Origin of the sequence: Mesorhizobium sp. M0618 (assembly GCF_040320765.1) — a bacterium.
Lineage (GTDB): Bacteria > Pseudomonadota > Alphaproteobacteria > Rhizobiales > Rhizobiaceae > Mesorhizobium.
Map to the genome: position 1 here is coordinate 113,237 of NZ_JAMYQH010000014.1, position 57,671 is coordinate 170,907.

At 61.4% G+C, this 57,671-nt stretch carries 47 protein-coding genes and 1 pseudogene (1 of these 48 cut by a window edge); 15 read left to right on the forward strand and 33 right to left on the reverse strand.

Annotation, left to right across the window (positions count from 1 at the left end):
- Nucleotides 1-182 precede the first annotated feature (182 nt).
- Complete coding sequence (locus NKJ04_RS16790; protein ID WP_352676493.1) at nt 183-614, reverse strand: potassium channel family protein; 432 nt, start codon at nt 612-614, stop codon at nt 183-185.
- A 1,642-nt stretch (nt 615-2,256) separates the two neighbouring features.
- Here NKJ04_RS16790 and NKJ04_RS16795 point away from each other — a divergent pair.
- The gene (locus NKJ04_RS16795; RefSeq protein WP_352676496.1) at nt 2,257-2,400 is read left to right on the forward strand and encodes a hypothetical protein; all 144 of its coding nucleotides are present in this window, start codon (nt 2,257-2,259) and stop codon (nt 2,398-2,400) included.
- Between the two features lie 739 nt (nt 2,401-3,139).
- On the opposite strand, the gene NKJ04_RS16800 is transcribed toward NKJ04_RS16795, so the two are convergent.
- Nucleotides 3,140-3,412, reverse strand: coding sequence for a hypothetical protein (locus NKJ04_RS16800; protein WP_127297385.1), 273 nt, complete (start codon nt 3,410-3,412; stop codon nt 3,140-3,142).
- A 320-nt stretch (nt 3,413-3,732) separates the two neighbouring features.
- Here NKJ04_RS16800 and NKJ04_RS16805 point away from each other — a divergent pair, with 320 nt between their 5' ends.
- The 5 genes from NKJ04_RS16805 (at nt 3,733) to NKJ04_RS16825 (ending at nt 8,044) form a co-directional block, all read left to right on the forward strand.
- Nucleotides 3,733-4,683: an IS1595 family transposase gene (locus NKJ04_RS16805; RefSeq protein ID WP_352676603.1), complete on the forward strand. Its 951-nt coding sequence runs from the start codon at nt 3,733-3,735 to the stop codon at nt 4,681-4,683.
- A gap of 216 nt (nt 4,684-4,899) precedes the next feature.
- Complete coding sequence (locus NKJ04_RS16810; RefSeq protein ID WP_352676499.1) at nt 4,900-5,721, forward strand: hypothetical protein; 822 nt, start codon at nt 4,900-4,902, stop codon at nt 5,719-5,721.
- Between the two features lie 247 nt (nt 5,722-5,968).
- Nucleotides 5,969-6,223 (forward strand): hypothetical protein, encoded by a 255-nt coding sequence (locus NKJ04_RS16815; protein ID WP_127297387.1) that lies wholly within the window; start codon nt 5,969-5,971, stop codon nt 6,221-6,223.
- A gap of 491 nt (nt 6,224-6,714) precedes the next feature.
- Nucleotides 6,715-7,434 carry a hypothetical protein gene (locus NKJ04_RS16820; RefSeq protein ID WP_352676502.1) on the forward strand — a complete coding sequence of 240 codons (720 nt, stop codon included), beginning with the start codon at nt 6,715-6,717 and terminating at the stop codon, nt 7,432-7,434.
- On the forward strand, nt 7,421-8,044 hold the full coding sequence (locus NKJ04_RS16825; protein ID WP_352676505.1) for a hypothetical protein: 624 nt from the start codon (nt 7,421-7,423) through the stop codon (nt 8,042-8,044). Before NKJ04_RS16820 ends, NKJ04_RS16825 begins: the two co-directional genes overlap by 14 nt.
- Here the strand turns inward: NKJ04_RS16825 and NKJ04_RS16830 are convergent.
- The 5 genes and pseudogenes from NKJ04_RS16830 to NKJ04_RS16850 form a co-directional block, all read right to left on the reverse strand.
- Nucleotides 8,041-8,508, reverse strand: coding sequence for a GtrA family protein (locus NKJ04_RS16830; protein ID WP_502897936.1), 468 nt, complete (start codon nt 8,506-8,508; stop codon nt 8,041-8,043). The two genes, NKJ04_RS16825 and NKJ04_RS16830, sit on opposite strands and share 4 nt — an antisense overlap.
- Nucleotides 8,486-9,178, reverse strand: a complete 693-nt coding sequence (locus NKJ04_RS16835) for a class I SAM-dependent methyltransferase (RefSeq protein WP_352676510.1) — start codon at nt 9,176-9,178, stop codon at nt 8,486-8,488. Before NKJ04_RS16835 ends, NKJ04_RS16830 begins: the two co-directional genes overlap by 23 nt.
- On the reverse strand, nt 9,153-9,545 hold the full coding sequence (locus tag NKJ04_RS16840; protein WP_352676616.1) for a hypothetical protein: 393 nt from the start codon (nt 9,543-9,545) through the stop codon (nt 9,153-9,155). The genes NKJ04_RS16835 and NKJ04_RS16840 overlap by 26 nt, the downstream gene beginning before the upstream one ends.
- Before the next feature lie 185 nt (nt 9,546-9,730).
- Nucleotides 9,731-10,252: pseudogene (locus tag NKJ04_RS16845) on the reverse strand (glycosyltransferase family 2 protein); the annotation flags it as partial.
- 60 nt (nt 10,253-10,312) lie between these two features.
- Nucleotides 10,313-10,540 carry an ArsR family transcriptional regulator gene (locus NKJ04_RS16850; RefSeq protein WP_352676512.1) on the reverse strand — a complete coding sequence of 76 codons (228 nt, stop codon included), beginning with the start codon at nt 10,538-10,540 and terminating at the stop codon, nt 10,313-10,315.
- A 1,071-nt stretch (nt 10,541-11,611) separates the two neighbouring features.
- On the opposite strand from NKJ04_RS16850, the gene NKJ04_RS16855 reads away from it, so the two are divergent.
- The 4 genes from NKJ04_RS16855 to NKJ04_RS16870 all read left to right on the forward strand — a co-directional run bounded on the left by NKJ04_RS16855 (nt 11,612) and on the right by NKJ04_RS16870 (nt 17,087).
- Nucleotides 11,612-14,161, forward strand: a complete 2,550-nt coding sequence (locus NKJ04_RS16855) for a caspase family protein (RefSeq protein WP_352676514.1) — start codon at nt 11,612-11,614, stop codon at nt 14,159-14,161.
- Nucleotides 14,162-14,178: 17 nt separating this feature from the next.
- Nucleotides 14,179-14,484, forward strand: a complete 306-nt coding sequence (locus NKJ04_RS16860; protein WP_352676517.1) for a hypothetical protein — start codon at nt 14,179-14,181, stop codon at nt 14,482-14,484.
- A gap of 250 nt (nt 14,485-14,734) precedes the next feature.
- Nucleotides 14,735-15,835 carry an OmpA family protein gene (locus tag NKJ04_RS16865; protein ID WP_352676520.1) on the forward strand — a complete coding sequence of 367 codons (1,101 nt, stop codon included), beginning with the start codon at nt 14,735-14,737 and terminating at the stop codon, nt 15,833-15,835.
- A gap of 19 nt (nt 15,836-15,854) precedes the next feature.
- Nucleotides 15,855-17,087, forward strand: a complete 1,233-nt coding sequence (locus NKJ04_RS16870; protein WP_352676522.1) for a caspase family protein — start codon at nt 15,855-15,857, stop codon at nt 17,085-17,087.
- Between the two features lie 84 nt (nt 17,088-17,171).
- On the opposite strand, the gene NKJ04_RS16875 is transcribed toward NKJ04_RS16870, so the two are convergent.
- The gene (locus NKJ04_RS16875) at nt 17,172-17,786 is read right to left on the reverse strand and encodes a DUF6931 family protein (protein WP_352676525.1); all 615 of its coding nucleotides are present in this window, start codon (nt 17,784-17,786) and stop codon (nt 17,172-17,174) included.
- Nucleotides 17,787-17,974: 188 nt separating this feature from the next.
- Between NKJ04_RS16875 and NKJ04_RS16880 the strand changes: the two genes are divergently transcribed.
- A complete protein-coding gene (locus tag NKJ04_RS16880; RefSeq protein ID WP_128305187.1) occupies nt 17,975-18,511 on the forward strand; it encodes an OmpA family protein in 537 nt (178 codons plus the stop codon).
- Between the two features lie 38 nt (nt 18,512-18,549).
- Here NKJ04_RS16880 and NKJ04_RS16885 read toward each other — a convergent pair whose 3' ends face one another.
- The 8 genes from NKJ04_RS16885 to tagH (NKJ04_RS16920) all read right to left on the reverse strand — a co-directional run bounded on the left by NKJ04_RS16885 (nt 18,550) and on the right by tagH (NKJ04_RS16920) (nt 33,139).
- Nucleotides 18,550-20,175, reverse strand: coding sequence for a caspase family protein (locus tag NKJ04_RS16885; protein WP_352676529.1), 1,626 nt, complete (start codon nt 20,173-20,175; stop codon nt 18,550-18,552).
- A 213-nt stretch (nt 20,176-20,388) separates the two neighbouring features.
- Nucleotides 20,389-22,740, reverse strand: a complete 2,352-nt coding sequence (locus tag NKJ04_RS16890) for a M23 family metallopeptidase (protein WP_352676531.1) — start codon at nt 22,738-22,740, stop codon at nt 20,389-20,391.
- The gene (locus NKJ04_RS16895) at nt 22,737-23,147 is read right to left on the reverse strand and encodes a DUF1036 domain-containing protein (protein ID WP_352676605.1); all 411 of its coding nucleotides are present in this window, start codon (nt 23,145-23,147) and stop codon (nt 22,737-22,739) included. Before NKJ04_RS16895 ends, NKJ04_RS16890 begins: the two co-directional genes overlap by 4 nt.
- A gap of 108 nt (nt 23,148-23,255) precedes the next feature.
- Nucleotides 23,256-25,790 (reverse strand): serine/threonine-protein kinase, encoded by a 2,535-nt coding sequence (locus tag NKJ04_RS16900; protein WP_352676534.1) that lies wholly within the window; start codon nt 25,788-25,790, stop codon nt 23,256-23,258.
- On the reverse strand, nt 25,787-26,569 hold the full coding sequence (locus NKJ04_RS16905; RefSeq protein ID WP_352676536.1) for a PP2C family protein-serine/threonine phosphatase: 783 nt from the start codon (nt 26,567-26,569) through the stop codon (nt 25,787-25,789). The genes NKJ04_RS16900 and NKJ04_RS16905 overlap by 4 nt, the downstream gene beginning before the upstream one ends.
- A 158-nt stretch (nt 26,570-26,727) precedes the next feature.
- Nucleotides 26,728-30,291, reverse strand: a complete 3,564-nt coding sequence (gene tssM, locus NKJ04_RS16910; RefSeq protein ID WP_352676538.1) for a type VI secretion system membrane subunit TssM — start codon at nt 30,289-30,291, stop codon at nt 26,728-26,730.
- A 22-nt stretch (nt 30,292-30,313) separates the two neighbouring features.
- On the reverse strand, nt 30,314-31,801 hold the full coding sequence (tssL, locus tag NKJ04_RS16915; RefSeq protein ID WP_352676541.1) for a type VI secretion system protein TssL, long form: 1,488 nt from the start codon (nt 31,799-31,801) through the stop codon (nt 30,314-30,316).
- 285 nt (nt 31,802-32,086) lie between these two features.
- Entirely contained in the window at nt 32,087-33,139 is a 1,053-nt protein-coding gene (gene tagH / locus NKJ04_RS16920) for a type VI secretion system-associated FHA domain protein TagH (protein ID WP_352676543.1), read from the reverse strand.
- 251 nt (nt 33,140-33,390) lie between these two features.
- Between tagH (NKJ04_RS16920) and NKJ04_RS16925 the strand changes: the two genes are divergently transcribed.
- Genes NKJ04_RS16925 through NKJ04_RS16935 form a run of 3 tightly spaced genes read left to right on the forward strand, consistent with a single transcriptional unit; the run spans nt 33,391 to nt 36,484 of the window.
- A complete protein-coding gene (locus NKJ04_RS16925) occupies nt 33,391-35,715 on the forward strand; it encodes a type VI secretion system Vgr family protein (protein ID WP_352676545.1) in 2,325 nt (774 codons plus the stop codon).
- Between the two features lie 8 nt (nt 35,716-35,723).
- Nucleotides 35,724-36,149 carry a DUF6484 domain-containing protein gene (locus NKJ04_RS16930; protein ID WP_127296687.1) on the forward strand — a complete coding sequence of 142 codons (426 nt, stop codon included), beginning with the start codon at nt 35,724-35,726 and terminating at the stop codon, nt 36,147-36,149.
- Complete coding sequence (locus NKJ04_RS16935) at nt 36,146-36,484, forward strand: hypothetical protein (protein WP_352676608.1); 339 nt, start codon at nt 36,146-36,148, stop codon at nt 36,482-36,484. The genes NKJ04_RS16930 and NKJ04_RS16935 overlap by 4 nt, the downstream gene beginning before the upstream one ends.
- Nucleotides 36,485-36,531: 47 nt before the next feature.
- Here the strand turns inward: NKJ04_RS16935 and NKJ04_RS16940 are convergent, their stop codons facing one another.
- Genes NKJ04_RS16940 through tssA form a run of 17 tightly spaced genes read right to left on the reverse strand, consistent with a single transcriptional unit; the run spans nt 36,532 to nt 56,547 of the window.
- A complete protein-coding gene (locus tag NKJ04_RS16940) occupies nt 36,532-37,374 on the reverse strand; it encodes a WD40/YVTN/BNR-like repeat-containing protein (protein WP_352676548.1) in 843 nt (280 codons plus the stop codon).
- Nucleotides 37,375-37,385: 11 nt separating this feature from the next.
- A complete protein-coding gene (locus tag NKJ04_RS16945) occupies nt 37,386-38,345 on the reverse strand; it encodes a DUF4150 domain-containing protein (protein WP_127296684.1) in 960 nt (319 codons plus the stop codon).
- A complete protein-coding gene (locus NKJ04_RS16950) occupies nt 38,345-39,367 on the reverse strand; it encodes a 3-oxoacyl-ACP synthase (protein WP_352676550.1) in 1,023 nt (340 codons plus the stop codon). The genes NKJ04_RS16945 and NKJ04_RS16950 overlap by 1 nt, the downstream gene beginning before the upstream one ends.
- Entirely contained in the window at nt 39,364-40,467 is a 1,104-nt protein-coding gene (locus NKJ04_RS16955) for a DUF2169 family type VI secretion system accessory protein (RefSeq protein ID WP_352676553.1), read from the reverse strand. The genes NKJ04_RS16950 and NKJ04_RS16955 overlap by 4 nt, the downstream gene beginning before the upstream one ends.
- A complete protein-coding gene (tagF, locus tag NKJ04_RS16960) occupies nt 40,467-40,994 on the reverse strand; it encodes a type VI secretion system-associated protein TagF (RefSeq protein WP_352676556.1) in 528 nt (175 codons plus the stop codon). Before tagF ends, NKJ04_RS16955 begins: the two co-directional genes overlap by 1 nt.
- On the reverse strand, nt 40,991-44,524 hold the full coding sequence (gene tssM, locus NKJ04_RS16965) for a type VI secretion system membrane subunit TssM (protein ID WP_352676559.1): 3,534 nt from the start codon (nt 44,522-44,524) through the stop codon (nt 40,991-40,993). Before tssM (NKJ04_RS16965) ends, tagF begins: the two co-directional genes overlap by 4 nt.
- Nucleotide 44,525: 1 nt before the next feature.
- On the reverse strand, nt 44,526-45,848 hold the full coding sequence (gene icmH / locus NKJ04_RS16970) for a type IVB secretion system protein IcmH/DotU (protein WP_352676562.1): 1,323 nt from the start codon (nt 45,846-45,848) through the stop codon (nt 44,526-44,528).
- A 4-nt stretch (nt 45,849-45,852) separates the two neighbouring features.
- Nucleotides 45,853-47,187 carry a type VI secretion system baseplate subunit TssK gene (gene tssK / locus NKJ04_RS16975; RefSeq protein ID WP_128305202.1) on the reverse strand — a complete coding sequence of 445 codons (1,335 nt, stop codon included), beginning with the start codon at nt 47,185-47,187 and terminating at the stop codon, nt 45,853-45,855.
- Nucleotides 47,188-47,227: 40 nt separating this feature from the next.
- Entirely contained in the window at nt 47,228-47,680 is a 453-nt protein-coding gene (gene tssJ / locus NKJ04_RS16980) for a type VI secretion system lipoprotein TssJ (protein WP_352676566.1), read from the reverse strand.
- 3 nt (nt 47,681-47,683) lie between these two features.
- Nucleotides 47,684-49,153, reverse strand: coding sequence for a type VI secretion system-associated FHA domain protein TagH (gene tagH, locus NKJ04_RS16985; protein WP_352676569.1), 1,470 nt, complete (start codon nt 49,151-49,153; stop codon nt 47,684-47,686).
- On the reverse strand, nt 49,150-50,235 hold the full coding sequence (gene tssG / locus NKJ04_RS16990; RefSeq protein WP_128305204.1) for a type VI secretion system baseplate subunit TssG: 1,086 nt from the start codon (nt 50,233-50,235) through the stop codon (nt 49,150-49,152). Before tssG ends, tagH (NKJ04_RS16985) begins: the two co-directional genes overlap by 4 nt.
- The gene (gene tssF / locus NKJ04_RS16995) at nt 50,199-52,073 is read right to left on the reverse strand and encodes a type VI secretion system baseplate subunit TssF (protein WP_352676574.1); all 1,875 of its coding nucleotides are present in this window, start codon (nt 52,071-52,073) and stop codon (nt 50,199-50,201) included. The genes tssG and tssF overlap by 37 nt, the downstream gene beginning before the upstream one ends.
- A gap of 1 nt (nt 52,074) precedes the next feature.
- Nucleotides 52,075-52,830 (reverse strand): type VI secretion system baseplate subunit TssE, encoded by a 756-nt coding sequence (gene tssE / locus NKJ04_RS17000; protein WP_352676611.1) that lies wholly within the window; start codon nt 52,828-52,830, stop codon nt 52,075-52,077.
- On the reverse strand, nt 52,817-53,272 hold the full coding sequence (locus NKJ04_RS17005) for an Hcp family type VI secretion system effector (protein WP_352676577.1): 456 nt from the start codon (nt 53,270-53,272) through the stop codon (nt 52,817-52,819). The genes tssE and NKJ04_RS17005 overlap by 14 nt, the downstream gene beginning before the upstream one ends.
- 47 nt (nt 53,273-53,319) lie before the next feature.
- Nucleotides 53,320-54,825, reverse strand: a complete 1,506-nt coding sequence (tssC, locus tag NKJ04_RS17010; protein ID WP_128305206.1) for a type VI secretion system contractile sheath large subunit — start codon at nt 54,823-54,825, stop codon at nt 53,320-53,322.
- A gap of 3 nt (nt 54,826-54,828) precedes the next feature.
- Nucleotides 54,829-55,368 carry a type VI secretion system contractile sheath small subunit gene (gene tssB, locus NKJ04_RS17015; protein WP_352676581.1) on the reverse strand — a complete coding sequence of 180 codons (540 nt, stop codon included), beginning with the start codon at nt 55,366-55,368 and terminating at the stop codon, nt 54,829-54,831.
- 6 nt (nt 55,369-55,374) lie between these two features.
- Nucleotides 55,375-56,547, reverse strand: coding sequence for a type VI secretion system protein TssA (tssA, locus tag NKJ04_RS17020; protein ID WP_352676614.1), 1,173 nt, complete (start codon nt 56,545-56,547; stop codon nt 55,375-55,377).
- A 322-nt stretch (nt 56,548-56,869) separates the two neighbouring features.
- Between tssA and tssH the strand changes: the two genes are divergently transcribed.
- Nucleotides 56,870-57,671 carry the start of a type VI secretion system ATPase TssH gene (gene tssH / locus NKJ04_RS17025; protein WP_352676584.1) on the forward strand. 2,021 nt of this gene lie beyond the right edge of the window, so only the first 802 of its 2,823 coding nucleotides appear in the window; its start codon is at nt 56,870-56,872; the stop codon falls past the right edge of the window.

Genomic DNA, 57,671 nt, shown 5'->3' on the forward strand with positions numbered 1-57,671 from the left:
CTTATCCTCCCCAACCTAAGGTCTTTCCTCCGTCATGGCCGACCGGTTTGCGGTCCGATCAGCCCGCAGTCAATTCGTCGAAAGAAGCAGATCGCTCCCTCTTTCCTCGGCCCCCATCGACAAAGCCTACCAACAGAATGCCACGCAATCATTGATCAGGAGCAAGTCTGAGCATCGTTTGGTCAGAAATGCTCGCCGGCCTTGAACGGGCCGATGCGGGTGCCTGCTGCGATCAGGTAGGCTGTCGACCAGCCAATGAGAAGGAACCCATTCACGCCCTCAAGAGCCGCCAGGACACGCCACGCATGGGCGGGCACGATGTCGCCGTAGCCAACCGTCGAGAAGGTAATGGTGGAAAAGTACAACGCGGTTTCGAAATCCCCGAAGATATCGAGCAACCGATATAACCCTGCCCAGAGCCAGACCTCGACAGTCATGACTGCAAATAGCCCCATCACCACGCTGATCATCGCGACGATGCGGCTGCGGCGCCCGTGCATGCGAAACCGGGCGACTAGGTGCCCCATCGCGTGTGTGACGACGATCAGACCAAATGTGTGGACGAGAACCGTCAGACTTATGACGACTGTGCCGATGAGCAGATTGAGGATCATGGGCGAAAGCTAGATGACGTACGGATCTGGGTCCTTGTGCGAAATCAAATCCTCTGCAGCATACTCCAAACCGCGACGGGGACTGCGTCGCACGAACGCATTGGTTGCGATTTCTGACGGCAACGTCACTCAGGCTTTGTGTGCACCACGTGTGCAGTGAGAGACGTATTTACCAAAAGCGGCTTTCAGCTGCGGCGGCAAAATCGTAACATCGGTTACGTTTTGATAGACATATGTCGCTAAATTTCCCAGTCTTTCCAACCGTATATTGGACGGACTGAGGCAGAAAAAAGATAATGAAATTAGTATGTTAAAACACAAAGTTGCCACTGCACCCATGATGGATGGGACAGATAAATAAATATAATCAGTTAGTTGCGAGATGTTATGTGCAAAAATCGCACACGAAAGTTCTTCTTTTCTTCTTTTTTCGTTCCCACGACTGAGCCGCCGACAGCTCTTTTCGGACGCTCTTTTGCCGACGATATTGACCACCCCGTTGCGGACGTTCGCTGCGATATCCGTGACCCGTATTGTCCGATACGGTTTCCAATTTGCCTCGGGGTGTTCTCGGAAGCTTTCGAATATTCTGTCTTGCTCCTCCAGCCGAATTGCGCGTGCTTTGGGACGTCCGGTCACAATGTGGGAGAAATGTGATCATCGGAAACGTTCGCTCACCATCTGTGTTCGAGACGGGAGAGCGCTACCGCCTTTCCCCCACTCGGAGAGCATGCGATATTATCTACAGTGTCGGGCGGTTGATGGGCCTGTCTCGGTGCCGCAAAGACCGGTAGGGGACGGGAGAGTCTGACCCGAAACTATCCACCATGCGAACGGCAGCTTCGCGCCCAAGTTGGCCGTTGAGGTCCGATGCGCCAATTCTCAAATCCGGACATTGTCAGCGGCGCGACAAGAGATGCTGCGCAAGGCACTACATGGCGGCTTCCTGTCCATCTCCTTCATGTCCTGAAAACGGTCCGCGATCCGCGGGTGGAGTCGTCCGCCGTCCGCCGCGCCAATGGCAACCACGATCTCGTCCGCGGCTGGGCACTACGACCGATCAGGGCACGCATTCGACCACCACGAGTGGAACGAACTCGAACTCCGCCAAGGACTGCGCTCCGGGTCAACAAACTGGCAGCGCCAAGCAGGCCGCGCCAGGTCAACAGGATACCGACGCTAACTCGGCTGCTCCTGGCCAGATGGAAAAGACCATGGAAGGCTGCTGACCTGCCTTGGACCTGTCCCAGGTTGATGCATTGCGGTCGATTCTTAGGTTGTCGCCGCATTCGACAGCCCGTCGTGCTAGGCCAGCGCGGCGGGTTTATAGCAGGACTATAGTCCTGCATTTCGCAGCGAAGGTCCAAGCTGTGCCACTTGGTTCTCTACTTGTCCGATGACGGTTCCCTTAGATTAGCTAGTCGACATATATATTATCGCCGCCCGCATGCTGTGCCATGTTGGTTCACCCTAGTGGCACCTGTTTTGCACTGCCTGCGACAGCAGGGGAAAACCAACACCCCAGCGAGTCCCGTTATCCCTGGGACGGCCCGCCGCTGCCGCGAATGGGGCGGCGGGCTTTTTTCTTATTCGGTGAAACGAACGGTCATGCCGTAAGTTGGCTTCCCAAAGGAGGAGCCCGATGAAAAAGGATGGCGATGGACCCGTGGACAAAGGCAAACAGCAACTGCTTGCCCGACGTTTGTCTGAAGAAGTCGGCATATCAGAACCTGAGGCGCGCACTCTGCTCAAGCTTATCGGCACGGTGGAATTCACCGCTTCGTGAAGCCCGATTTTTGAAGGAGCGTCGTTAGAAGTCCGCCGCCTATTGGGGCGCCGGCGGCGGACCTGTTAAGCGGCTACATCCTTGGGAATCGACCGCTCACAGGGTTAATGTGCCACATGGAGGCCAGTTCCATGTTATTACACAGCGGCAAGAGCATCCACTTCCGCTTTATCCGGCATAGGCCATCAGGCGTAATTGGTAGCAACGCCATTGTCTAGTATCATATGGGGCCTGGTCATTAGGCCCACCCTCGTGCCCAGCATGGTCGGCACGGTCACTCAACTCGATGCTTCGGCTGCTTAATCGTGCCGACTACTGCCCGACGTCTGCTGCTGCCGGTGGAAAGAGCCAGTTCCAAGGGCTGGTGCCCTGGCCGTTCGTGCCAAATGACCTGGCGTAGGTTGGTCGCCCCGTTGTCCGCATATGGGGCGGGTGTAGAAATTCTCCCGCTCGTCGGCTGGCTCGCCGCCGTGCTGCTTGCCGGGGGATGGGGGTCCAAGTTAATGAGCAGGGGTCGCTCAAGGTGTTGCTAATATACAGCACCCGACAGCATCTCTAACGCATCGCGCGCCGATTCGCTTCCATTGGCCACCCTGTTTCGTCAAAATCACAGCGAACAATGCGAGGCGGTGAGATGGACAAACGGCAAGATAACAAGACCATTGAGCTGTGCTGTCTGCTAGCCGTGCCGGTATCACTGCTCCTCACTGTGGTATTCGCTGGGATGGTCCTTGGCTGACTAACGCACTGTGGGCGTTACCAGCCGCACAACATCAAGCGCGACCGTCACCACCGGGCCACCCAGGCTGACGGTTACGGCGTCCTTCTCGACCCGTGTGACGCTGCCGATCAGTTCCATGGTCTGGCCTTTGACCACCTTCGTGGTGCTATCCCGAACGGAATGGGGAAATCCGTAGGTCGGTATTGACACGCTGATCCTGTCGTCAGTGACGCGTCGAATAATGGTGGCGTCGATCGCCACCTCATCGCCGATGTTGAGACCTCTAGCCATGCACTGGAGTCTGGTGCGGCCGTCTCACGGGTCAAGTAGCGGAACCGAATATGCGCTTTGAACTTATCGGCTGATGAGCACACGCGGGATCGCTTTCTCGATCGGTGGATGGCAGAGCACCTGCCCAACGCGATGACTGATGATCCAGTGGCGGTTAGCGACCTCGCTGACGAAATGATGAAATCTGCGGAGCGTGAGGGAATCGGTGCCGACGAGATCAACGAGAGGTCGACAGCGTCTTTGAGGTGATCTTCGAGGCGATGCACCACCGGGAAGGCAGCTTGGCCGAATAGCCCTTGCCGTCCAGGTCCGAGTGAGGAATCACCGCAGCCATCTTTCACGATAACGATGCAGCCCGCGAGCATCTTGAAGCAATCCGCTGGGCCGATGGCGTCTATTGCCCGCATTGCGGCAATACGGACGGCGAGACGATCCGCAAGCTGGCTGGCAAATCCACGCGTCCCGGCCTGTTCCAGTGCAACGCCTGCCGTGAGCATTTCACCGTGACAGTTGGCACCGTTATGGAGCGCTCGAAAATCCCGCTGTCCAAGTGGGTGCTCGGCTTCCATCTCTACGCTTCGTCCAAGAAGGGCATGAGCGCTCACCAGTTGCACCGTATGCTCGGCGTTACCTACAAGACCGCATGGTTCATGGCTCACCGCATCCGCGAAGCGATGAAGGAAGACGTGAAGTCATCCGGCCCGCTTGGTGGCGAAGGCAAGATCGTGGAAGCCGACGAAACCTATTTCGGGCCGAAGGACACGATCAAGAAGCGCACCATTCGCGGCAAGCCGTCCAACTCGTCCAAACGTTCTATCGTGGCGCTGGTCGAGCGCGGCGGCTCTGTCCGTTCCTTCCATGTCGAGCGTGCTACCAAGGCGTCTGTCCGCGACGTGCTGGTCCGCAATGCCGACCGCAAATCGACGCTCATGACCGACGAGTCCAACTTCTATCCGATCACCGGACGGGAGTTCGCGGACCACGCTACCGTCAAGCACACTGGTGGCGAATACGTTCGTTACGAAGCCGACCGCGTCGTCCACACCAACACGATTGAGAACGTGTTCTCAGTGTTCAAGCGCGGCATGGTTGGCGTCTATCAGCATTGCGGCGAAAGCCACTTGCATCGCTACTTGGCCGAGTTCGATTTCAGGTACAATCGCCGTGCGGCCCTTGGTGTAACCGACCGCGAACGGGCCGACGATTTAATCCGGGGCACGTCGGGCAAGCGGCTTACTTATCAACAAACTGACGAAACCGCTCACGCTTAAGCAGAAAGCGGCGGCATTCATGCGCTGGCGGAAACGTCAGCGCTTTCGATCCGAAGATTGACTCTTCTTGTCCTTTGGCTTCCCCTTCGTCTCGTGCTTGGACGGAGGGGTTTTCAGCGCGCGCCGCAATGCTGCATCGCGCCGCTTGGCGGCTTCTTGGTCTGAATAGGTCTCTTTTTCCATTCGGCTAGAATACCACGCTGAAAGCGGTTGGTCATGGCATTGTCAGAGGACGAACGTTCCCGCCTTTTGGTCAGCACCAGGGGCGCCGCCGGCGCCTTTGTTGAAGATATGGAATACCTGTGTGAAGCCGTTGAGCGAAAGGAGACATCGCGCGGCGAGATACGGCGCATAAGCGCTATTTTGCGCCGTCTGGTGGTGGACCGCGACCTCGGCATCGTCGCCGGTCCTAGGCTAGGTAAAATCACTATAACGGCTCCCGATAACCGCGCCTTTTACCGCGTCGCTGAAAAGCTGGAATATTTAATTTTCGTCAGCGGTGGGGCAAAAGTATTCGAGGCATGGATAGACCGCATAAATGTCCTCATAACCGACAGGCCGGCGAATGCGAGTGAGGCTGATGTTGCAAAGAAGTTGCTTGCCAAGCTCCCCACAGACGACAGAGCTACATGGAAGGTTCAATTGACCCTTGACCAGTTCGCACAGCAAAAGGTTCTTTTCTATCGCGGGTGCTGGGTGACACGTCAGCAGGTCATCAAATACATGGCCAACATATCCTCGGGTGTTCATTCCGGTGCGCCGACCGAAAAATTCGATCTGGCGCTTGCACAGCTTCGCCACTCAACCGGGGTAACGATTACCGGCCCTACCAGCGTTAATCTGGATGTTTTCAAGGGTGGGCTGCATTCGCAGGAAACTGCAGTAACGCACAGTCGCGATTCTGTGGATCTAGTGCTTGTGGAAACTCTTGCCGCCGCGACTTGGCTTACCGATTCACCAAGGGTTTTGCAGTTGGAAAATGCTGTTCGCGAGGAGCTAGGTTTGCCAGAAGCCGCTCCTCGGTCGCCAAAAGAATAGCCGCGACCAGCATTTCCGGTTCTTCCGTTTCCGGGTCCCAATTACGCCATGCTTCGACACCAGCCCGCATCACATCGGGGCTGATTTCAAACTGTCTTTTTCTGGTCATCATAGGAACTTTCCTAAGTTCCGTGACGTGCCGGCCTGTCGCTCAAATCGATAGCAGCAAGAGTCGGCTATGTCACGTATATAATTAGGAATATAATCCTGCCGTTGCGGCGATCCCCCTCAAACGGAGTTCGCACAAATGCCAAGATCGAAACCTTCCAAGCAGTTATCACAGGCTGAAATCGAACGCTTTCTGGTGGCAGCGGAAGCGCTGCACCTGAGCATCGTCAAGCCGTTCATATCGCCGCACTGCGACCACTACAGACAGACACGCGTCTTACATGAGGTGCTTTTGAAAGCCGTGCGGGAAGTGACCGGCAAGGAAGTCGAGTTCATCCGCTGGAACACTACTGGGCCGGTGCTGCCTCCTTCGGCTGGTGACGCGGAACATTAGCTATCTCTGAAAGTTGTTGCATGCGGCACGCGATGCTCACCCCGTGACTGCCGAAGATCGGGATCTTCACCGGCTCCCGATCGGCCCGCGCCTCCCGCAAGTGGCGCGGGCTTTCCCTCTTTGAAGAAGTACCTCATGTCCCAATCGGTTGAACCGCCCATATTGCCAGAGGATAGCCCAGATCGTGAGGTCAACTGCGAAGTCGCCTTGGAAGCCGCATTCGCGGCTCTCGTGACTGCCTCAGAAGCGCAAGGGTGGACGCCACAGGAAACGGCTGCAACTCTGCTTAAAATCGCCACGGAACATGCCGACCGGCTTATGCACGGGCGCCTACCACAAAGGGCGAGGACATCACGCCGAAGCTGAAACCGAAGCGATAAAATGGCCGACGCCAGGGTGGGAGCTTTTGGGCTGTGCGGCGCCGGCCAAGCGGACAATCAGGTCCGCCGCATTCGAAGATATGGGCCGGTTCGGCCTTTGTGCGTTATAGCGTGATCGCGGAAGCGCCGGCTCTATGCGCTCCCGTCCGTCTCGCTCTCCTCGTCAATCATCCGGACTGGCAGATAGGCATTCGTTTCCAGCCACTCACGCAATCGTCAGCCCTCCTCTCGGCAACGAGGCTCGTTGGGGTCCTTGTCGTCTTTGCGACCGTCATTGAAATGTTCCAACAGCATCGGGAACGGGGCGACTCACCACTCTCCTTTCCTCGTTGGGTGCTCGGTCGGCCGGATCTGCTCCTCGCTATCTTGATCTCGCCTGCCGGCTTGTTCGCTTACATCCTGTTTTTGTATGTCACTGTCGGCGACGGCTTTGCGTTCCTACACGTCCAACGCGCCTTTGGACGAGTGGCTGGGAACCCGATCCTGTTTCTGTGGGACGGACTCTCAGTGTTTCCCAAGACTGGATGGCTGCCAACGGCGCCCCAATGGAGTGCGCTCGCGGCAATCGCCGGGCTGGCGCTATCAATCGTGCTGATGGCTCGCAAACAATATGGCGCTGGTATCTTCTGCGCGATCAGCATTGTCGTGCCATTGATCACGAATCTGGCCTCCATGGTCAGATACGTCATTGGGCTTGCGCCTCTGATACTGTTGATGGCGGTCTTGCTGTCGGCGTCGAAACTGACCTGGATAGCCGCTTTGTTTCTCTTCCTGGTCGCCTGCTATTTCATGACGGTGGCGTGGATTGGAGGCTACCTTGCTCTGGTCTGACGTCCGCAACCCCTACGGACGCGCGATCTCGCTTGGGGGTTACGCGCTCGCCGCGGCTTTGGCCGTGTCTGAAATCCTCATCCTTGCGCTGGCTCTCCATCCGAATGTCGACCCCGACTATCGTGCCTATTACATCGACCGCACGACAACCTGCCTCAACCGCGATACTGTTGGCAGCTACTCACTCGGTCAGACAGTGTCCTTCCGGTCCGACGGCGCCAAACAAGCTGCCAGCATGAAAGTTTGTGGCTGGTCGGGGCCAGCAGCCGACGGCACACATTCGCTGGGTGAAACCTCGCGGCTTCGCCTGCAGATACCGCCGCTTCGCGACGGCGTAAAGGCAACGCTACAAATGGCCGCTGTCATTCGTCCGCCACAGATGACGCAGAGGGTGATAATCTCAGTGCATGGCGCATTAGTGCATAAGGTCACGCTGTCGGGCAAGCAACCGACGACCGTCTCGTTCTTCATTCCGCGCGCAGCTTTTTCGAACGCTAGCACGTTCGAAATGACCTTTGACTATCTCGACGGGATCCTGCCCAGCAAGGCCGCCAGCAACATTTACGAACGCTCTATCAAATTGGTGTCGTTTCGACTGGACGCCGTTTAAGCATTATCGCCGCTGGCGGGAGCGGTTGCCGTGCCGACCCGACGGCGATCAGCAAAAACCCACCGGTCAAGGACGAAGAAATTGATGGCGGGGACAAGCAGGCACGTAATCAGGACGGGAATGACGAGCGGCAAGCCCAGCTTCACCGTCATAAATGCCGGCGCGCCATAGGCAATGGCAAAGCCTGTTGCCGCCAGCAGGAGAAAACGTGGAACTTCGGTTCGATGCGACCGGCCCGACACGAACGTCAGGTATTTGTGCGCGAGATACGAAAACAAGGTGGCTGCGGCATATGCCCCAAGCGAAGCCTGGATGGGCGTGAAACCGAGCCGTTCCGATTTGGAAAAAGCGGCAGCCAAAGCGGCATACAGAATTGTGGCGGCTATGCCGACCAAGCCGAAGCGTGCCAGCTTGAGCGTGTCGTCGCCGGCAGACCAGTGCTCAGGCACGCGCACTAGACACATGCTGTGCTCCCAGTGGCAGGCGAGCGAGCATACGCTCGACTTTTCGGGCAAACAGCCCGCCTGAGGGCAGCAGCAGGAAGTGCTCGGACCGAATGTCGGTGAAGCCTGTCATTTGCAAGAGTGACGCCGTTTTGGCTGCGCTGAGCAGCACGGCATCTCGGTCGAAGGGACACCGGAACACAGCCAGACGCGTCAGCGGGTTATAGGGATTGTGCTCGATGATGCAGGCGACACCGCCCGGGCGAACGACGCGCCGCATCTCGCGTACGAACTCAAGCCAGGAAGCTGGCGGTACATGATGGACGACGCAGCTGGCGAAGGCCAGATCGAAGACGCCGTTGTCGTATGGCAGGGTCAGGCTGGAGCAGGCCTTGTACACGACGCCCGGATTTTCCTCCCTGGCACGCAGGATCGAGTCCAGCGAGATGTCGCAGCCGTCCAGGGACGCGAAGGCGCCTTTGAGATGTGGATGGAGAACGCCTACGCCGCAGCCGACATCAAGCGCCCGCACACCCGAGCCATCAGGGCCAAGCCCTCGTTCAACCACAACGCGTCGGAGAAACTCGGCCTTGGCCTTAAGAAAGAAGTCGTGCTTAAGCCCTGAAAATCGGATCGATCCCTGGACAGTCTCGTCATAGCTGGATCTATAACTGTCGAAGAGTTCGGACATTGGCCGGCACTCCAATCCGGGATTTTCGAGGCGATCTTCGGTTCTTGACGCGAACGGAAGGCATCGCCCGGTCGAAGCCGGTGAGGCGATCGATCACGTAAAGCGGGCGCCGTTTCACTTCGGCGTGGATGCTTCCGACATACATCCCGACCACGCCGGTCATGAAAAGGTTGATGCCGCACAGGAGCGACACAATCATCACCGTCGAGGTCCAGCCGGCAACAATGCCGGCTTCAAAAGCCCAAGCATAAATTGCAAACGCACCAAAGGCGACGGCCAGCGCAGAAATGGCCAAGCCACCCCAGAGCGCCAGGCGCAGCGGCCGTTCCGAGAAGCTGACGATGGCGTGAGCAGCAAGATGCACCATCTTCCAGAATGGATATCATGGGCTCGTGCGGGACGTTCGAACGGCACCGCCGCCTGCTTGAATCCCATCCAGCCAAACATGCCCCTGACGAAGCGATCCTGTTCGGGCATCTGTCTGAAAGTTCTCAGCGCTTTGGGGCCGACCAACCTAAAATCTCCAACGTCGCGCGGAATGTCTACAGTCGTCATCTTTTCCAGCAAGCGATAAAAGAGACTTGCCGTGAAGCGCTTGAACCAGGATTCGCCTTCGCGTTTAACGCGCCGGGCATAAACAATCTCGAACCCTTCCTTCCACTTCGCCACCAGGTCGAGGACCACCTCGGGTGGGTCTTGGAGGTCGGCATCCATGACGATGACAGCATCCCCCTGGGCGGCGTCCATACCGGCTGTTATTGCTATCTGGTGCCCAAAATTGCGGGAAAGCTCGATCAGCCGAAAACGAGGCTCGGCGGCAACCACGCACCGAAGGTATCTGACACTGCCATCGCGGCTTCCATCATCGACGAAAATAGCCTCGGTCTCACCGTCCAGCTGGTCGATTAACAACCTGATGCGCTCGACCAGGCGAGGCAGAACTTGTTCTTCGTTGTATATCGGCAGAACCAGCGAGTAGCGCAGCGACACGTTCGCTCCGGTCCTGGTACCTTGGATTACAGTGGCCTCCATGCCGATGAAATGAAACGCCAGCCCCAAAGTTCCATAAGGCATTACTAATTTAAGTCACTGTGCCGTAGATGTGATCCAGCTTTGCCGGGGCAACGCCTGCGCCTAGGAGAACGATCCCGCGGTCGCAGATCCCGTTGGCATTATGCCGAGCTGTTGGGAGAGTGCTGAGTTGCTAAGCCCTAACCGCGGCGCCAGATCAGAGACGGATGTTTCTCCCTCAGCAAGAATCATTAGCGCGAGAAGGCGCTTTTCATTAGCCGGCCGCGAGCAGATCGGCGGACGGGACATAATGCTGGGCTTTTCAGATTCACGATGTTTCCCGCTGACCATCGCTCATGCGTCGAGCGGGGCCTTGCGCAGGCCGTCAAATGTAAAGACCCTCCGCCCCATACACGGCAGCGGCGGGCGTCCTAAGGAGGACGTGCCAGGATCGTCGGGGCCCTGGCGCGCCAAAACTATTGGTGGTTGTTCCATCAGAAAGGGCTTCGCTGTCTGACGGCCAGCGTCGGCGGCTAAGCGCCTTAGCTCCTGGATTGCCCCTTCTTCAAAGCTTGGGAACCCTTAGCTTCGGCAGCAAGGCGTTGTTCTCGAAGTCGCGCAGTTTTCAAATAACGCGCCTCTTCTCGGCCGCGTTAGCAATTTTTGCCTCACGGTCTGCGCGCTCCAATCGGTCTTTGTCGACGCTTCGCTGGGACACTTTGGCCTCCTGCCAGAAGACCGTTGAATTTGCTGTTCGCTAAATTGTTCCCGTCAATTCGGCGACTACCTTCCTGACGCTTGCGGGCACCAACAAAGCAAAAGCCCGACACCGGTATTGGCGGGCTCGTGGAGAGGCAAGCAATTTGGAGGAGAAGGGTACTGGTCAACTAGCTTGCCCCATAGCGCTTCCGGCATCAAAGGGCCGGACCGCAACGCCGCATGTCGGCCGTGGAGACGAGTTTCTTCTCGTGGTGAAGCAGGCGGCGACAGCATCGACGTCCGGACGTGAAGGCACGGGCGCGTTGTCGTCAGTGTAGAGAGCTGATCGATATCGTAACGATTCCGCAGTTCGGCAAGCACCTCGGACCGTAGAACCGCGTACAGCGAGCCTAGCAAGCACTTCGGATTAGTGTTCATGTCCAGGGGGCGATACGGTCATCAGCACTCGCAGCGACGTCGGGTGAAAGCTTGGCGGGTGCGTCGGATCTGGACAACCACGCCGGTGAAGTTTGCCACTCATTGCGGATGGCTCGGCTCTGAGGTAGTTTACACATTCGGATGAGGAAGGTGCCTGCTGCCGCGACGGTTTTTCACTGCTTTTTGGGTTGCTGTCTTGGCGGATTGTGAGTTCTTCAACAGACCTTGATGCCGCAATCTGGGGAACTTGCGGCCGTCAGGATGTGGCGGTTGAGGCGGTTTGCCATGCTCCGACTTTGCGGATTGATCGCGGTCTTCGTCATAGCGACCCTGACGAGCTTCGCTGCGTCGGCCGACCGAAGGATTGCCCTGGTGATCGGTAATTCCGAGTACCGCGAAATTCCCGCTCTCAAGAATCCTGACAAGGATGCCGAGGACGTATCCAAGACGTTTCGGTTGGCTGGTTTCGAAGTGTTCGTCGCCAAGGATCTCACAAAGCTGCAGTTCGAGGAACAGTTCCGCAACTACCTCGCGGCGGCGGATGGCGCCGATCTGTCCGTCGTCTACTATTCAGGTCACGGCTTTCAGATTGGTGGCGAGAATTTCCTGATCCCCGTCGACGCCTCGCTGAAGAATGCGGCCGATATAGAAGTCCAGGCGATCAAGCTGGACGATGTGCTGCAGCAATTGCGCGCGAAATCGAAGATCCAGGTGATCATCCTCGATGCATGTCGCAACAATCCGTTCCCGCGCAAGGATTATTGGCTGAGGGACCAGCTGATCACGGCGGGCAACACCGGCCTTGCACAAGTCAGAAGTTCCTTGAACACGCTGATTGCCTTTGCCACCGAGCCAGGGGCGGTCGCCTATGATGGAGCGGGAGACCTCAGCCCGTTTTCATCCGCATTCTCTCGTCGCGCGCTGGCGCCGAACCAGGAGATACGCACGGTCATGGCCGCGGTCCGCCGCGATGTGGTCAAGGCCACCGACGGCAAGCAGGTTCCGTGGGAAAACTCCTCGCTCATCGACGAGGTTGTCCTGATGCGCCGTACCAGCCGGCCCTCATTGCCGCCAGTTCTGGAGAAGGTCGTGCCGTCGGGTGTCGGGCCTGTTGCCCTGGACCTGCCGGAACCGGTCGACGTCGATGGCGGCTCGATCACCGTCAGCATCGAAAGGCCGCTTGCGCTCGGACGCCTGCTGCTGGACGGCAAGGCTGTCGCAGTGGGCGAACAGATCCAGGGCAAGGACCTGCCGCGCCTGAAGCTGGATGTTCCCAAGGGGGCCGGTGCGACGGAAGAGGTGGACATGCTGGCCTACGCCACGCATGACAACTGGGGTGGCGAAGCCCAGGGCATCATGGTGTTTCGTGTCAAAAGCGGCCAGGGCGCCGAGGGCGAACAGATTGTGGCCTCGCTCGAGACTGAGCAGAAACAGCAAGTGCTGGAGCGAGGCATCCACATCACCGGCGCCGCCGAGGCGATCGGAAATCGGCAGATCAGCGTCCCGGTCGGCGTCGGCCCGGTTCCGCTGAAGCTGGACTTCCCGACCAAGGATCCCGCTGTTAGCCTGAAACTCGCGTCCTATCCGGCAACCGGAACGCTGTCCCTGCCGGATCGTGCCCTGTCGCCGGAGTCGAGCCTGATGGCGGACGAGGTCGACCAGCTACGCTACGAACCCCAGATCGGTGCCGCCGAGCCGGTCGAGGTCGGCTTCGAAATCCGTGCGGACAGCAGTTCCTCCAAGCCCGCCACGATGAAGCTGTCACCAAGCGTCGATCCTTGCGACCAGGCTGCAGGCGAACCTCTCGATCTGCAAGGCGTTGTCCCCGGCCTGCTGCCGAATGAAATCGGCACCAGCGCTGTGGAGGCCTGCGAGGCTGCGGTGAAGGCTTATCCGGATGTGCCGCGATTCCGCTACGAACTCGGACGCGCGCTGCTGGCGGCCGGCAAGGTCAAGGAAGCGAAGACAGCCATCGAGGATGCCGCCAAAAACGGGCACGTGCGCGCCGTTTTCGAACTCGGCTACTTGTATGCGACCGGAACCGGCATGGCCATCGACCGCGCGCAGGCCAACGCGCTTTACGCGGCGGCGTCCGACAAGGGCGATCCCTACGGCATGACGTCGTGGGGCCGCGCCTTGTTCAATGGCTATGGCGTCAAGCCTGATACCGCCAAGGGCCTGGACCTCCTGCTCAAGGGGGCGGCGATGGGGCATACCTATGCCATGAACGACCTCGCCGCGATCTTCACGGAAGGCCGCAACGGCGTACCCGCCGATCCGGCCCGCGCCGTTGCCTTTTTGAAGGCAGGCGTCGAGCGGCAGGACATGTATTCGATGAACCTGCTCGGCCGTAATTACCTGGCCGGTGTGGGCATCGAGAAGGATCCCGGGCAGGCGCGAGGGCTATTCCAGAAGGCTATGGATCTAGGCCAGCCCTACGCTCCGGCCAGCCTTGCGCGCATGTACCGGGATGGCGTTGGTGTCGAGCAAAACCTCGACGAAGCGCAAAGACTGTTCGAGCTGGCCACGGCACGCGGCGATCAGTCCGGCGCATATGATCGCGCGGCACTCGAAATGCAGAAGGGCGCCAATGCCGACCAGGCGATAGCGGTGCGCTATCTGGCCTTCGGGGTCGCGCTTGATCTTCGCAAGGAAATGCCGGGCGCCCAGACGACGCTGACGAAATTCGCAGTGAAGACGAAAACGGCGACTCTCAAGCAATTGCGCGGCGAACTCAAGTCGAAGATCCCGGCGAAGGGCTCGCTTGACGAACAACTGGTCAGCGCGGCCAGAGCGGTCTGGGAGCAAGCCAATCCGCGTCGGGACTTGTTTTGATCAATGAGGAGGCAATCGTGGGCAGGGCAGTGAAGCAGGCATTGATCGCCACAGTTTTATCCATGGCTCTGGCGGCAGTGACGGGCTGCATGTCCGTTGCTCCAAAGGCCGAACCGACGGTGACGACGACAAAGCACAGGCCGAAGCTCATTCGCACGACGACCACGCCAAAGATCACCAAACAGAAGAAGGTTGTCGCCAAGAAACTCGTCGAACCGACTGAGGAAGCCACCGTCCCCCGGCCGGTCGTTCCCGCCATGGGTGCAGGCGGGAGCAGCGGCAGCGGCGGCGGCAGCGGCGGCGGTGGCGGTTGGGGAGGTTGACCAAGCATTGAGGGCTAGCGGTAGCTATGACCATGTTCTGATCATAGCAGCACTGACTTCCTCATTGTTTTCCCCAAAGCGCAGTCCTCGGTCTTGAGAGCAGTATGCCAACAATGGGGCAGACACCAGTTCTTCGCCGGTTCTCCAGCATTCCCAGGATTTTCGGGAGTTGCTCGCCAACCAGTCGCAAGTGCTCTATGCTCCCGCCAGGTGTCGTGTCGATAAGGTGGTCCTGGGGCAGGGGCGTTCCATGTTCGAAGTCGTCGCATTCTGGTGGAAAACGAGGCTGAAAGGTCCCGTCACACGAGGTCTTGGCCTTGTCGTTGCGCTTTCCGGCTTGCTGCTGCTCGGATCGCAAGCCGCCAACGCCGCGCCGAACTGGACGCTTGATCCCACAGCTTCAGTCATCACCTACCAGTCGGTCAAGAAGAACACGATCGTCGAGACAAACAAGATCAGGAACATTACCGGCACGCTCAGCTCAGCGGGTGATGCCAAGGTCACCTTCGACCTCAATTCGGTCGATACCGGCGTCGACTTGCGCAATGTTCGCATGCGCTTCCTGTTTTTCGAGACCTTCAAGTACCCGACGGCCGAGCTGACGGCCAAAGTGGATCCCGCCGCATTCGCCGATCTCGCGACAAAGCGCAGGGTCAAGTCGACGCTGCCTTTCCGTCTCAATCTGCACGGCGTTGACAAGGACCTCGAGGCCAGCATCGTCGTGACCATGATCAGCGACACCATGGTGTCCGTCGCTTCGGAGGCTCCGGTCGCTGTCCATGTCGAGGATTTCGGCCTGCTGCCGAACGTCGACAAACTCCAGCAGGCGGCCAATGTGACCAACATCGTGCCCACCGCGTCGGTGTCGTTCGACTTCGTCTTCACCATCGACGGCAGCAAGCCGGCCGCCACCCAAACCGCCGCAGCGAGTCCGGCCGATGTCGGCCCGGTTGCCACCGACGCCGCAAAGGCGAACTTCAGCGATGAGGAATGCCTGAACAGGTTCGCGGTGCTCTCGCGCACCGGCGCCATCTACTTCCGGCCGGCCAGCGCGCGGCTCGATGCGAAGAGCCGGCCGTTGCTGACGGAGGTCGAAGGTGTCGTCGGCAAATGCCCAAGCCTAAAGGTCGAGGTTTCCGGCTATACCGATTCCGACGGCTCGCCGGAGGCGAACAAGCAATTGTCCGAACGGCGAGCCCAGGCGGTCGCCGATGCCATTGTTGCCGCGGGGATTCCGCGCACGCAGATTACGGCCACCGGGTACGGCGAGGAGCGGCCGGTTGCCGCCAACGATACGCCCAAGAACAAGGCGCTCAATCGGCGGATCGAGTTTTCCGCTACCAAGCTCTGAGGTTGCGGTGAGGTCCGATTTGAACGCCCGTTGCGTTGGCCTCTTTCGCGCCGGCGGCCTCGCGGCGCTCGCCTTGCTTTTCACTTTGACGGCTGCCAGCGCCGAGCGCCGCGTCGCACTGGTCCTCGGCAACGCCCAGTACCAACACGCAGCACCGCTCGCCAATTCGGTACGCGATGCTGAGGCCATTGCCGAGCGCTTGAAGAAGCTCGACTTCGATGTGGTTTCAGGCTTCGATCTCACCAAGCCGCAGACGCAGGCGACGATCGCCCAGTTCGCAAAACGGGTGCGCCGCGCCGATATCGCGCTGTTCTTCTACGCCGGCCACGGCTTGCAGGTCTCGGGCAAGAACTACCTGCTTCCGGTCGACGCCGCGCTGGAGGACGAGACCTCCCTCGACTTCGAGGCTGTGTCGGTTGATTTCGTTCTGCGCCAGATGTCGCGCGAGACCAGCATCAGGCTGGTGTTTCTCGACGCTTGCCGCGACAATCCCCTCGCCGAGGTGCTGGCCAAGACCGCGGGCGTCCACGGCGTAAGCAGCGGCCTTGCCGAAATCCCGATAGAGAAAGGTGGTGCCGGCACGCTCGTCGCTTTCGCCGCCAGTCCCCATCAGCTCGCCGATGACAGGTCAGGCGGGCATTCGCCTTTCACTTCGGCGCTCCTCAAGCGTATCGGCGAATCCAATGTCCCCATCACCGAGGCCATGAACAGGGTCGCCAGCGACGTCCTCAAGGCAACCGCCGGCAAGCAGCGTCCCTGGATCAACGTTTCGCTGAAAACGGATGTCGTTCTGCACAAGGTCGATCTCAATGCGTCGTTGATCGTGGGCGAGGCGAGTGCACCTCAGGCCGAGGGCGGTTCCGGCGCGGGCAACACTGGCGCTGCAAGCGCATCGGGCCAAGGTGACGATCAGCTTGCACTCGAAGTGCTGCGTCAGAAGATCCCCAGGCTGGCCTCGGACGGCCCGATCTTTTTCGAGCATCCGATCGATTTCGGCGATCCGGCAATCGACGGCAAGAGCATCGCCCAGCTGATCAAGGGCAAGCCCCTGTTCAGCCCGGTGGAGGGATTGGACAAGTCGGTATGGGAGGACAAGCACTGCGACGGATGCCATGAATGGGACGAGGCGCGGCTGTGCGAGCAGGCGAAAAATTTCGCCGCCAACGATGCCTCCGTTTTGCGCCTGCAACATCCGCTTGGAACACGCTTCAAAGTGGCGCTTGCCAAATGGGCTCAAGGTGGCTGCAAGTAAGGCAGGACGATAATGGCATCCGCCTGGTTTCTGTCGGTAGGCTCTAACCCTTTGTTTTGACGCAATTCCGGACGGAAAACCGTCTCACACTTTTCCTGGAATTGCTCTAGTAGGCATCCCCGATTGGCGCGGCGCCTCGATCTCGGCAATCTGGATGCCCATTTCGACAAAGGCGGAAAGAACGGCAAAGCGGTCCGCCAGTGCGACACGTGCCAGTCCGGCCAGAACACCAGCATTGACTGCATGGGCGGCAGGAAACGGCTGCAAGGCCGATGGTGGTTCTGCGCCGGCAGCAGATTCGCCAGCAACAGGACCATTGTCACGCCATCCCGCCGCCAGGGCAATCCAGGCGCCCGGCGTTGTCGGCGGCGTTGCCTCTGCCTGGCTCACTGCGGCGCGGTGGCGGGGGCTGTCCGGTTCACTGACCCAGTCGCGAACATGGGCGAGCAATTCGTGATCCGTCACGTCGAGCAGCTCGCTCAGATGGCTCAGGCATTCATGCGCCCACCAGACCGCGGCCCGATCGGGGAGCAGGTAGGCACAGAACGTGATCGCCTCCTCGGGAACGCGGCCGACGAGCAGGCCGCGGCAAAACTCGATCGATGGCTGTTCGGTTGGAAGCGTTCTCATCTCCCGGGCAACACCGGGACAAGCCATGAAGAGATCCCGTGCCGTCTTGAATCGAAGCCCGTTGGCCATGACCGCCACGCTTTCATCGAGAAGCTCTAACCACTCAAGCCCCAGGCGCGGCGCGGGTCAAGTCTCTACCGGTAACGCTGCAAAAACTGCCGGCACCGCCGTATCCCCGGCGTTTATCGACAGACAATTGCCCCGGAGTTTGGTATGATCATGCCATCGAAATCGGATGCTCAACAGGAGTAACCGCTATGCAGTGGGGCAGTTCAGCCTTTGTGTTGGCGGTCGTGTTTTTCTCGACCCACGCTTTCGCCGACCCCGTTCAGAAATCAGAAGACATCGTGAAGTTTTTTGCCGGAGCCGCCGACCTCGGCAAATCACGAGGAATTTGTGTCGGCACCGAGGAGGAGTGCAAAAGCAAGAGCAAGGCGAAGGACGCGCCGGGAGAAAAATCCAGTCTCGATATGCTGATCAATTTCGGCTTGGATTCGGCCGAGCTCGACACCACCGCGCGCGCTGAACTCGGCGAGTTCGCCAAGGCGCTGAAGGACAGCCGGCTGAGCACGTTCAGCTTTGTCGTCGAGGGTTACACCGACGCCACCGGCACGGTGCACTACAACGAAGGCCTGTCGCAACGACGGGCAAGATCGGTGGCCGCCTTTCTAACGGCCAATGGTGTCGAGGCCGCCCGCATCAACCCGATCGGCATGGGCGAAAAGAATCCACGCAGCCCCGACCCGTACGATCCGGCTAACCGCCGCGTGGAAATGCGGATAAAGACGCAATAGCGACCGGATTGGGTCCAACAGGCTAGGAACGCCGGCGGTCAGTTCTTGAGCACGCCGCCCACCGCTACACCGGTGCCGAAGATCAGCGCCTTGGTGAGGAAGTCGTTGTTGTCGCGGGGTGGCGGAAGATCATCATCCTGCCGCACCACAGTCTCGCGGTTGCGCCGCTTCTGAACGACCTGCTTCTGTTTGCGGGGTTTCTGTGCCACCGGTCTCGGCGTGCGGACCTTCTGTACCACCTGCTTTTTCGGCTGCGTCGCACGGGCCTGATCGGCAGCATATCTGGCGCGCACGGTTTCCATCATCGGATCTGTCTGGATCACGAGGAATGCAAGTTGCTCGCGTGTCAGATAGGTGGTCTGCGGCAGGCCGTTCTCCGCTTGCCAGATGCCGATAGCCTGACGGGTCTGTGGGCCAATGTTTCCGTCGACGCGGCCAAGCTCGTTGCCCAACGCTTCGATGCGCAATTGCAGGTCGATGCGACCCTGGCGGTCAAGGCCAATAGCACTTTCCGTCAAGTCGGTGCCCGGTGTCTGCTTCACCTCGTCCGGGACGCCGACCGAGGTGCGCACCGCGGAGCCGGAACTGGCGTTCGCCTGGTCCGTATCGAGTGCCGCGACCTGCCGATTCTGGGCTTTTGGGTCATTCAATTCGTCGATGTTCAGCCGCGCCACCGTGGCGAAGCGGCCGTTTGGAAACTGCTCAAGATAAGCCTCGTAAAACGGCACCGAGTTGCGCTTGGAGGCTTCATCCCAGAGCCGCTGCTCGACTTCCCAGGGCGGAGGATCGCTGGCGACAGGAGCAGGAGCGGATGTCCCTGCGGCGTTCGATGCGTCGGCCACTGGTTTTACGGCAGGCGCCGCCGCCGCGATGGGTTTTCCAATGAACACCTCGCGCCCCAGCGACGCGTTGTGCCATGGCCGCTGGCGACCTTGAGTGGTCTCGCTCACTTCACCGCGCACCCGCGTCAGCGCGCTCTGGATCTCGACGCCGGGTTCGGTCAGGTGCCTGGCGAGTGCGGTGGAGTAGGGGCTGTTGATGCCGTTGCCGTCAAAAGCGATGGCGCCCGGATCGGTGGCATACGCAATCAGAATGCCACCCGTTCCGACGCCCTCTGATTTTGCTTCGATAGGCGCCAGGCCGGATCCCAAAGAGCGCGACTTCGGTAACGATGCGGCCAGCGTCCTGGCGAGTGGATTGTCGCGACAGGCATCGAGGATGATGACACCAACCGCCGGGTCGGATGGCAACGCCGCCATGAACTCGTCGATCTGAACGGTGCGTGTCTTGAGATAGGCGGGCGACGTCAACTCGGCGTCGACTGGAATAAGGAAATTCTTGCCGTCGACCTGCATGCCATGACCGGCATAGAAAATGACCGCGAGGTCGGCGTCGTAGGATTGTTCGGTGAACCGGCTGATGAGGCTGTGCATGCCGGGATTGTCCTGGTCGACCCCTTCGATGACCTCGAAGCCGGCATTGCGCAGCGTCGATGCGATTAGGTGGGCATCGTTGGCGGGGTTGGGCAAGGTAACCGCATGGACATATTTGCTGTTGCCGATCACCAGTGCGACGCGTTTGGCCTCAGGCACGGCAGCCTCGGCGCCGAAGGCGGTAAGGAAAAACAGGAAAATCCCGCTCAGAAAGATTGCGAACGCTTTCATAGACCAGCCCTCCGCCCGTCTGGGCGCACTGTTGATGTCTGCGTATGCTAAATTTCATCAGCGACAGAGTCGCTGCGCCAAAAAGATGGCTCTTGGGCATATGTGATCTTAACCACAATTTTGGTTCACAACGGCCCGAAAAAAGTTAGCTATAGTAACACCTGGCAGCAGGAACACCAATAGTCCGAGCGACTGACGCCATGGCGGGCAGGTTCAAAGCGTATTCTGAATCGAGCTTATGAGGGGGATGACGGCCTGCTTGTATTTCTCGAACTCCGGCGATGTCTCGCGAATCTCCGTCGTCGTCGGCGGCGGGCTGGTGTCAGTGGCCACACGGCTCAGCTTCTGGCCCATTTTCCGTTCGGCCCAGTCCACCACATAGCTGGCTGACTTGCCGATGAGAAACGGGTTGGCCTGGATGACGGCCGACCCCAGAACGGCGCTCAGTTGCGCCGAACCTGGCGCAGCCAGCACCTGATGCGCGCCTTCCATGCCCAGGAAGTGACAGAGATAGAGCCGGCCGGCCGTGATCTGGTGACCGCGCGCCCGCAGATAGGCCTCGCCTTCGCGTGCCAAATTGCGCACCATCTCACGCGAGATGGTAGCGTCGTAGCGCAGGGCCAAGAGGTCGGCGGTCGATAGAGTGCGCGCGAGTTCCGGGCGATAGGTATTCATCATCCGGATCCAGGTCTTCGTTATGAACTGGCCGGCGCCGGTCGCTGAGGAATTCGGGTTCTTGGCGCGGGCGCTACCGCCACTTTCGACATGAACGATCCGATCGGTCAGCGTTTCGACGGCGACATCGCCAGATTTGCCAGAACTGCCAGCATCATAGGTGGCGACCGCGGCGGTCACCGTGCCCAGCGGATCGATCACCTCGCCATTCTTATAGAGTTCGAAATGCAGATGCGGTCCGGTCGAGAGGCCGGTGGTGCCGATATAGCCGATGATGTCGCCGGCCTTCACCTTTGTGCCGACACCGCTTGCGATCGCGAATTTCTGCATATGCGCGTAGCGCGTCTCGCGTCCGTTGGGATGCGCAATCTTCACCAAATTGCCGTAACCGCCGCCATTGCCCTGGAAGGTGATCTCGCCGTCGAAGGCCGCCATGATCGGCGTGCCGACAGGGGCTGCCCAGTCGACGCCCTTGTGGATGCGAACCACACCGAGAATTGGATGTTTGCGTGGGCCGAAGGTGGAGGTCATGACCCCGTTGACGGGCGTCACCATGCCGTTGGTGACTGTCAGGGAGCGGACCTGATCGTCACCGCTCACGCAGGCAAACTGGCCGTCGCTCTGCTGGAAGACGAAACAATCGAGACTTTTTTCGGTGCCCTGGACGCCGACATACAGCACCCGCCCGGCACCCTCGTCCTTGCCGCGCGGGGTTTGGGAATAGATCAGCACGAGACGCTGGTCTTCGCTGGCAAAGGCGTCCAGATCCTGCCCTCTTGACAGATACATGATCGCTTCGCCGATCACGCCGGTCGGGACATTGTTGCGGGCCGCCGTCGAGTAGATCGCGTCGAGCAGGCGGTACTGCCTTTTGTGCGTGCCTTCCTCTTGTGCACCGGAGTAGTTGAAAAGATCTTCGCGGACCCAGGGATCGACACCTGAAACGAACGCGCCGGCAGAATTGCGCGTGAGCGTGCCGACAAAGACGTTCTTGGCGTAGATCGAAACCTGCATGAGCGACATCGTCGTCGTCTCGCGGTTCGGCCGAAAACCGCGCATGGCGACGACATAACCCGGCTCCAGGCCCTCCCGGTTGAAGAGCGCCTTCAGCGCTTCACCCGCCAGCTTGGCATCGTCGGCGGAAAAATGGGCATCGAGCACAACGCTGTCCAAGCTCCGGTCGTTGAGAATCTTCACGAACGTGTCTTCGGTCGCCTCAAACCGCTGATATTCATTGGTGACGACCGCGACGCTCGTGTTGTTTTCGATCTGGGTCTTCTGGAATGCGGGCAGTGCTGCGTCGCCCGCGTCGATCGTCTCGCCCCAGCCGGCTTCCGGATCGTCGGCATCTGCCTGCGGGCCTGCGGCCGCGTCCTGGGTGGTGGGCGGCGGCTGAAGATCGTTCTGCAGATCGCCGGATGGTGCTGCAGCCGTCTTTCGTTGCGCCTGGAAGAAGGCGAAATCCTCCTGCGTCGACGGTATCGTCGTCATGAACTTTTCGCTGGCGCTCAGCATGACGTCCGACAGGATTTCGATCTGCGGCGAAACGCCGGCCTGATCGAGTTCTGCCGGGCGCGGGACCGCTTTGCCTTTCGTCGCGGCGGCATCGGGCGCAAGCGTGATCCACATCGGGTCCCCGGCCAGGTCGATAATGGCCGGCACATAGACGGATGCATCGGCCGGCACATCGGCCGCGCCTTCGACCGCATGCAGTTCCTCGTCTTCGTCACCGAACGACCAATAGTCCGCGGTGAGGTAGAAACCGGCGGCGATGGACAGCAGGGCGATGACAGCGAAACCGGCAATCAGCCTGCGCCAAAGCGTGCGCCTGCGCAGCGCGGCGCGCGCCTGCTTTTTTTCTCTGAAACTGGTGTCGATACTGTGCGTCACGGACTGCTTCCGGTCAGGAAGAAGGTCCACCGCACCTGTTCAAGCGTATCGACTTCGAGAAATTGCGCCGCAATATGGCCGCGCTGCCAGCATTCGTCGATGCCGCGGATCGAAAAACGCCGCCGCTCGATGCACATCTCGGTCGACCCGGTCAGGATCGCATGGCCAAAGACGTCTGTCGCGTAGACGTAGATGTAGCGGTTTGTCAGTTCCTCGCGGATGACGTTCACGCATTGATTTGCACCGATAGTCCACCAGCCGTCGGTCTGGTCCGCATTGTCGACCTTCTGGCCGACGGCGAGATTCACGACGTCGAGTGTCTGGTTGCAGACCGTGAATTCGGCGTGTGCTTCGCTGGACGCCAGCACGGCCAGCAATGCCGCTCCCGCCATGACGGCAAGTTTCATCCGGCCTGTCAGGGCGAGCAGGGCTCGAGCTGGATCGCGCTGCCTTACGGGCAGGTCGGCAGACGAGTGAGGCAAACACGCGCGGCGGAGTTCCATCGGGCGCCCATGCTATCCGCCGAGCCGAAAGTACTTGGCAGTGGCTGAAAATTGCGATCCGTCGGTTTCGATCTCTTCGAGAATTTTGGGCAGCAGCACCGAGGCCGGCGTCGGCATGGAGAACGCAGCCGCCTGAATATCCTGAGGACCCGTGATCACCATTATGATCTGCGGAACTGCTTTTCCGGCGGCCTTGTCGGCGGCGCCGAGACCGATCGGGATGCTGAAGGTAGCCTTGTCCGATTGTACGACGATACGGTCATCGAGATTGAACACCATGCCCTTGTGATCGATGAGCAGCACGCTGGAAATGAGGCCGCCGCGCGTCACCAGCGTGCCGCCGATCGGCGTTCCGTTCGGCACCGATGTCCGGTCGAGAACAAGCTGCGGCTTGTCGGCCGCGGCCTGCCCCAGAAAGCGCAGAAAGTTGGTGACTTCGCATTGGCTCGGCTCAATGAGGCGGACGCTGATGTCCGGCTCGACATGGAATTTTGCCTGGAAATCGCCCAGCATCCGTTCGAATGGCTGGACCGCCGTTCCAAAACCTTCGATCGCGGCGGCCTTGTCGGTTGACGACGTTATGTTGGCATAGAAACAGTCGCCGCCGCCGAAGTCGCGAACCCAGGAGACTCGTTGCGCGATGTCGTCGACGACCGGGGGTATCGCCGGTTTGGGCACGTTCAAGGCGATGACGGCCTGGTCCGGCTGTTTGGCCGGTGGTGACGAGGCGTTTTGGCCCTCGGCGTTCGCGGCATCCGCCTGCCTCGCAGAGGGCGTTGGTACGGTCGCCTCGGGCACCGCCGGCTGGTTGATCTGCGGCTCGGGCTTTGGGGCCTCCACACTCTTCGGCTGGGTCGGCGGTGGCGTTGAGACCTTCTCGGCTGGCGGGGTTGGAGCTGTCGTCTCAGGTGCCGGAGCCGACGTTTGATTGTTGCTGGCCATCGTATCCGGCTGGGTTGCCGGCGCTGTCTTTTCCGAAGGCTGCGCGTCCGTTGCAGAAGGCTTCAAGGGGGCCTGGGTTTGCGGGGGAGCAATGGGCTTCGCTGCCTCGGGCGCTTGCACCGGCTTTGCATCTGCCTGACTTTCAGCCGGCGGCGCGCTCGCCTCTGTTTGCGGTTGCGCTTCCATTGCCGGCGGCTTTGGGGGTTCCTCGGCTGGCGAGGGGGCTTCGGCGGGCTGATTTTCGGCCGGCGCTACGTTGGCTTCCGGCTGCGCTGGCGGAACCGGCTGAGCCGGCTCCGGGGCGTTCGCGACTTTGTCCGCCGGGATCGGCTTTGACGTTTCCGCTGCAGGCTTTGGTGGTTCGGGTGAAAGCGATGTCTTGCCGGCAGACTGAGTCGCCGGCGTCATGACGCCGCTTAGATAAAGGCCCGCGCCTGAGGCGACAGCCAACGCCGCCAAGGCAGCGATCGCGATGGCTCGGGTGTTCGTGGATTTTCCAGGTAGATCCGCCGCGACGCGCGCACGCGGCGGCCGGGCGACCGGCGAAGGCCGCGGTTCGGACAAATGCGCGGGCCGGACATGCGGGACGAAGCGTTGCTCGCCTGGGCCCGTTGCCACAGGCGCGCTCTGTCCGGCGACATTGGATCGCTGGGGCTGTGCCCGGGGATCAGGAACAAGGGTATGTCCCGCCGCTGGCAAAGCCGGCCGGTCGCGAGGTGTCCTGGATGGCGGCGGCGTTGTTGCTTCGTCTTCGCCGCGCGTCATCCTGGCGATATCAGCCATGCTGACCGGCCGGTCTTGCGGGTCCGGCTGTAGCATGGCGTCGACAATGGCGCGAAAATCGTCGTCGATGTCTGAGAGATCAGGAACGGCGCGGCGCTTTTCGATGATCTCGTACTGCGATCCGCTCATGTCGATCGGCTTGCCGCGCAGAGCGGCAGCCAGCACCAGCCCAAGGCTGTAGATGTCGGACTGCTCGCTGACGTCGCCGCTGAACAGCCCGAGCTGTTCGGGTGAAACGTAGTTGTATTTTCCCGCGAACTTTCCGCCGATCAGCGTCTCCCCACCCACCGTCGCCGATCGCGCGATGCCGAAATCGATGATCTTTGCGCGGTCGACCCGGCCCCCCGGCAGGATGATGTTGTCCGGCGAGAGGTCACGATGGATTGCTCCCGCTTGATGCACAGCGCTCAATCCGGATGCGAGGCGATGACAGAGCTTGCGAACCTCTTCCGCCGGCATAGGACCACGTCGCATGATGTCGTACAGCGACTCGCCGTCCACGAATTCCATGGCAAGGTAGGGGCGGCCGATCCCGGGGTCGATGGTGAAGACGTGGTATCGCACGACCGCATCATGCGACAAATGGTTGAGGATCGAGGCCTCCTTGCGGAACAAGGACAAGATCGTCTGGTCACGGGCAAACTCGGGCAGGACGATCTTGATCGCGACGTGGTCTCCGGTCTGGATGTTGTGGCCACGGTAGACCTCGCCCATGCCACCGAACGCGATCCGCTCGTCAAGTTCATAGATGCCGCTGAGCTGCGTGCCTACGGCGGTATTGGCCACCTGCGGCGATATTCGCGTCTTGTCGTCGGCGCTCATCGGCCTCGGCCCTCCGCTCCGGACAAATCAGGGCGAAGCGGTTGTCCGTCGCGTCCTTTCTTGATCTTCACCAGCACGATGGTGACATTGTCCGTTCCGCCCCGCGTCAGCACGGTTTCCAACAGATTTTCACACGCCGCCCGAGGTGTTGCCGATACGACGGCGGCCTCTATCTCCGCGTCGGTGACATGCGCCGTCAGCCCGTCGGTGCTCAACACAAAAATGTCCCCCGGCATCAGTTCGCCTTGTTGGAAATCGATGACGAATTCGTCGCTGACACCGACCGCATGGGTGATGACATTGCGGCGTGGCCAGGTGAGCGCCTCGGCCGCACTGATCATGCCTCGATCGAGGAGTTCCTGCACTTCGGTGTGGTCTTTCGAAATCTGCGAGATCGAAGCGTTGCGGATCAGATAGATCCGGCTGTCGCCGGCCCACAGGCAGGCAAACCGCCCGTCCATCGCCAACAGGGCGGCGACCGTGGAACCGATGGTTATGCCGCGAGATTCCGATATGCCGAGGATCTCGGCATTGGCTCGGCTCAGCCTGTCCTCGAAGCGCGCCCGCAGATCCGGCGCAGAGCTTGCGATGCCGATCGTGGCCAGATGGTCGACAATGCTGGCCGAAGCGACCTCTCCGGCCTCATGCCCGCCCATTCCGTCGGCCACCACCCAAAGGCCGGTTCGTGGCTCGAGCAGATAGCTGTCCTCATTGTGCTCGCGCACACAGCCTTTGTGGCTCACGCCGAAACTCTCAAAGGGAAGGGCGACATCGCTCAACTTGCCACCAAGCGCTTCTCAGGCGTCCTCTGCGGTGCTCTCCGGGGCACTCGCTCGCGCCACTTTGCCACAGGCTCGAGCATTAGAGTATCGAAATTAAGGTCTGGACGCCCGAGGCCATGCTGGCTGTCAACGCATTGAGCGGCGCGAACTCCATCTCAAAACGCCTTTGGACAGCTGAATCCGGAAAGTGCCGGAAGCAGGAAGGGGTTGGGGCCGGAGCCCGTCTGGATCGTATAGGCGACGTCGCGCCCGCCGATCACGAAGCGCGCTTCGACGTTGCTGTCGGTGCCAGTGATGGTCGCCTTGTCCATGAGCCGCTTCAGCGCCCATGGCCCTTCGAACTTGATGCTGGATTCGCGCCCTGGCATCTCCGGCGTCAGGCTCAGACTGGCGGATCCGGCAGCCGCTCCGCTCGGCCACGTCACGGTGCTCGGCGCGTTGCCCGCCTGGTTGTTCTGGACTGTTTGGCCATCGATATCGAGCACCGCCGCGTCGGCATCGCCATGCAGTGAGAATGGCGTGAAGGTGATGCTGACCGAAGGCGCCGAACCACCCTGGGGAAAGAAGGCGATACGGATTTCGGCCGCCAGCTGGAAGGTTTTCAGCGTCGATTTCGACAGGTCGCGGCCGAAGCGCGCATCCTGTTTCCAGCTCCAGTCCTTACCGCTCATGTCGATGAGCGATGCGAGATTTTGCGCGAAGAACCGGTCCATCAGCCCGCCAGGAGCGAACAGTTTCGCGAAATCCGCCATCGCCATGTCCTGGGCGCCAGTGCCGGAGAACGGATAACGGCGGTTGACGGCCGCCTCGCACGGAGCGGTGACCGTCTGGTCAAGCAACTGGTTCAGATTGGCTAGCGAGGTCTCCGTGACGTTGCCTTCGAACTCGTCTGCCGTCGCATTGACCATTCTGGCGAGTGGTTTGGGCAGTCGCGAGGAATTGGCACGAAGGGTGGCGATCTGCAGCTGCAGATTGGCGTTGACGCGCTCCGTCTGCGAAGGCACGTCGGTCGCCAGTTGCAAGCTCTGGTAGATGTCGCGGAAATTCTGGGTCAAGGCATCGATCGGGCGGCGTCCGGCAGGGCCACCCACCAAGGCCTGGAACGACCTGAACTGCGCTTCTATGTTGGCCCCGGGGCTCTGGTTTTGCGCTGCTGCCGATCCCGTGCCGGCACGGCTTTGCGATTTTCCGGTCGCGATTTGTATGCCGATGCGAGCCAGACCCTTGGCCATCTTTGCTGCGTCCGGAGACTGGCCCTGAACTGTGCCTCCTTCAACCCCGGTGCCTGTGTCCTTGGCCGAAGCAGCGTCGCCCGTCAGCGCCGTTTCATCGGCGACGGCCGTAAACAGCTGTTCGATCGGCGAAGTTGGCGAGGCGACGGCGGAAAGCACGATATAGTGCGGCCTGTCCTTCAGCATCGCTTTGAATTTCAGCCCGTCGAGAACGCTGTTCCACGCTAGTGCGAACTCCTTGCCGTAACGATCGAGAAGTTCGGGGCCGAGCTTGAGCAACGCCTGATCGATGCCGCCTTGCTCACCGCCGCCGCCAAGCACCCATTGGTCGTCGACGAGCATCTGCGCAATGTGTGAGAGCTGTCCGAGATAAAAATGGTTGAAGCCGTTCCAGCTATAGAGGCCTGGAACGCGCAGGCCCGACAGATCGCCGCCATCGACACGCTCGAACAGCAGCTGCGCTTCCGGGCCGCCTTTGACGGCAACGGAAAAATCATCCAGCGCTGCCGAATAAACCGCGGACTTGATCAATGCGGAGGCGCGGTCGGTAAGGCTCATGCGCCCGAGCGAGCGCTGAGCGGCTTCGATGAGCGGCTGGTTGAGTTCGAAAACCGGATCATAGGCGTCGTCCAGAGCAAGCATGGCCCGCAAATGCTTTTCGAGCTGCTCGCGTCCTTCGCGATTGTTTTCACCGGGATACCGGTTCTGCTCCCAATCCTGCTTCATCCAGGAGACGATCAACGCGTCGTCGACCTTCGGCGCTTTGCCGCCAAGCATCAGGTAAATCTTCAACGGTTCGTAGAGCGCGGAGGGATCGGCCATCCTGGCCTGGATCGTCCGCTCGGCCTGGATCAGCAGGCGCGACCGCAACATGCGTTCCAGCGCTTGCCGGTAGGCCGTCTTCGATGCCGAAAGCAGTCGCTCCCGCTGGCTGAGGCCGAATGTCTCCTCGATCGGTGTCGGCGCATCGCCAGTCTCGAACCCGGCCGGAAGATCCCGCAGCTGATCGAGCGGGCCAATGACGTTTTCGAGATCGACATCGGTCACCTCGGTGCTTTTGAGCAGTGTGTCCGCCGTCGTACGATACTGGCCCATGGCCTGCGTGGTGGAGGCGATCAGCGACCTGTTGGCGGTGAAGCTCAGGGCCAGCGTGCCGAGCACGGCCGCGGCGATCAAAGCGATGGCCCCCAGTCCGGCAAATCGGGCGATCGCCACACGCCTTGCGGCCGATTTGTCGTACGAAACCCATCCGGATTCGGCAAAAATGACGCCCGTCAGCAGATCATGCAAAAAGAAGCTTTTGCCGCTTCCCGACAGATGGGCGCGGGAATTGCTGCCGAAATTGCGGCCGATCGCGCCTAGCACCTGATCGATCGGCGTTCCCTCTTGCGTGCCTGAGGAGAAGTAGAGTCCACGCAGACTGACATTCACCTGGCTGCGGGTCGGATCGAACAGGCTGGCGATAAAATTCGTAATTCGCTCCTTCAGCGCGCCAAACTGCGCCGGAAACCCAAAGACCGATATGCGCGCGGCCGGGTCAGCTTCTTCCTGAAGGCGGTCGGGCATCTCCTCGACCAGACGTCTTGCCAGTGCATCGAACTCGGCCGGAGCCTCGGCCGCCATGTTCTTAGTGCGATCGGCGGTCTGGAAGGTAGCGCCCCAGACCTTGCGCCGGCGGGGCTCGTCGAAACCGCCGAAGTAATCCATGAACCCGACAACAAGATCGGCCTTGGTGAACAGCAGATACACTGGAAACTGGATTTTCAACGTCTCGTGGATTTCCCGCAGACGGCTGCGTATCTCGACGATGTGAGCGTCAAGCTGCTGATCGTCGAGGCCGATGAGATCGGCAAGACTGATCGCCAGGATGACGCCATTTATCGGTTGCCGTGTGCGGTATTTCTTGAGCAGCGACAGGAAAGCTAGCCAGCTCCTGCTGTCGCTCTGAGCATTGGACTCCTGCGTCGTGTAGCGCCCGGCGGTGTCGATCAGCACGGCCTGGTCGGTAAACCACCAGTCGCAGGCGCGTGTTCCGCCAAGGCCGGCGACCGGCTGGGCATCACCCGAACCGGCCAGCGGAAAATTCAGGCCCGAATTGACCAGCGCCGTTGTCTTGCCTGCGCCGGGCGGACCGATGATGATGTACCAAGGGATTTCATAGAGGAAGTTGCGCTTGCCGCTCGACCGTTTGAGCGCGGCGATCGCCTCGTTCATCCGCGTCTCGAGCACCGGCGAATCGTCATTCCTGTCGTCGTTGCGGGCAACGGCCGTCTCCAGAGCCTTTTGCACCTTGCGCATCCGCCGGAAACGCAATCCATAGAAGAGCGCCAGGGCTGCCACGATCACGCCGATGATTGTCGCGCGCAGCCACGCAGGCCCGAGAGGACGGCTATCGGCGAAGCGGACCAAAGGTCCGGCAAACCAAACTGCCGCCGAAAAACCGGCCAGCGCAATCATGCTGAATATCCGCAGCAGCCAACGCGTCATCGGCGCTTCCAACCGGCTGTGCTCACAATGTTTCCTCCTTGGCGATCATCACATCGACACGGCGGTTCCTGGCCCGGCCTTCCGGCGTCGCATTGTCGGCGATCGGCTCGTCCTCGCCCTTGCCGTCGACGGTCAGTCGCGAGGGATCGCTGAACTTCGGTGCCATGATTGTTTCGACGGCCTTCGCTCGGGCGACGGAGAGATCGAAGTTGGACTTGAACGGGCTCGATTTTCGCGGCTTCACATTGTCCGTATGGCCCACGATCCTGATCGGCCCGCCCTCGGGTTCCAGGGCGGCGGCGATATCAGCGGCTATGGGCTGGAACTCTGGTTTCGCCTCGGCCCGGCCGGACTGGAACAGCACGAGATTGTTTATTTCGACGACAATGAAGTCGCCCTTCGTGCCGACGGTCAGTCCGCCGGCTTCGACGTCCTTGGCCAGTGCCGAGCGGATGCGGTCGATCTGCGAGGTTGTGGCAGCGGGTGGGGCGACTTTCACCGGCTCGGGCAGCGGCGCCACGCTGGCGCGCTCGATGGCGATCGGCGTCGATGGGTTGAGTGCCAGCAATTGACCGGCGGCGGCTTCGCCTTCATTGGTGATGAAGACCCGCAACGTGAAGAATGCGGCAGTCAGCAGCGCCGATGCAGCAGCCGCGACGACCCAGAGCGGCAGGCGTGTCGAAGACTGCGTCATCACCGCCGCCAAGCCCTGCCAGCGGGGCGAAATGTCCTCGTCGGCGCGAGGTTTGAAATAGCGAAGCGTTTCGTAGACGTCGCGCCGAACGCGTTCGAGATTGGTGTCTTCGCGCGTCAGGTCTCGATATTGGCCCTCATACCCCAGCGACAGGCAGACATACATCAATTCGAGCAGATCGTGGTGCGCCTCCGGGCTGGCCAGGATCTTGTTGAGCGCTTCGAAAAAGCCTGTCCCGTTAGGCTCGACGCGGAAGAATTGCGAAAGCATGCTGTGCTGCGCCCAGGCGTCCTTGCGCGGCCAAGGCAGGTTGCCGATGAGATCGTCGGCTGTTTCGCACAGGACAAATTTCGCAATCCGCGCATCCTCTTCGGCAACACCTGCTTTCTCCAGTGTTCTGTCAAACTTGTCGATCGCCTCAGTGACATGTTCGGCCAGCGGCCCCGCCTGTCTCTCGACAGGGACAAGCCTGAGCTGGCCGAACAGCATCAGCAACGGCGCGGCCGCGGCAAGGGTCGGGTTTGACGCGGAATATCGGACACTGTCGGTGACATTGAGCAGAGCCTCCTGCCGCACAGCCGACGTCCGCGCCGCCGCGGAAGGAGTTCCCTGACAAAGCACGGTCCCGGATGTCCAACCCGGCGGTGTATGCCGGCCGATGCCGGGATCGAACACGGTCGATCCCTTGATCGGCGAGGGTTGTCCGCCATCGGCGACGGACTCCTCAGAGACGGACGGCGGCTTTCGTTCACGCCGTGGCGTGGCGCGAATGACGGTCTTGCCCGCCGGGCCGAAAGGATCGTCCTTCGAGCTCATCGTCGATCGTCCGTCGGCGCGTGGCGCCCGCGATCTCGCCGGACCGGCGCAGAGCGGTTCGCGATCAGGTAAAGCAACGGCAGGCCCTGCCGGTCAGGGCAGTGTCTTGAGGACGGTCGGCTACTCGTTACTATCCCGCCGTAAGATGACATTTGCCCAGACCCCCAGGACGATCAGCCTTACTCGCTTGGCGAATTGTCGTACGCGATCGTAATCCCGGAAACTCTTGATTGGAACCGGATACTGCGCGCCGAAGAGGTATCTTCGTCGGCTTCCCTGAAGCGCCTATTTCTGATTGTCGGCCTTGGCATAGGCTTCGCTGAAATAGGCCAGGAATATGTCCAGCATGCCGTTCTCGTGGGCTTCCTCCATGGTTCGCCAGGTCGCGACAAAAGCATCCCATGCCCGGCTCTTTTTCGACGAGAACGACGTCGGCGGAAGCTTTCTTCCGATCGCTTCGGGAGACAGGTCGTCAAGCAGCCGCGACAGCGCCGTCTGCATGGCGGCATAGGTGGCGAATTCGTGCGTCTTGAGATCGCGGAAGGCATCTTCGATGCTGCGCCTGGCATCGAGATAGCCGGCCCGGCGCCGTGCGAACATGATCTCGAGGATATCGTCAGTTCCCGGAACGAATTTCAGCGGGTTGTTGTCGGCGGCGCTGATCATCGTTCGCTGCGTGCTCTTGGCCAGCATTTTCGCTGCCGCGCGCGCCTTCAGCAGCAAGGTCAGTTCCTCGACCACCGTGCGCAGCACCGCGCCGATTTCGGCGGCAACTTCATGCGGATCGCGCGACCGCAGCAGTTCCGGCGAGATGCCCGCTCCGATCGCGATTGCCCGCAGCACTTCATCGCTGGTCGAGGGCAGGGGCGGTGGCGACGGGAACGTCGACGCTGCACCCCGCTGGCCGGACCGTTGCTCCGTGGGATCGAAGAACGGCCCATCTCCGAATTCCAGCGACCGGCTTGTCGCCCCCGGCATTTCCCGCTGCGTCGAACCCTGGCTGGGATGAGCCGTCGCGGCGCGCTCCTCGTCGATCGACACGAAGATGACATAGCGGCCGATCAGCATCCGGTCGCCGTTGACCAGCCGATGCGGGCCGATCATGCGCTGGTTTGATCCGTTGATGTAGGTCCCGTTGCGCGAGACGTCGTGCAGCCAGAACGCGCCTGCCTCGTAGCGGATCTCGCAATGCCGGCCCGAGATGAATTTGTCGGGGTCCGAGAGGGTCCAGTCACAGGCATCGCGACCGATCTTGAAGCTGCGATCCCGCGCCGCGTAGCCAGCCGAGATGCCAGCAGGCAAGGCGTCGACATTGTTGATTTGCAGCCTGATGTGCATCCAGGATCGCCGTCGAACACTGACCGATACTCCCACATTCTAGCAGTTTGCACATGCAACAGGACAGCAGCGTTTCGAGGCGATGCATCGAGAAGTTAAAGTTTTTTTCCGCAGTGCGTCCTCTTTGGCCAGCGGGACAACATGTGGTAGGCTCAACATGGCCTGGTGCGGCGGGTCGAAAAAATTCCCGGCAGATGGCGGGAACTTCAAATTCACCGCGCCGGCGGCCGCGTCCAGGAGGGGCACGACCCATGCCGAACGAACGTGCCACGGTTGTGCAGACGCCGGTCGGCGCCGTACTGACCTTTACGCATCTTGTCGGCCGCGACGAGATCAGCCGTTGCTTTGCCTATACGGTCGGCTTCGTCGGGCCCAACTCCGACATCGATCCGGCGAAGATGCTGGGCGGCGCGGTTTCGGTCGAAGGGGAATCCGATCCGAAACGATGGTTCAGCGGCCTGGTGTCCGAGTTTCGCCTGACCCGCATCGAGGACCGGCTGGCCTACTACGAAGCGGTCGTCAGGCCGTGGCTCTGGTTTCTCGGCAACACCACCGATTGCCGGATATTTCAGAACATGACAGCTGTCGAGATCGTCGAGAAGATCTTCTCGAAATACGGTACGGCGAAATTCGAGAAGCGGCTGCAAGGGTCGTACCCGTCGCGCGAATATTGCGTGCAGTACGACGAGAGCGATCTGGATTTCGTGCAGCGCCTGCTTGAACACGAAGGCATCTTCTATTTCTTCGAGCATGACGAGGGCAAGCACACGCTCGTCCTGTGCGACGCGATGAGCAAGCTGAAGCCGGCGCCGGGCTACGAGAAGATACCCTATAATTTCGAGGGACAGGGCTCGCGGCGCGACGTCGAATATATCACCGAATGGATTCCGGGCAGTTCGGTGCGGCCGGGGGCCTATGCTCATACCGACTATGATTTCCAGAAGCCCGGTGCCGATTTGATGGCGAAGTCCGCCCAGCCGTTCGGCCACAAGGAAGCCTCCGGCGAGAACTATCGCCAGCCTGGGGCGCATCTCGATGTCGGGCGAGGCGACACCCTGGCCGGTATCCGGCGCGAGGAGCTTCAGGCCGTGCACCAGCGCATCACCGCGGTCGGAACCGTGCGCGGCCTCCATTCCGGCTGTACGTTCAAGCTGGAAAACTTTCCGCGCGATGACCAGAACCAGGAGTATCTGGTTGTCAGCGCGGAATACAGGTTGTTCGATCCGGGCTACAGAACCCAGAACGAAGCCCATAGCGAGAATTACAAGGTCGTACTGGGTGTCGCGCCGACTGCCTTGCCCTATCGCGCTCCGCGGATCACGCCGCGGCCCATCATGCGCGGGCCGCAGACGGCGACGGTGGTCGGCCCTTCCGGCGAGGAGATATTCACCGACAAATATGCGCGGGTGAAGGTGCAGTTCCACTGGGACCGCCTGGGCAAGAAGAACGAAAACAGTTCCTGCTTCGTCCGTGTTTCGCAGACCTGGGCCGGCAGCGGCTGGGGCTTCATCCAGATACCGCGAATCGGCCAGGAGGTGATCGTCGACTTCCTCGAAGGCGACCCTGATCTGCCGATCATCACCGGCAGGGTCTACAACGCCTCGCAGATGCCGCCCTACGGCTTGCCGGGCAACGCAACGCAGTCGGGCTGGAAATCCAATTCCTCGAAAGGCGGCGGCGGCTACAACGAGCTGATGTTCGAGGACAAGGCCGGCTCCGAACTGGTTAACTTCCAGGCGCAGAAGGACCACAACCTTTTGATCAAGCACGACCGCACCAAGCTTGTCCAGCACGACCAGTCCGACCGCATCGACCACGACGCCAAGCATTCCGTCGGCCACAACCTCGACGAGGACGTCGGCAACAACAAGACGGTCAAGGTCGGCGTCGACCAGACCACGAATATCGGCAACAACGACACCGAGACGGTGGGCGTCAATCGCTCGCTGACGGTGGGGTCGAATGAGACGATCGGCATTGGCTCGAACTCGACCGAAACCATCGGTGCCAATCACACGCAGACCGTGGCGATCGTCCAGACGGTGAGCGTTGGCGCGGCCCGGGTCGATTCGGTCGGGGCATCCGAAACCCGAACCGTGGGTGGCCCGCAAGCGAATACAATCGGTGCGACACGGTCGGTCACTGTGGGTGCTGCGCAGAGCCACGATATCGGTGCAGCGGATAGCTGGAATATCGCTGCGAATCAGTCGGTCCAGATTGGTGCCGATCAGAATTTCAAGATCGGCGGCGCTCATGCTTCGCAGATAGGCAAGGGGCGAGATGCCAAGATCGCCGAGGATGATGCAACCGATGTAGGCGGTTCGCGCGCGCTCAAGATCGCAAAGGGCAGCCTTGTTGAGGTCGGCGAAGATGGCGCGATCAAGGTGGGCAAGACCTTGGTCATCGAAGCGGGCGATGCCATTACCATCACGTGCGGTTCTGCGGCGATCGCGATGAAGAAGGATGGCACGATTTCCATCACCGGAAAGGATATTTCCGTGAACGGTTCAGGCAAGATCAATGTGAAAGCTTCGAGCGACATCATCATGAAGGGCTCGGAGATAAAGCAGAACTGAGGTTGACGATGGGACGGGTCAAGGAGCGGATCGAAGGTGTCGTGATCGGCATATTCCTGGGCTTTGGCGAAGACGCTCCGCTTGTCGTCTTTCCCGGAAACCCGAAGGAGACCGCGATTCCGGCGCGCAGTCTTGCCGAACTCACTTCCGATATGATCGGTGCCGAGGTGGCGTTGCTGTTTCAGGATGGCGATCCCGGGCGGCCACTCGTTGTCGGCCGCATTGTCGAGCCGGCACGCCGGACTTCGGCACCGCAAATCGTCCGCGATGGGGAGCAGGTGCGGATCACCGGTGACGAACGCATTGAGCTTCGCTGCGGCAAGGCGACCATCATCATGGAGAAGGATGGTCGCATCACGATTCGCGGTACGTATGTGACAAGTCACGCCAGCGCGGCGAACCGCATTCGCGGCGGCTCGGTCAATTTGAACTGATGTCGGTGCCCGTTCTTCGCGAAATCGTCCGTCAGCACGCAGAGATGGCAGCGTTCCTGTGGACAATCTACGACTACAACCTGCTCAATCCGGGCAAGAATCCGGACATGGACGAGGAGCGCCTTGCCCGGCTCGTCGAGCGGCTGGAGGCGCATCTCGATGGGCTACGGGTGGCAGGCGATGTCGGACGCGAGATTGCGCGAGAACGCTATGCCGAGTACCCTGAACAGGGTGAATTGTTCGTCGTGCGCATGCTGTCGGTCATTGAGACGCCGCGTATCGTGGATCTGGACCTTGGAAAAGTGAGGTCCTATCTGGCCGCGAAGCGAAGTTAACGCGTGCGCAGGGCAACGGGAGCAGCCCGAACTGTAATTCCGGACTGTTAGGTATAGTCGGGGCCAAGCCAGTTCGAGCCGTCATATCTGATTGCGGAGTTTCCGCCTGCCAGTGTCAAGTACGACCCGTTGGTGGATAGCCGATAGACCGGAAAGCCGTCCTTAAGTTTCGATACCGCTGTGCCGTCAAATGTGAATACGCCTTGTCCGCCGCCGGCGATGTAGATGGATTTCCGGTAAAGGGCCATTTTGTAGAAATCTCGGCCGCTTTGCGAGACATCTGTCCAGGCAAGACCGGAACCGCGAAACAGGGTCCCGGCACTACCGGAAACCAGGACGTCGGTGGAAGACAGCGCCAACAGGCCGACCAGAATGGCATTGGTCGGCAGCTGAATTTGCGACCACTGCTGGCCGTCATAATGCCAAAACAATGATCCTTCGCCCGACACGTAGAGGTCGTTCGGCGCCGTACCGGCGATGCACAGGATTGTATTTCCGAGAGCCGGGCTGAAGGTGGACCACCGCGCGCCGTCCCAATGGTGGACGACGCCCTCGGCTCCGCCGCAGTAAATAGTGTTGTCGTCAAATCCCCAGACGGTGTTCAAAGGACGAGATGAGACCTGGCTTCCCGCCCAATCGGTGCCCGAGCCCGCATGGACAGCGCCATTGTCGTCGCAGACAAGGATGCGGCCGGACTTAGAGCGCCATATATCCGTGAACCAGCAGGGTTTTTCGTAAATTCGTTCAGACTCATTGTCGTCACTGGACACATCCGATTCCGAGATGACGAAGGAGTAGAAGCTCTCACCGTCGTAATATGCGACCGCGGAAAAGATGGCTCCATCATCCGCGACAACCACGCCGTTCACCGTCACGCTGTAGTCAGCCACGTTAATCTCCTTTAGCGTCTGCGGACGGTACTAGTGACCGTCGGCTTAAACTTGCCGGTAGCGGGCGCACGCGCTTGAGTGCTGGGTTTCTTGCTTTCCGGCCCGCTCATCATCGCCTGGAAATGGATGTCACATATCATCCTCAGGCATTCGATGGCAGGGTGCTCCTTGCCTCTCGGACCATCGGGGATGTTCTTGGCCTTTTTCATCGCTTCCATGTTGGCTTCGCGCACTTCCTCGTAGGTCGGGTTCGTGCCCTTTGCACGCTGCGCTTTCGCCCATTCACCTTGCGCCGCCGTCTTGCGGCCGTGTTCCGTATTGGGATCGGTGGCGTCTTCAATACAGACGCAGGGCGCGTCGTTCATAGTGTAGCTCGGCGTCGTGGCGATCGCCTGACCGCCGCGCGAATTCTGGAAACAGGCGTTCTGCAGGATATGGTCTGACTGTTGGTTCGACGCACATTCCTTGCTGGCGTCACCATAACGGTGCACCTTCATGCCGAGCTTTGCTAGGATGGAGGCGCAGGACGCCCTTCCGACCTTCAGTTTTCCAATCTTCGGCCAAGGCGGGGCGTTGCCGGTTGGAGAGGCATGATTGTTGGTGGATACATCAGTCATGCGGCTGACAGGTTCGCCATCAGCCTTCACGTCGCTTGACCAGGCGACTGCATATTCCTTTCCGGTATTGACCGACGTTATGACGCCCTTTTTTGCCGCGCAGCCGGCCTCGGTGCCGCTGGTCTTGGTGTAGTAAGATTTGTTCTTCTGCGTGATGTTCTCGCCGCCGATCTTGACGGTGCCAGTGCCGTTGTCAGTGTCGGAATCAAGACCGAAGGACGGGTAGGGGATGGGTATGCCAGGCGGTGTTGCCGGGTTTTCCGGCGGTGTGAAGCAGACGTCCGGAAAAGCTGCAATCACCTTGTTGGACTGCGCCTTGCAGGCAACTTCGAGGCTGTTCGCGTAGACCGTCATCAGGCGGCCCTCACAGCAAGAATTGCCGCGCCGCAAGCACCCGCATCGTTGGATGCCTCGATCAGCACCGGGGTTCCTGCGGCGTAACCTTTGCGCGCCGCGGTGAACGCCATGCCGATCATCAGCGGAACGGCGGCAGCACCGATGTTGCCAAGAGATTCACCTGGCGACCAGAGATCTTGGAAGTCATGCCTGCCCCGCAGCAGCCGCAGACTTGCGAGCGCGGTCTGCTTGAACCAGTATTGCTCGCCAATGAGGTCGGCGATGCGATAGCCAAGCCGGTTCATCTCGATGCCGGTTTCTTTGAAGGCCATGCTATAGGCGGAGGTCATGCCATCGCCACGCAGCGGCAGATCCTCGACGTTATAGATCGATGCCTGCTCGGACGACAAGCCAAGTCCGAAGAGGCGAAAGCCGCCGCGCTGCGACTGTGTGCACAAAATAGCAGAGGCGGCCTCGCCCGGAATGAAGCCGTTTGGATTGTCTGTCGTAAGCAGGCGATTTTCGCCAAGATAGTAGGCGATCGCCGGGGCAGTCAGGTAGCTGTCGACGCCTGCGATCATGACATAGGGTGCTTCGCCCGAGACGATCATTCTGCGTGCCTGATCGAGTGCTACATGTCCGGAAGGACGGCCATGCGCGACGACACGAGAGCGCATACGAGGCTCGATTTCGACAATCTCGGCTATGCTGCGAAGCAGGCCCGCGCTGTCGCCAGTAGGATTTCCGGGGCGGTCCTTTTCCGCAAGGCAAAGGATGAGCGCGGTCTGGCCGCGCGCCTGCGGGATGCTTTCGAAAGCTTCGCAGATTGCGCCGGCGGCGAGGTGGGCCATGCGCTTCTCGCTGATCCAGCTGCGCGGCAGCGGCACCGGCGCGCCGATCAGCAAATCGGTGCCAGATCCGACGAAACGTGTCTCCTGGAAGCCGTCAAGCCTCGCACGCATCGCCGCACACGCGGATGGTGCGTCCAGACCGACCGCGGTCACCATGCCGATCGAGGCGATGTCGATGGCCGCGTTCATGCGTCTTCGACCTCATCTATGGGCGCGGTTCCATCGGCGCGGACATAATCCCGGCCGGCAGCGCGGGCGCGCAGCATCGACTCCGTTGGCGGGCCAACCCAGCACTCGGTGAAGTCGAGGATCGTGCGGTAGATCCGCTGCGAGACGCGCCAGACCAGCGAGAAACGGCGGTTCTCCGGGTCGATCAAGACCGTGTCGGGGAGAAGGTCGGTCTCCAGGGCTTTTACTTGCCCTTTGAACAAGGTGATAGGCAGCGTACTTTTCGGCAAGCGGAAGCTCACGCGGCCTTCGGGCGTCAGGTTGACCAACTGGACCTCTTCAGCGCCGCGAGGAGAATCGATCTGCTGGTCGGGCGGCGCCATCTGAAAGTAGCGCTCGTCGAAATCCTGCGGCAGGAAAGGGAAGACATTGTCGATCCAATTCTGGTCGTAGGTGCCGCCATACTCGATCCGGCCCGGCCAGCCGCGGCCCATCGGGCCAAAGCTCATCGGCTTGTAGTCACCGAAGGGAGAGCGGATGTCTTCGCCGACAGCTTGCGTGTTCGGTAGCCGCAGGCCGGGGATGAGGCGCTGGTTCTTGGTCCGGGACCAGCCGGTTCCGACCGGGTTGTATTTGTAGCTGGCGGGGAGCTTGTCCTCCGCGTCCAGCCTGTCGACGCCGCCCCAAGCAACGTCGTAGGAGATGGGGAGTTTCAGGAAGGGCTGCGGCGACGTGGCTGTAAAGACCGGGCCGATTGAGCGCCATTCGCGGTGGCCGACGACCTCGAAAAGTTTTGACCAATTGCCAACCTTGATGCCGACGGGCACGCGCTCGGCTGGTCGTCCGCCCGGCGCATAGGCGCAGCCATTGGCGATCACGTCGCAGCGCGGTTTGCGGAAGGCGAAGTCGGTCTCCCACAGCGTGGCCGAGTAACCAGGCACGCCGGTTTGTGTGTCGGCCATCACCAGCGGCATCTGTTCCGCCGATTTTTGCGCCAGTCCGCCCGGCATGACGGGGAAGTCGAACGTGCCTTTGACAACCACGACGATCCACTCACGGCCGTCCTTGTCCATGCCCATGGTAAATTGGTGCTGATACCCCATCTGGTTCCAGATCTGCATCAACTGGTCTCCCAACTGGCGGCCAGGATCTGCTCGAGCGTCGCTTGCGGCGATTGCGGGTCGATGTCGAAAATGTCCGAACGGGCTGTCCACATCACCATGTCGCTGATGACCTCATCGCCCGGCTCGACCGGCGGCGCCGCCAGTCCAGCGAGCACGGCATCCAGTTCGTCGGGCGTCAGCTCGCCGTTCTGGGCGGCGATGGCCGCCTCCTCGATGCTGGAAAACCAGGCCTCGGCGTCAGCCAGCCGAACCGGAGCTTCTGCAAGCTGCGCGACCACACTCAAAGGGAATTTTCTGCCAACCCTGTCGGCGCTCTGCAAAATGATGCCTGCCGATGCGCCGAAGGAAGCCGGGCCAGCCAGAAAGCGCAGCGCGGTTGTGTTTGGCCAAAATTCCGAGCCAAACAGTGGCACGAGATGCTGCGCCAGCCAGCGGTCCCAGACGCGAACAAAGTCCCCGCTTAGCCGCCGCGTCACGAAATCGCCCGTGGCGGGGATCTTGCCGTAAAAGCCGGGCAGGTTCATATCTGCGGCGGACATGAGAATTTCTTGAACATCTGGAGGTTGTAGGGATTTTCGACGCTGGCGGCCTTGAGTTCGAAATCGGCGTACATGCCTTTCGTCCCCAGGCGCAGGCTGTAGACATCGGACAACGAGGTCCCGGTGAATCGGCCGCTGCGCAGTATCCTCAGCCACGCCCAGCTGCCGGTTTCGTTGAGCATGATCTCAGGTGATCCATCGATGGGCTGGAATGCGAGCGAGATGACCCCGGTGCCGTCCTTGCCGGGCCACGTCATCGGTTGCGGCCGCGTCGCGTTGTTGAAGTAGACGAGGGTCTGGCCATCGAGATTGAGCGTCACGCGCGTGACGTTCGGAGACAGGTCTTTCGGCTCGAGCGTGAAGCTCATCACCGGGCCCGTGCCACCGGGAAAGAGATCGTCGCGGATCCGCCTGGCCTGCTCGAACGCGGCCAGCGCCGAAGGGTCGAGGCCAAAGTCGGCACGCCATTTCCACGGCTGGCTGGCGGTGTCCACGTAGCTGATCAAATGGTCGTTGATGAAGGCATCGATCAGCCCGGCTGGTCCGAACAGGCGGGCGAAATCACGCACATTGACGTCCACCGCGCTGTCGGGACTGAACGGATAGCGGTCGTTGAGCGCCGCCTGGCAGAAAGGCAGGATGTCGGCGCGCCAGATCGCGTTGAGCTCCGAGGTGACCGCCTTCTGCGTCAACCCGCTGGTGTCGCCGGCGACACCGCCGAGCCAGTCGTCGATCGGATCGGGCAGGATCTGCGCTTGCCTGGCAACCGCCCCCGTCAGCTCGGCGAGGCCGCCCTGCTTCTTGATGGCGTCCTGGGGGTCAGGATTGGCCGTGACCGTCTGCAGCACGTTGGACAACGCCGTCAGTGCCACCACTGCGGCGTCGAGTGCCGGCGGCTGGCCGTCGACCTCGGCGATTGCACCCTTGAGGGGCTTGAAGTGCTCGGCCACCAGATTGCCGGTAAGGTCCACCTCGTCGGCTGAGCCCGCGCGTGGAAGCAGCTTTGCCCCCGTTTTCACGATCTTGCCAAGTTTGCCGAGTTTGCCGAGCAGTTTCGAGCCCTTGGCCGCAGCCTTGTCGTCGGCCGGCGATTCATCGGACCGGGTAAGGTCGGTCTCCTGAACGACCGCGGTGAGCAGACGTTTCAATGCTGAATCGGCGCTGGAGAGATCCTTCAGATTCTCACTGGCGACATTGAGATCGGTCAACGGCGCCAGCCTCATATCGCGCAGGAAGCTGTCCCACTGCGCGATATAGTCATCGTAGTAGAGCTTCAGGATGTCCTCGGACAACGCCGAGACCGAGGTTTCGGAATTCTCCGAACAGCCGCCGGCGAAAACGGCACGATCGAGTGCCGCTTGTGCAGCCACGTCCTCGATACGGTCTAGAACGGCGTCATGGAAGCCTGCATAGGTGAATGCTCCCGAAATGCCGACGCGAAGCGTCTTGTCGGAACGCCGCGCAAAGACCTTGCCCCCGTTGGGACCGGCGAAATTCGCCGGGATCCACTCCTTCAGCCCGGCCACCGCCGGATCGGCCAGTAACTGCTTGTAGGCGCGCGCCGGCAACGAAATCGTGCACACCGTTTTCAGCGCTTCGGCAACCAGGGCCTGGTCGGGCGCGATATAGCTTTCGTCGACCGCCATCCGGCGGATGGCGGCAAGCTGATGCTCTTCCGCATCGGCGGTTGGAAATGGTGCCGCGGCGGCGAATTCGGGCAGGCTGTTAACCCACCAGTTCTGGGCGAAATCCGTGTCCATCTGCGACAGACCCGTCATCATGCGATAGGTCTTGAGAGCGCCGAGCATGAAATCCGGATCGCGGATCTGCCGCCACATGGTCGCCTCGAGCAGTGCGACCATCCGTGGCTCGAGAACATTGCGCAGAGCATGATCGTACGTGTCTGCCTGTGCCCGCACCAGCTCCGCCGAGGCCGATGGGCCTAGCAGATCCTGGGCCGCGCCCGGCGGTGTTGTCCGGGCACTAGCGACAGCGTCCATCGCCTCGAGCGCGCCGTCGATGGCAGGTTGCTCCACCGATGCCGGGTTTGCGGCAGCAGAGGTCAGCGGTGTTTGCAGGGCCTCGAATTGGCTCGCCTGGGCAGTAATCGCGTTGCGGTTGTCAAAATAGGACCAGGTAAACAGTCCGCCGGCCAGCAAGGCCGCCGCCGCGCATGCAGCCGCCGCACCCCGCCAGATCCAAGCGCGGCGGCGTTGCGCCAGCGGATCGAAGGTGCCGAGGCCTGCTTCCTTGAAGACGACTTCGGTGAGCAGGTTCTTCAGGAAGAAGCTGCGTTTCTCGACCCTTTGCGCGGGCAGGGTCCGCCGTGGCGGGAGGCCGAAGGACGACGATAGCGCCGCGGTCAGCCGGTCGATCGGCGCCCCTACCTGCGTCGCCGATGTCAGATAGAGGCCGCGCAGCCATGCAGCCTCTTCATACCGGCTTTGGCCGAACATCGCCTCGACCAGCACCTGGATCGGTTCGGACAGGCTGGACAGCTGGGCAGGAAATCTGAAGATTTCGGCGCGGGCGGCGAGTTTGTCCTCGTCTTCCAGGCGCGGCACAAGCCGCCGCTCGAGTTCCGTCGCCAGCGTTGAAATCTCGCGTTCGATGGTCTTGGCATCGATGCGCGCATCCAGCGCGAAGGTCGTTCCCCAGACCTGTTCGCGCGAGGCGGTGGACAGGCCGCCGAAGAAAGCCTCGAAACCCTTGATCAGATCGGCCTTGGTCAGCATCAGATAGACCGGAAGGCGGATTTCGAGCCGGTCGTTGAGTTCGGCCAGTCGGCGGCGGATCTTGCGGCCATGCGCCTTGATTGCTTCGTCGCCGTCCGAAAGCACGTCGATCGAAAGCGCGACGATCACACCATTGAGGGCGCGGCGGCCGCGATGCTTCTTCAAAAGGTCGAGGAAGCCCAGCCATTCCGCCGCGTCGACATCGGGCTGGCTCTCCTGCTGCACATAGCGGCCGGCGGTGTCGATTAGGACCGCGCTCTCGGAAAAGAACCAGTCGCAGTTGCGCGTGCCACCGACCCCCTGCAGGTCGTCGGTGAGGTCGATCGGAAAATTCAGTCCGGACTGCCGCAGGGCCGTGGTCTTGCCGGTGGCCGGCGGCCCGACGATCACATACCATGGCATCTCGCGCAGAAACTTGCGTCCGCCCAGCTTGCGGCGCTTCAGTTCGGCCATCACCTCGGCAAACTTGGCACCCACCGCGGCGACGTTCTCTTCGCCGGGGCCGAGCGGCTTTTCCACCGCCGGCGCGGCGATCTCCGCAACGAACATGCGGTTGGCGCGGATCGCCCGGCGTTCGGCGACGATCAGCCAGATCAGCCAGAAGATGACCAGCAGCGCAATGATGACGATGCGCACATTTTCGGAGGCGAATGGTTCATAGGGGCCGACCCTGACGATCGGACCGAATACCCAGATGACCAGGGAAAGCAGCGTGATGCCGATCAGCGTCCACAGCCAGCGCGATGTCAGAACCGCCCAGAGGAAGCGCAGGATGAACATCTCACAGCCTCTTTTCGACGAGCACCTCGACGCGGCGGTTCAAGGCTCGCCCCTCGCGCGTGCTGTCGCTGGCCACCGGGTCGGTGGCGGCGCGACCCTCGGAATGAACGCGGTCCTGCGGCACCCCGTTCTGGACCAGCATGTCGGCGATCGTCTGGGCACGCGCCTCCGACAGGCGCTGGTTGGTCGACAGCGGATTGGTCTTTTGCAAGGGTACGCCGTCCGTATGACCGATCACCGTGATGTTCCCGATCAACTCCTGATTGGCGAGGATCACCTTGGCGATCGAACCGATCAGCGGCTCGAAGCCGTCGCTCAGTTGCGGCCGCGACGACTGGAACAGTTCGGGGTTGGAGGCCTGGATGATCAGCTTGGCCAGCGAAACGCTCTCGGTGCCGCTGAGGGCGGACTTGAGGTCGGCCGGCGCACCTGCCTGGAATTCCGGCAACAGGGCAAAATCCACTTTCTCCGGCGGCGGGGCGTCGACCTTGGGCGAGGTCCGGGTGATGCTCCCGCGTTCAGGCGGCGGCAATGCGCGCACAAGGGCTGATAGTTCGACCGCCTGGCTGCTCAGTCCGATCGACAGCCCGATATGGATGGCCGTGGCGACGACCGCCGCGCCGAGCGCCATGACCCAGATCGGCACGATGAAGCGTTGCGGCTCGTCGGATGCGATCACGCCCTTCCAATTTGGCGACAGCGGCGCGCCTTCGGCGTCGGCATCGCGCAGGAAGCGTGCCGCCGCCACGCGAACCGCGTTGAGCGAGCGGTCGCCTGAGCGGCCGGGCACCCGATATTTGCCGCGGAAGCCGAGCGCCATGCAATTATACTGCAGCTCCAGCAATTCGCGGTCACGGTTGGGATGGCGCTCGAGTTCGTCGAGACGCGTGAAGAACTGCGTGCCGGCATCGACATCGCCGCGCAGCACGACCACGAGGGGCTGCCGCGGCCAGGCGCTGGCCCCGCCCCAGGGCGTGTTCAAAGCGAGATCGTCGAGCAACGCCGCCACCACCCAGGCCGCCTGGTCGGCCCGCTCCAGCGAGGATCCGGTCGCCATCGCCATGTCGCGTGCCCGAACCAGTTCTTCGAGCAATCGGGTGCGCAGCGCTTCCGGGTTCTCCGGCGCCAGTGCGCTTTCAAGCTCGGGCGCAAATTCGAGCAAGGGCGCGAAAGCGTTGACGAGCGCGTTCGGGTGGGTTCGAGACCGCTTGACCGCCGCGCCCGGCAAGAGCGGCGCCATCGGCCGCGGCATCGGCGCGCCGGTCAGCCTTATGCGGGTGCGTTCGCGATCCTCCGACAGTCCGAAAGGATCATCGCGGCTCATCATCTCACCTGTTCACCGAATAGCAGTCCACCTGCGGCTCGCTCGGCAACACGCCCGAAACGCCGATGACGAAGCCGGGGGCATCGAGCAGCGACGCCCAGTGCTCGCTTTTCTGGTCCAGCTCTAGGCACAGCCGGTCGCCATCGTAAGGGATTTCGCGGGGCTGGGAATGCAGTGGCTTCAGCGGAATGCCGGGCAGACGCGATTTCCACAGGCCCTCGAACTGGTCGGCCGAGCCCACGGTCGCCTGGTTGACGAAAATCTTGCGCAGCGCGTCTTCCGACAGCTCCGAACCGACCCGGATAACGATCCGGCTGGCCACCAGCAGCTTCGGATTGTCGATGCGTATTTTCCAGACATTAGTCGAATGCCGCATGACCGGCAGCGCACGCGATTTCGGCTCGATGTAGCGCAGGCTGAGGATGAGCGAGCGCAGCGCATCCGCCAGCGCCATGTAGGCGGGTCCCGGCGCCATGTGATCGTAAGCCGGCAACTCACCCAACCGCCGCGCGCTCGATCCGTAGGTCGCCATCGAACCGGCGAGCCCGGCAAGTTCCAAGTAGAGCTCGGCCGGATGGAAGACGTCCTGCGCCAGCATGTGGGCTAGCCGCGGCCGTGCGGCATTAGCGAGGTTGAGCATCAGCAGGTCTTCGACGCTGCGCCCCGGTCCGCCCATCACCATCTTGCCATGCGCTTCGGCGATCTGGTCAAGGCCCGTGACGACTTCCTGAAGCAATTGCCGATACCAGGCCACCGCGCCGGTCACCAGCGTCGGCGGCAGGAAGGTCTCGTCCAGCGAGACGCCGCCATCGGCTCGAACCCCCTTGAGGTCGGCGATCGGCAAGGCGGTGTAGCCGCCAACCGATTTGCCGGGTGCCAGCAGCAGCGCCTGCGGACGGGCGATTTCGATTTCTTCAGGATCCGAACCGCCCTGGACGGCGTCACGCACTGAAACGATCCGCCCATGGTAGCGCGCTCCCGAGGCGGCGGCGTGTGCGGGATCGAAGCCGACACCGCCGGACGGCTCGAGCGGCAAGGCGACCAGCACCGATCCGGCGCCTGTGTCCGGGGTGACCGGCAACGGTCGCGGTGCGTCCATCATCTCTGGAATGGCGAAAGGTGTCCCATCCGGGAAGATGCCGCGAGCCGACAGGATGGCGACCTGGCCGGCATCGAGCAATGCCTGGTCCAGCGTCAGTTGTTGAAAGCCGAACGTATGCAACTGTCCGGCTTGCAACGCGCCGCGCACCGTCGCCTCGAAAAAGCGATCCTGCTGCTGGAAATGCTGGGTCCGCAGGAAAAGCCCTTCGGACCACAGCACCCTGTTTGCATCGCTCATGCCGCTACTCTCTGCATCGAGCTCCCCCTTGCCCTGGCCGCTAGGCGGAAATACCGCCGCTGCCAAGGGTGACATTGATCGTGAATTTCGATCCCGACGACACCGACTTGGTCGTGCGCCAGTTCCTGCCGGTCGGCTCGCGGATCAGCGCAACGAAGCCCAGCACCGCCGCGTCCGGTTCGACGGTGATGGTCTTGGACGCGGATTTTCCCGGCCCGACGGCGATCTGGTCGGATCCGATGAGATCGCCTGCCAGCGCCGAGCCGGCATCGCCCTGCAGGGCAAAGTAGTCGGCGGAATTGAATTTGCCGGTGCTGCGGAGCCGCATGACGAGAACTGTCACCGGCCGGTCGCCGCCCCCTGGTCCCGGGTTCATGCCGGCCCCGCCGGACACGTTGACGGTGATCACCGAAGGTTTCGGCGGACCGCTCTGGCAAGCCGCAAGCAGTCCAGTCGCGCCCAGGGTAACAACGAATTGACGTCGATCGATCATGTCTCACTCCTCCTCATATGCATCCCGAAAATCGGCGCCGACTTCGCCAAGGAAGCTTTTCTCGGCGCTCTCGGCGATTTCACGATGGCGTCTCTGGTAAAGCTCCCACAGCTTGGCGCTGCGCCCGCCCGCAAGCAGGTTGCCGAGCGCCGAATTTGACTTCAGCTCCTGCTCGATCGCCGCCGGCTCAAACCGGTCGACCATACGTCGCAAAGCGGCCTGCACGCCGCGCCAGGCGCGCACGTGGTGTTGCGCGAGATCGCGAACCGCGTCGGCGATTGCCGCTTCGCCGGCGAGAAATCCGGGGCTGCGCTCGGCGATAAGCGTGACGATGGCGTCGTCGACCGTAGGCAGGAACTTGAGCGGATTGACTTCGGATGCCCCGACCATGGTCTGGGCGACGCGGGCGTTGCCCTTTTCCTCGGCCCGCTTGCGCAGAAGCTGCATCAGGCCTTCCATCATCAGCCGGTATTCGCGGCCGAACTTCTCCATTTCCGCGACACTGTCGCGCCCGGAGAAATCGGCTTCCTCGACACCCATGCCGCGCAGGAATGCGGAGCGAAGCGCCATGTCCCCCAGTTGCGCCGCTGCCGGCAGGCGGGCAGGTTTTGCGGCAGCGCCCGTCCGGGCTGGGGCGTCTGCTGCCTGCACAGGCAGATCCCAGGGATTGGTGGATTGTGGCCGCGAGGCGATGCGCTCACGCTGTCCGTTCGAGCCGACGCCGTTAGCCGAACTTGGAGCGGCCGCTGGTCCGAAACCAAAGTCATCATTGAATTCGGACGGTTTTCCGGCGGCGGGTTCAGTTGGGCGGTTAAGAGAAGGCACCGGGTCGATGCTGAACGGATCCGCGAAGCTTGGCGCAGTGCCAGTTTCGGGATGAGGATCAACGCCCGTCGACCCAGGCGTCGAAACCGGATCGAGGCTGAACGGGTCATCGAAAGCAGGCGAGCTGCGCAGACTGGAAGCAGCACGCTCGAACGCGCCAGCAGCCGGCTGCTCGAACGGGTTGGGCAGATCGGCCGGTCGTGGCCGTCCCGGCTCTTCCTCGACCCTGGCGGAAAAGAAGTCGTCACCGCCGATGCTTATCGGCCGCCGCGATGCCTGCGGCAGGCGTTCGGGAACCGGCTGGCTGGCTACTGCCGGTGCTTGGGCGGTTGGCGTCTGCAGGTCGACATGGACGACATAGTCGCCAAGCCTCAACCGCATGCCGCTTTGAAGGCGCGTCGACTGGCCGGCACCGAGCGGGCTGTCGGAGTCGTTTATGAACAGCCCACTGCTCGACGTGTCGGTGACGAAATAGCCGTCTCGCCCGCCCGTGATCCTGCAATGGGCGCGCGAAACGAACATGTCGGGATCGTTGATCTGCCAGCCTGCGTCGGCGCTGCGGCCGATCACCAGCTCGCCTTCGTCCAGCCGGGTCTGTCGTACCGCCTGGGTGCGTGGCCCTTGCTCCAGCGTCAGCAGCAGGCTCATGCCGCGACCCCCGCCATTTCCGGCCGCCATCCGACAATCGTCCGCAGCCGCAGATCGTCAGCATCGCCCCTTTCGGCGGGCCGCGCAAGCCAGGCGGTCCGGCCGAGCTGGACCGCACCGATACGCGGCGGCGGCACGGCTTCGCGCGCCAGCACGATGCGCAGGTCGACGTCGAGCGTCTCCCCGACCATGTCGCGAACCGCCTGCTTGAACAGTTTGAGGCGCGAGCCTCCCGGCAGCAACGCCTTGAACTCTTCAAAACCGAGTGGGCCGACGCGCAGCTCGATCCTGCTTTGGCGGTTGAAAACGCGCGGGCCGATCGTCGCTCCCCGGCCAAGACCCGCATAGGCTTTCGCGAGGCGCGTCTGCAGCCCGATCGGAATCGTTATCCAGGCGGCGATGAATTCCTTGATTTGAACCGGCACCTTGAAGGCTTCCGCCAGGAACAACGTCAGCCGTTCCGGACCATCGATCTGACTGGCGAGCGAAGCGGCTTGCCGAAGCTTGACGGTGTCGAGATCAGGGTTCTGGGTACCGGGAAGCCCGATCCCCGCCATCGCTTCAAGCATGGCGCGAACGCGGCCGCCGACCGCGCGCTCGACCTGAACCGCCGGATGGGCATCCGCCCAGGCGCGGTAGTAGAGCGCAATCATGCGGTGCTGAAGGATGTTAACGAAGTCAACGAAGGTCGTGTCGCTGGTCTGCTGTGCATCGGCGCCGGAGAACCAACGCTGCGACAGGCGGTCGAGCACCCAGCGCGTCAGATGCAGCGGCATTGGCCCCTCAGGTCCCAACAGACCGAGATTTGCAATCGTGACCCGGGCCGGTGCCTTGTCGCTGGCCTCGCGAAATTGCACCAGGTCCCGCGCGGAAAAGGCCAGCCGCACATGCTGGCCGAGCCTTGCCGGCTCGCGGTCGGGGCGTCCGGAATGGCCGAACAGGCCGCTCCGCTGTTCGAGACGGCGCAGCAATTCGAAAAAGTCGAATGCTTCAGACAGACCTTCGGCCCGGTCCGGGCCGGCCTTGTCTAGATCAGGCGTCTTGTCTAGATCAGGTAGCGATTGCCGGGCGTCATCGGCCATGGCACATCCTCCTGCTTCTGCAGCAGCCGCGTGCGGGTTCGCACGAAGCCGTTTATTCCGGCATGACGGGCAAACAGCCGCGCCAGCAAGGCCGACAGCAGCAAGGTGCTTTGCCCGGCCAGCACCGACTGATCGACATGCAGCGTCACTTCAGTGCCACGTCCGAAGCACATCGGCCCGTCGATCTGCAGTCGCTCGATGACCGACCGCGAGTCGATGCGCACGATCGAATGCACGTTGCGGGCAAGGCTTGGATCGCCCCGGTCGGCATAAAGATCGAGCAGCGCATGCAGCGGATCGACGCCGCGGCCGTCCTTGGCAAGGCTCAAGAAATTGAGCGCCAGCTGCGCCACCAGTCGCCAGGCGAGATCGTCGGCTCGGGATTCACCATCGGCTCCGGCGGGCAGTGCCGCGGGGATGGCCGGCTGCGGTGGACGCAACGCGCCGAGCAGCCGGACGGATTCGACCGGATCACCGGCCTCCAGCGTCAAGGTCGGATTGTCGTCGAGGAGCGGCAGGTCGCGGTTGGTGCAAAGCGCCATGATGTCGAGACGCTTCAACGGCCGGTTCGCGGGGCTTCCAAGCGGCCGCGATACGGCCAGGAAAACGTCGTCCCCGGTATATGAGGTGCGGGTCAGGCCGTCACGCCGTTCATCCTCCGTTGCCCGGCGTGGGCGCCGCTCCGTCGAATATACCCAGCCGCTGCTGCGGTTCTGCCCGAGGCTGAACAGCTCCGGTATCTCGGCGTCGCTGCCTTCACTGTCGGCATCCTCGACGCGCAGGACCCGATAGATCTCGAAGTCGCGCGCCCGCGTGCGGTCGGCGTGCAACACCTGCCGCGTCTTGCGTTGATCGAGCTCGACGACGTTGCACTCACGCTCGAACAGATTGATGATCGGCGTCGCGAAAAGCTCGAAATCAGCCGGCGTCAGGTCGGCGAGTTCGGGAACCGGGCGGCGGAACAGGAAGATGATCTCCAGTCCGGCCTCACATTTGCGCACCACCTGTTGCAGTCCCATGACCCGCGCATAGTGAAAGCGCTCCGGCATGATGAAGTATTCGCGCAGCAGGCGGTAGCCTTCGAATGTCGGGCGGGTGCGCGGCATCAAGGCCTCGTCGTCGCTGATGCCGACCATTTCGGGTGCCGGCAAGGGCGACAGCCGGTTGGTCTTGCCTTCCGGTCGTGCGCCAATGGCCACGCAAGCGCCGAAAATAGCGTCGAACAGAAGCGGCGCCTTGGTGCGTCCAGCAAAATAGAGGTCGAGTTGGTCGAGCGCCAATTCGTCGAGTTTGCCTTTTCCGGTCCGCGTCAGCGCGAGGCGCAGCGCCGCCTCGCCGGCGATGCCGCCGATCGGTCCGATGCCGGCCGCCGCCAGCGCGCTGCGATCCTGAAAATAACTGACCGAAGTGATCGCTATCGGCCATAAGGTCATGTCCTGTGCGGTCGAGAAGGTGCAGCGCGTCGACAGGCCGGGTTGCAGGCTGGAGACCAGCCGCGTGTTGCGCTTGACGACGTGGCCGGCCGGCATGATCTGCACCTGCTGTCCGGGTTTCAGCACCGCCATCGCCGTTGCCGGCGCCGGTGTGACGAGATCAGGATAGAGGACATCGAGTACGCTGCGCGAAAATCGCGAGCGCTCGGCGTCGACCTTTAGTCGGGTACGCGCGGCGAGGAAGGCGACACCGTCCAGCAGCCGTTCGACATAAGGATCCGGGCAGGGCACCGTATCGAGGGAGAGGTTGCGCGCCACCGCCGGATGCATGTCGGCGAATTCCGCCGCAAGGCCGCGGATATGGGTCAGTTCCTCCTCGTAATATTCGACGAAGACCCGGTCCATCTCAGGCATCCCTAATTTCGGTCCGCGCCAAGCCGTTGTCGAGATTGATCGTGGTGCGCAGGCGCATGCGTTCCGGTGTGGGCGTCATGATCAGCACGGCGTCTATCTCGATCTTCAGGCCCACGGTCTTGTCGCCAAGGGTGACGCTAACCTTCGTCGCGCTTTCCTTGAGCCGGGGCTCGAAGGTGGCGAGCACCGAGCGGATTTCGCGCGCCAGCACGTCGCGGTCGAAGTCGCGGGACGACCGGCCCGAGAAGGAAGGCACGCCGTAATTGACCACGCTTCGACGCACCTCCGGAAAATCGGTGAGCGACGGCGGATTGTCCGCCATCTGCTCGTTTTCCAGGTCGGAAAGCAGCGGCGTGGCCTCGAAGCGCTCGGTGTTGAACAGCGCCTCAATGTCGCGCCGCACTGCTTCCCGGAGCACGCGGGCCGATACCACCACACCACGGCTTTCGATTTCGACGCGGTGCTGGGCCTGAAGGGCCAGGCGGTGCAGACGCCGTTTCTGGTCGGGCGTCAGCTCCGCATCGGCGTCGATGGTCCGCGCACTGCCGGCAACGAGTGTATCGAGACGGTCCGCGCCAAGCTCGTCCAGAAGGACATGGCGCAGCCCATCTATTTCCGAGGTCAGGCCCGGCAGGTCGTTGACGAGGCGATCCCATAGCGAAGGCTGCACAGCCTCGCTTTTTGCCCGCAAGCCGCCGGCGATCTGCTGCTTGCCCGCGCCGGGCCGCCGAACCTCACTTGCCGACATAGACATCCATTTCGGCTTCATCATTGCCGTCATAGACGAACTTGATCTTTTTGTAGGCGAAGCTGACCTCTTCCTGGATCAGATCGGCCTCGTCCTCGGCCTGCGACATCTCGTATTCCATGATCGAGGCGTCTGTGAGGGTGACGACCAGGTAGTCCTTGGTCTCGCCGTCGATGGTCCGCCGTGCGGAGAACACCACTTCATCCAGCGCCTTGTTCTCGAACAAAGCCTTTTTCAGGTAGGGCGAGGATTTGTCGTAGTGCTTGATGAACTTGATCATGCCCATCGAGACGCGGCCACGGCGTGACAGCGAATTCGGATCATAAGGTGCGACCATCTTGTAGTCGACGCCATGGATTTCGATCTCGTCATCGTGGCCGTCGCGGGTGCTGGGGCCTTTGATATCGGGAACCTTCAGAAAACCATCAATCTTGACTGGCATTGTCTTTCTCCACCGCTTTCAAACAAAACAAAGTCCGTTGGTGCAAATCAGGTCTTCACGGATGGCAGTTCCGATACCAGCCGCAGCGAGGCGTTGATGCCTTCCAACTGGTAGTGCGGGCGCAGGTAGAAGCGGGCGTTGTAGTAGCCCGGCCGTCCTTCCACGCTGTCGACCTGGACTTCGGCCGCCGCAAGCGGGCGCTTGGCGCGCGCCTTGTCGTCGGCAAAGGCCGGGTTGGCCAGCACGTAGCGGTTGATCCACTCGGTCAGCCAGATCTGCATGTCGGAGCGCTCCTTGAACGAGCCGACCTTGTCGCGCGCAATCGCCTTGAGGTAGTGCGCGAAACGCGAGACCGGGAAGAGATAGGGCAGGTTAGCGCTCAGCCTTTCGTTCGACTGTGCATCGGGGTCGACCAGCCGGCCGGCGCGCGTCTCGTCGTCCTGCAGCGAATGGGCGCCGATGAAGGCGGCCAGATCGGTATTCTTTCGATGCAGGATCGGCATCAGGCCGAGCTTGGCCAGTTCGGCCTCGCGCCGATCGTCGATGGCGACTTCGGTCGGACATTTCATGGCGATCGAGCCATCATCGGTGGGGAAGCTGTGGACCGGCAAATTGAGCACAGTGCCGCCATTCTCGACGCCGCGGATCTGCGTGCCCCAGCCGAAAAGCTTGTGGCTGCGGTTGATGTTGACGCCCATCGGGAAGGCGGCGTTCATCCAGACATATTTGTTGTGATCGCCCTCCACCTCTTCCTCGAAGGTGAAGCCCTTCACCGGAACGGTATCCGTGCCATAGGGCAATCTGGCCAGAACGCGGGGCATGGTCAAGCCGATATAGCGGGCGTCCTCGCTCTCGCGCAGCGACTGCCACGAGGCATAGGCCGGGTTGGAGACGATTTGCTGCAAGTCTTGCGGGTTCGGCAATTCCTGCCAGCTGTCCATGCGGAACAGGCGCGGCGAGGCGGCTGCGATAAACGGCGTGTGCGCCGAGGCGCAGATGCCGGAGATGTTGCGCAGCAGACCGACGTCGCGCGGGTGGTTGGAGAATTCATAGGCGCCGATCACACAGCCGATCGGCTCGCCGCCCAGCATCGAATACTCGTCCGTATAGACCTTCTTGAAGATCGGGCTCTGGTCCCACATCTGACCTTCATAGTCTTCGAGCGTGTCGGCCAGCTGCTCCTTGGAGATGTTCATCACCCGGATCTTCAGCTTCTGATCCGTCTCGGTGTTGTTGACGAGATACCAGAGGCCCCGCCATGTGCCTTCCATTTCGCGCACTTCCGGTGCGTGCAGGATCTCGTTGACCTGTGTCGTCAGCATCTTGTCGATGCCGGCTATCAGCGACTTGATCGACTTGATCGCATTGGACGAGATGGTCGTGGTATCCGAACGCGATTGCGCAGCGAGCGCGAGATTGCGCACGAGTTGTTGCAGCTTCTCGCTGTCGTCCTTCTTGACCTTGAAATCCTTCTCGAGGAGCCCGCTGAATTCTCCGAGGTCGATGGCTTCGGCCTCAGCGGCGATTGCGGCAGTCTTTTGCTGTTCGGCCATGATCTACTCCCCTGTCTTGTCGTCGTCGGCGAGTGCCTGGCTGGCGATCTTGCCAAGCAGCGGCTCGTTGTTCAGAAGCTGCGCAATGCGTTTCTCGGCGTCTACGCGGCCATCCATGAAGCCGAGCAACTCCTCGAGCTGACGACGCATCTTGAGGATCTCGGCCAGTTGCGGCACCTGCTCGGCGATCTTGTCCGGAGCGAAATCGCCTATTTTGGAAAATGTAAGATCGAGCGCCAGTTCCTCGTCGCGCTCCTGACCTTCGGCCTGCGGCAGCGTGTTCTTCACCCGGGCTTTGACGCGGGGCCCAAGCGCCTCCATGAACTTGGGGAAGCGGTTCGCATCGGTCTCGACAAAGGAGCGGTCCAGCACCGACTTCGATGCTTCCTTGGTCTGCGAAGCACCGGAAAGGGCGGCCATCACGCCCATGACGAACGGCAGTTCGATCGTTGTCGGGCTACCGTAGGTTTCCACATCGTAGGCGATCTGCACCCGCGGCGCGCGATTTCGTTCGATGACCTTCGCTTTGCTTTCGGCTGGCATGTGCTGTTACCTTTCATCCTTCTGAGCCGTCTTCTTGACATCGGGAACGCCGGCAAGGAGCCGGAATTCCTTCAGCCCCGACGGGGCGAGATCTTCCATCAGTTCAACGAAATCCATATGCACCATCCGGCGCACACGCCGCGCCAGATGCGGTATAGGGCTCGACGGTTCGGTGCGGTCATAGAAGGCGACGACGAGGTCGAGGCATTTCACCACGTCGTCGCGCGAGGAGATGCGGTCGGGAAGCCCCGTGCTCGCGTCCGCGTAGCTTGCCACACTTGCCATAGTGTCGGCTCCATGACCGTTGCGAGCAGTCGCTGCCGGTTCCGCCGGCGTGACCGGCCTGGCCGTGCCATTCGCCACGGCGCCGGCTGCCGAATTCCGTTCGAGGGTGGTCAGCAAGCGCTGCAGAAACCGTTTTAAGTCCGGAACAGGAGCGCCGCCCCCGTCGAGGCGAGCGTTGAGGGCGGTTTCGACCGCATCAAGAGCCGCGATCGCTGCCCGGGCGTCAGCGACGAGTGAAACCATCTCTGCGTTGGCTTGATCCATCTGTGCCGCACATCCGGCACGCACCCTGTTCAAGAGTTGCCCATGCGCGCTGACCAGTGTGGCCTTCTCCGCCGTGTTCAATCCCGAGGCGGCTTCCTGGAGCATGACACGGTCGTCGAGCGCGGCTTGTTCCAGGTCGCGTCCGCTGATCGGCCCGATCGAGCGTGGCGTAAAGAAAATCATCTGCCGCAGGTTCGCCAACAGCCCGTCCTGGCCATTCTGGAGATCGAGCAGTGCGTTGATCCGGCGCAAGGCGGCCTCGCGCGGTGAAGCGTTGGGCCGCAGGGCCGGATGCATGGTTTCCCAATGCTGATCAAAGGTCTGCGCAATAAGGGTCAGGCCTTGCGCCAGCCCGGCCAGTCCGTCTTCATTGGCCAGCGCGCGCGTGACAATGACGAGCAGGCGCAGGTCCCGGCCATGCGCGCGCAATTCCGTCGCCTTTGCCAGCACCGCGGACCAGTCGACTGGAATGGTGCTTTGCGAAGTGGGCTTGTTGTTGCCGTCGTGGACGACCTTGACCTCGGGCTCGGTCCGACGCTCCAGCTCATGAAAAGCCGGGTCGTTGCGCAAATCCTCCCCTGACGGATTTTCACCGTCGAGCGGAGTAAGCCAGAGTGCGACATCAATCACACCAACCCCCAGCGACCGGCCCTCAAACCGTACGTGACCCAACGTTATCACACCGTTGTGCTTTACCACAATTCGACGACTGCTTAAAAATTAACAGAAGCTTAAATGCCGCCGCCTCTTGAGCGTGATTGCCGAGCCCCGATTGTGAAATGCAATGCATGGAGGCCGGCAATCCCGTGGTTATTTGCGGCTGGTGGTGCGGGACTTTCCACAAACGCGAGGTAGCGGCTGAGCCGCGTATCGAGCCTCGTCCATCACGCGCTTTGTCAAGTGACGGCTTATGTGGCAGGTTATGGACTGGCAGATTGCAGGAGCACGTTCGATGGAACAGCGCCGGTCATCGCAGACCTTCAAACGCAAGGAACTGGTCGGCAAGCTCAATCCTGTTGGCCTGCGCGCCTTCAAGGCTGCAGCAGACACCGCCAAACTGCGCGGCAATCCTTACGTCGAACTCGTCCACTTCATCGAGCAACTGGTGCTCTCCGACCGTTCAGATGTGCAAATGATCATTGCCGAGGCCGGGATCGATGTCAGCCGGCTAACGGCGGACATGACCAGCGCCGTCGACAAGCTGCCTTACGGTGCCACTTCTGTGGAGGAAATGTCCGAGCATATCTTTCAAGCCATTCACGACGCTTGGAGTCTGGCGACACTGGAATTCGGCGTGGAGGAGGTCCGCAGCGCCCACATCTTGCTTGCCTGCCTGAAGACGCCGGTGCTGGAAGGCCTGGTGTCGAAGATCAGCGGTGAGTTTGACAAGATCAATGCGGATGCTGTCATCGCGCGGTTCGCTGACGTTGTCGAAGGCTCCCTGGAAGGCGGTGCCGCCGCCAGCAGGTCTCCCGCTGCAGAGGCACCGCAGCGGGCTTCGGGCGGAGATTCGGCGCTGGCGAAATATGCCACCGACCTGACCCAGCGCGCCCGCGACGGCAAAATCGACCCTGTTGTCGGCCGCGATCCGGAGATCAGGCAGATCGTCGATATCCTGATGCGACGGCGGCAAAACAATCCGATCCTGACCGGCGAGGCTGGAGTCGGCAAGACCGCGGTCGTTGAAGGTTTTGCCTTGCGCATCGCCCAGGACGATGTGCCGCCCACACTGCAAGGCGTCAGTGTACGCATGC

Bases quoted from the DNA above. Each gene is read 5' to 3' on its own strand.
- NKJ04_RS16790 (WP_352676493.1), bottom strand. From the start codon at position 614: ATGATCCTCAATCTGCTCATCGGCACAGTCGTCATAAGTCTGACGGTT.
- NKJ04_RS16795 (WP_352676496.1), top strand. From the start codon at position 2,257: ATGAAAAAGGATGGCGATGGACCCGTGGACAAAGGCAAACAGCAACTG.
- NKJ04_RS16800 (WP_127297385.1), bottom strand. From the start codon at position 3,412: ATGGCTAGAGGTCTCAACATCGGCGATGAGGTGGCGATCGACGCCACC.
- NKJ04_RS16810 (WP_352676499.1), top strand. From the start codon at position 4,900: ATGGCATTGTCAGAGGACGAACGTTCCCGCCTTTTGGTCAGCACCAGG.
- NKJ04_RS16815 (WP_127297387.1), top strand. From the start codon at position 5,969: ATGCCAAGATCGAAACCTTCCAAGCAGTTATCACAGGCTGAAATCGAA.
- NKJ04_RS16830 (WP_502897936.1), bottom strand. From the start codon at position 8,508: ATGTGTCTAGTGCGCGTGCCTGAGCACTGGTCTGCCGGCGACGACACG.
- NKJ04_RS16835 (WP_352676510.1), bottom strand. From the start codon at position 9,178: ATGTCCGAACTCTTCGACAGTTATAGATCCAGCTATGACGAGACTGTC.
- NKJ04_RS16840 (WP_352676616.1), bottom strand. From the start codon at position 9,545: ATGGTGCATCTTGCTGCTCACGCCATCGTCAGCTTCTCGGAACGGCCG.
- NKJ04_RS16850 (WP_352676512.1), bottom strand. From the start codon at position 10,540: ATGGTCAGCGGGAAACATCGTGAATCTGAAAAGCCCAGCATTATGTCC.
- NKJ04_RS16855 (WP_352676514.1), top strand. From the start codon at position 11,612: ATGCTCCGACTTTGCGGATTGATCGCGGTCTTCGTCATAGCGACCCTG.
- NKJ04_RS16865 (WP_352676520.1), top strand. From the start codon at position 14,735: ATGTTCGAAGTCGTCGCATTCTGGTGGAAAACGAGGCTGAAAGGTCCC.
- NKJ04_RS16875 (WP_352676525.1), bottom strand. From the start codon at position 17,786: ATGGCCAACGGGCTTCGATTCAAGACGGCACGGGATCTCTTCATGGCT.
- NKJ04_RS16880 (WP_128305187.1), top strand. From the start codon at position 17,975: ATGCAGTGGGGCAGTTCAGCCTTTGTGTTGGCGGTCGTGTTTTTCTCG.
- NKJ04_RS16885 (WP_352676529.1), bottom strand. From the start codon at position 20,175: ATGAAAGCGTTCGCAATCTTTCTGAGCGGGATTTTCCTGTTTTTCCTT.
- NKJ04_RS16895 (WP_352676605.1), bottom strand. From the start codon at position 23,147: ATGAAACTTGCCGTCATGGCGGGAGCGGCATTGCTGGCCGTGCTGGCG.
- NKJ04_RS16900 (WP_352676534.1), bottom strand. From the start codon at position 25,790: ATGAGCGCCGACGACAAGACGCGAATATCGCCGCAGGTGGCCAATACC.
- tssM (WP_352676538.1), bottom strand. From the start codon at position 30,291: ATGACGCGTTGGCTGCTGCGGATATTCAGCATGATTGCGCTGGCCGGT.
- tssL (WP_352676541.1), bottom strand. From the start codon at position 31,801: ATGAGCTCGAAGGACGATCCTTTCGGCCCGGCGGGCAAGACCGTCATT.
- tagH (WP_352676543.1), bottom strand. From the start codon at position 33,139: ATGCACATCAGGCTGCAAATCAACAATGTCGACGCCTTGCCTGCTGGC.
- NKJ04_RS16925 (WP_352676545.1), top strand. From the start codon at position 33,391: ATGCCGAACGAACGTGCCACGGTTGTGCAGACGCCGGTCGGCGCCGTA.
- NKJ04_RS16930 (WP_127296687.1), top strand. From the start codon at position 35,724: ATGGGACGGGTCAAGGAGCGGATCGAAGGTGTCGTGATCGGCATATTC.
- NKJ04_RS16945 (WP_127296684.1), bottom strand. From the start codon at position 38,345: ATGACGGTCTACGCGAACAGCCTCGAAGTTGCCTGCAAGGCGCAGTCC.
- NKJ04_RS16950 (WP_352676550.1), bottom strand. From the start codon at position 39,367: ATGAACGCGGCCATCGACATCGCCTCGATCGGCATGGTGACCGCGGTC.
- NKJ04_RS16955 (WP_352676553.1), bottom strand. From the start codon at position 40,467: ATGCAGATCTGGAACCAGATGGGGTATCAGCACCAATTTACCATGGGC.
- tagF (WP_352676556.1), bottom strand. From the start codon at position 40,994: ATGAACCTGCCCGGCTTTTACGGCAAGATCCCCGCCACGGGCGATTTC.
- tssM (WP_352676559.1), bottom strand. From the start codon at position 44,524: ATGTTCATCCTGCGCTTCCTCTGGGCGGTTCTGACATCGCGCTGGCTG.
- icmH (WP_352676562.1), bottom strand. From the start codon at position 45,848: ATGAGCCGCGATGATCCTTTCGGACTGTCGGAGGATCGCGAACGCACC.
- tssK (WP_128305202.1), bottom strand. From the start codon at position 47,187: ATGAGCGATGCAAACAGGGTGCTGTGGTCCGAAGGGCTTTTCCTGCGG.
- tssJ (WP_352676566.1), bottom strand. From the start codon at position 47,680: ATGATCGATCGACGTCAATTCGTTGTTACCCTGGGCGCGACTGGACTG.
- tagH (WP_352676569.1), bottom strand. From the start codon at position 49,153: ATGAGCCTGCTGCTGACGCTGGAGCAAGGGCCACGCACCCAGGCGGTA.
- tssG (WP_128305204.1), bottom strand. From the start codon at position 50,235: ATGGCCGATGACGCCCGGCAATCGCTACCTGATCTAGACAAGACGCCT.
- tssF (WP_352676574.1), bottom strand. From the start codon at position 52,073: ATGGACCGGGTCTTCGTCGAATATTACGAGGAGGAACTGACCCATATC.
- tssE (WP_352676611.1), bottom strand. From the start codon at position 52,830: ATGTCGGCAAGTGAGGTTCGGCGGCCCGGCGCGGGCAAGCAGCAGATC.
- NKJ04_RS17005 (WP_352676577.1), bottom strand. From the start codon at position 53,272: ATGCCAGTCAAGATTGATGGTTTTCTGAAGGTTCCCGATATCAAAGGC.
- tssC (WP_128305206.1), bottom strand. From the start codon at position 54,825: ATGGCCGAACAGCAAAAGACTGCCGCAATCGCCGCTGAGGCCGAAGCC.
- tssB (WP_352676581.1), bottom strand. From the start codon at position 55,368: ATGCCAGCCGAAAGCAAAGCGAAGGTCATCGAACGAAATCGCGCGCCG.